The sequence below is a fragment of the Streptomyces sp. NPDC101219 genome (genome assembly GCF_044767675.1).
Classification (GTDB): Bacteria; Actinomycetota; Actinomycetes; order Streptomycetales; family Streptomycetaceae; genus Streptomyces.
Window position 1 is genome coordinate 132,593 of the sequence record NZ_JBIWOK010000015.1, and the last position, 41,886, is coordinate 174,478.

A 41,886-nucleotide genomic window follows, 5' to 3' on the forward strand; every position below is an offset into this window, starting at 1 on the left:
GGGGCGGGGGGGCGGGCGGGGGGCCCCCCCCCCCCCGGCGGGGGGGGGGGGGGGGGGGGGCGCCCGCCCCGGGGGGGGGGGGGCGGGGGGGGCGGGGGGCCCCCCCCCCCCCCCCGGGGCTGCTGCCCAGTGGGCGGCGGGCTATTCGGTGATCTTCAGGAGCTTGTTCGGGGTGCCCTCGCCCGGGTTGCCGATCTTGTCGGCGGTGGCTCCGTCGGTCAGGGCGGTGGCGACGGCGTCGGGCGTGGCGTCGGGGTGGCCGGCCAGGTAGACGGCGACCGCGCCGGCGACGTGGGGGCTCGCCATCGAGGTGCCGGATATCGTCTTGGTGCCCTGGTCGCTGTCGTTCCAGGCCGAGGTGATGTCGGAGCCCGGTGCGTACAGGTCGACGACGGAGCCGAAGTTGGAGAAGTCGGACTGGGCGTCGTCCTTGGTGCTGGAGGCGACCGTGAGGGCCTCCGGGACGCGGGCGGGCGAGCCCTGGCCGGCGTCGGCGGACTCGTTGCCGGCGGCGACCGCGAAGGTGACCCCGGAGGCGATGGCCTTGGCGACCGCCGCGTCCAGGGCGGGGTCGGCGGCGCCGCCGAGGCTCATGTTGGCGACGGAGGGCCCCTGGTGGTTCTCGGTGACCCAGTCGATGCCGGCGATGACCTGTTCGGTGGTTCCGGAGCCGTTGTCGTCGAGGACTCTGACGGCCACGATGTCGGCCTTCTTGGCGACGCCGTGCGCGGCGCCGGCGATGGTGGCGGCGACGTGGGTGCCGTGGCCGTTGCCGTCGTCGGCGGTGTCGTCGTCGTCGACGGCGTCGTAGCCGTGGCTGGCGCGGCCCTCGAAGTCCTCGTGGGTGACGCGGACGCCGGTGTCGATGACGTAGGCGGTGACGCCCTCGCCGGCCTGGTCGGGGTAGGTGTACGCGGCGTCGCCGGCGGTGTCCTCCTGGTCGACGCGGTCGAGGCCCCAGGACGGCGGGTCGGACTGGGTGGCGGTGGCGTGGAGGGTGCGGTTGGCGACGACCTTGCCGACGGCGGGGTCGGCGGCGAGGCGCTTGGCCTCGGCCTGGGTGAGGCCGGTCGCGGAGAAGCCGTCGACGGCGGCTCCGTAGGACCGGCTGAGGGTGCCGCCGTACTCCTTGGCCAGGTTCTTCTTGGCGGTGGCGGTGGTCTCCTCGTCGAGCAGGACGATGTAGCTGCCGGCCACGGCTCCTTCGGCGTTCAGGCCGTACACGGTGCCCTGGGCGGGTGCGTCGGCGTGGGCGGCGGGTGCCGTGAGAAGGGCGGCCGTGGTGGCGGCGGTCGCCACGAAGGTCGCGGCGGTGACCTTGAGTGCGCCGGTACGCATCTGGTGCGTCATGAAGAGGGGTCTCCTCGTCGTGGGGGGATGACCTCCGGCTCGGCGTTGCGCGGAGGATGACGAGAAGAGTGACCAGTTGTCGCGGTCAGATCAATGGCGGTGGCGGCGGCTCCGGGTGACGTCCGGTCACATCTCCACAGGGTCCGCCCAAGTCACAGCCAACCCCGGGGAGAAAGCGCAGGTCGGGGGATTGATTGAACCGGCGACAAGCGGCTGCGGGAACTGTGTGACCATCCCTTCATCCAACCCTCACGGGGGTGGGCGTTTTCGGGGACCGACCGGAGGTGTTTCGCGCACGGGTCGACCAGACAGTCGTTCGTTGGCGCACCTTTTCGATCACTACGGGTCAGCCCCGGTCAGACGCCCCCACATGCTTCCGTCACTTGCCTAACGTTCCGGCACCGGACAGCGCGAGCGCCGCCGCAGGGGTGGCCTCCGCCTGCTGTCGTCACAACTACGAGCAGAGGATGGGTCCATGGCGAGTGTGGAAGTGTCGCTGAAGGAAATCATGACCGCCATCGAAGGGTCCCTCGGGGCAGCCGTCGTCGACTACTCCAGCGGTATGGCCCTGGGCACCCTGGGCGGGGGCAAGGATCTGGACCTCACGGTCGCCGCGGCCGGCAACACGGACGTCATCCGGGCCAAGGTGCGCACCATGGAGCTGCTGGGCCTGACGGGGCAGATCGAGGACATCCTCATCACCCTGGGCGGGCAGTACCACCTCATCCGGCTGGTCACCGGGCGGTCGGGCAACGGGCTGTTCCTGTACGTGGTGCTCGACAAGTCGCGGTCGAACCTGGCGATGGCCCGCCACCAGCTCAAGCGCATCGAGGAACAGCTGGAGGTGTGATCCGCCGCCCGGGGTCCCGGCCGACGCATGCCCACGATGTGAAGACTTCTTCAAGTCACCACATCAACATGATCCCAATTCGCGGATGTGCGCGGCCCCGGGCGAGAAGGATCGGCCCCGAAGGAAGACGCCGGGGCGGCGCGGCCGGGCGCCGCCCCACGGCACGGACACCCCCGATGCGGCAGGGAGAACGCAGCATGCAGGTCCCCCTTTATCAGGCCAAGGCGGAGTTCTTCCGCATGCTCGGACATCCGGTGCGCATCAGGGTGCTGGAACTGTTGCAGCACGGGCCGGTCCCGGTCCGGGACCTGCTCGCCGACATCGACATCGAGCCGTCCAGCCTGTCGCAGCAGCTGGCCGTGCTGCGCAGGTCCGGGATCGTCGTCTCGGTGCGGGAGGGGTCCACGGTGCGTTACGCGCTCGCCGGGGGCGACGTCGCCGAGCTGCTGCGGGCGGCGCGCCGCATCCTCACGGAGCTGCTGGCGGGCCAGAGCGAACTGCTGGCCGAACTGCGGCAGAGCGACGCGCCGGTGTCGGCCGGTCCCCCCGGGTGACGTGCGGGCACGCGGAAGGCTCCCGGGGCGCCGGGTGGTGTCCTGGGCGTCCCGGGAGCGACGGCGCGCGTGCCCGCACCGGCCGGCGGCCCGGGCCCGGACGGGCCCGGGTCAGCTGCGCAGCTTGATCTTGCTGACCGCGACCACACCGAGCGCGGCCAGGGCGATCTGGATCAGCCACTCGACCCAGTCGACGCCCTTGGTGTCGGCGACACCGAGCCCGGAGGCGATGCCGGTGCCGATGAACGCGGCGACGATGCCGATCAGGATGGTCCACAGGACCCCGATGCGCTGCCGCCCGGGGACGACGAGCCGGCCCAGCACCCCGATCACGATGCCGATGATGATTGCGCTGATGACGCCTGAAATCTCCATGAGCGGTCTGTCACCCCTCAGTCGTTGGTGTCATACGGGTGCCCGCTCGGCGGCCCGGCAGTCCCGGCCGCCGCCCGTGCGCGCGCGGGGGCGGGCCGGGCGGGACCGGGCGGACGGCCGCGGCGCTGCTCAGACGTTGACGCCGAAGTCGGCGGCGATGCCCGCCAGTCCGGACGCGTAGCCCTGCCCGACGGCGCGGAACTTCCACTCGGCGCCGTGCCGGTAGAGCTCGCCGAAGATCATGGCCGTCTCGGTGGCCGCGTCCTCCGACAGGTCGTAGCGCGCGATCTCGGCACCGCCGGCCTGGTTCACGACCCGGATGAAGGCGTTGCGGACCTGGCCGAAGCTCTGGCCGCGGTTCTCGGCGTCGTGGATGGAGACGGGGAAGACGATCCGCTCGATCGTGGCGGGCACACCGGCCAGGTTCACCTTGACGGACTCGTCGTCGCCCTCGCCCTCACCGGTGAGGTTGTCACCGGTGTGCTCCACCGAACCGTCCGGGCTGCGCAGGTTGTTGTAGAAGACGAAGTGCTGGTCCGACGGCACCTTGCCGGAGGCGTCGAGGAGCAGCGCGGAGGCGTCCAGGTCATAGTCCGTACCGGTCGTGGTGCGGACGTCCCAGCCCAGACCGACCAGGACCGCGGTCAGGCCCGGCGCCTCCTTGCTCAGCGAGACATTGCCGCCCTTGGCCAGGGAAACTCCCACGGTGTGACTCCTTCTCGGCGTGCGTGGTCGAGGCGCGGTGCGCGGCCCCGCGGGTCGAATCTACAACACTGTAGAAAAAACGGTGGGGCGGCCCGGGGCCGCCCCTGCGGCACGGGGCGCGCTCAGTCCTCGTCCTCCTCGTCACCCTCGAAGAAGTCGCCCACCTCATCGACGACTTCGGCCGCTACCATGCCGCCGACCACACCGACGGCGAGGCCCGCGGCGCCCGCCGCGACGACGGTGCCCATGCCCGGGCCGGAGCGGTGGTGCTCCTCGTGGTGGCCGCCGTGACCGGGCCCGCCGTAGGGGGCTCCGTGGACGTGTCCGCCGTGGGAGGCACGGTGCTCGACCAGCCCGCGGATCCAGCCGTCGACCTCCGCGACCGGGTCGGGGAGGCCCTCGTGAGGAAGCGTGAAGCGGGTGAGTGCGTCGTGGCCCTCGGAGAAGAGGCCACCGCGCCGGTCGGCCTCAAGGACCACCTCCATGCCGCCGGGGTGCGCCAGGAAGGTCACCTCGATCTCGTTGATCCGGTCGGCGTACTGCGGCGCCGGGGTGAGCTCGATCTCCTGGTAGAAGGGCAGTTGCTGCCCGGTGCCGCCGATGTGGCCGTACTCCAGGTCGGCGGACCGGAAACCGAAGCCGAGCTGCCCCAGGGCCTCCAGGACCGACTCCTGGGCCGGCAACGGCGCCACGGCCAGCGCGTCCAGGTCGCCCTTGTCCCTGGCTCCGGCCACCGACAGCTCGGTGCGCACCCCGAGCACGATGCCCAGCGGCTGCCCGTACAGCTCGGTGATCGGCGTCTCCCAGGGCAGCGTCACGGCGAACGGCACGTCGTGGCGCTCCCCCTCGGCGAGGCGGAAGCCGCCGCCGACGGTGAACCGCTCGAAGGCGACGACGCCCTCGCTCTCGCCCTCCTCGTGCTCGGCCTCGACCCGGGCCACCAGCTCCAGGGTGATGTGCTCGATCTCGAAGCCGGCGTTGCCGCCCTGGAGACGGACCTGCCCGGTGAGGGTGCCGCCAGGGCGGACGGGGGCCGGGTCGAGGACCGTGTCGACGGTGGGGCCGCCGACACCGAGCGAGCCGAGCAGTCGTTTGAACACCATGGTGGCGTCCACTCCTTACGCATACGTGTGCCACGAGGGGCCCGCTCCACCCGGGCGCGGGCCTTCTACAAACGCGTAGAGCATAGAACCGCGGAAGGCGGCGAAACGGCAGGTCGGGGCGTGTGGGCGGGGAACGGCCGAAAACCGTCCTGCCCGGCTCGCGGGGGCCGTTACGGGGTGATACGGGCGGTGCGGGGGCGGCCCCGTGCGGCGGCCGGGGCGGGGCCGTTCCCTCCCGCTCAAGCCTCGCCGTGGGCGCTCCCGTCGGCGGCGGGCGGGGCGTCGGAACCGGCGGCGGGTCCGGCGCCCTCGTCGCGCGTCCCGGCCTCTGAACCGGCGGTCACCGGCCGGTCGGCGAGGTCGCGGCGCAGGTCGGCGCCGGCCCACTGCACCCCCGTGAACCGGCCGAGGCGCAGCCGGAGCCGCGGCACCACCTTACCTGCAAATCGGGGAAAAGGTCCGGGAGTTGAGACGACTGCTCCATACTTCCCAGTGAGACCCCAGAGGGGCATCACGCACAAAACGAACAGCGATTCGAGGGCTTCGTATGGCGCCACCGCTTTCCCGCAGCAGACCCGTCCGGCGACCGGAGACCGACACCAGCCCGTGGCCCGCCACCAGCCTCCTCGGCGGCCTCCCCCGGGAGATCCGCGACGAGATGACCGGTCTCGGGCGCCGCGAAACCTTCGAGAAGGGCGAACGACTGCTGCGCGAGGGCGAACACGGCTCGCACGTCCATCTGTTGCTCAGCGGCTGGTACAAGGTGGTGGCCCGGACGGAGGACGACCGCGAGGCACTGATGGCGGTCCGCACGGGCGGGGACATCGTCGGCGAACTGGCCTGCTTCGACGCGCTGCCCCGTGTGGCCACCGTGATGGCGGCGGGCCCGGGCGTCACGCGACTGATCGGCCGCCAGGAGTTCAACGACTTCCTCGCCGCCCACGACACCGTGGCCCGGGAGGTCATGCGGGTGGTGGCGGGCAAGCTGCGCTGGTCGACACGGCGGCGGCAGGAGTTCGGCAGCTGCCCGGTGGAGATGCGCATCGCCCGGGTCCTCGGCGAGCTGATGCGGGCCTACGGGCGGCCCGGGCCCGCCGGGACCGTCATCGGGGTGTCGCTGACCCAGCCCGAACTGGCCGCCCTCGTGGGTGCGTCCGAGCCGAGCGTCCACCGGGTCCTGCGGACGCTGCGTGAGGAGCGGGTGCTCGACACCGGCTACCGCAGGATCCTCGTCCGCGACGCGCAGGAGCTGAGCCGCATCGCCGGCACCGGCCCGGACGCGCCGCTGGTCACGTAGGAGGCGGCCGCTGATCGCCCAGGCGCCGGCCGCTCAGTACCCGTCGTGGTGGTGGAGGTACGGGTGACCGTCGTCGTGCCCGTCCGGGCCGTAGGGGCCGTACGGGGCGTCGGTTCCGTACGGCCCGTCGCCGAAGCCGTGACCGTGGCCGCCCGGGTGGTGCGGATCGAGGTGGTACGGATCGGGGTGGTGGGGATCGGGGTGGTACGGATCGGGGTGGTGGGGATCGGGGTGGTACGGGTCCGGGTGGTAGGGGTCCGGGTCGTGCGGGTCCGGAAGGTGTGCCCCCGGATCGTGGGGGTCCAGGTGGTGCGGATCGGCATGGTGCGGAGGGGAAGGCCCGTCGTGCCCCTCGTGCACCCCGTCCCCCTCGTGGCCGGGGTGATGAGGGTCCGGTCGGTGCGGCGCGGTCCCGCCCGGGGCACCGGCCCGGTGGCCGTCCCCCGGACCCTCCCCCGGCCCGCCGTCCTCGTCGAAGCGGTCGTCGGAGATGACCTGGGCAGGGCCGGCGCCGTCCGCGCCGGGCAGGACCCACTCCCGCAGGGTGGCGCTGCGGGAGATCACCGTGGCCGCCAGGTGCGCGGCCCCCAGGGCCGGGACGACGAACTCGCGCAGGGCCGTACGGCCCGGTGAGTGTCCCCAGATGACGGGCTCGGTCCCGGCGTCGCGTGCGGGGGCCGACCGGGGCACGTGGAGCCAGGCGCGGCAGGCGAAGTCCTTGCCGGGCACGACCACGTCCGTCTGCCGGAACCCTGCGGACGGCAGCCGTTCGCCGTGCGGCAGGATCACCTCCCGGTACAGCTCGTCGGGCACCGCGAGCACCAGATCGCTGTGTTCCTCCGCCTCCAGGGCCCCACGCACCACGTCGGCGTCGACCAGCCGGTTGACGAGGACGACACAGTCCCCCAGGTAGCCGCGGTCCGCCCGGGACACCGCGCCGAGGCCCAGCGCCGCCCGCATGCGCAGCCGGCCGAACGCGCCCGGCGCCCGGTTGGCCCGGTGGAGCCCGTCCCGCAGGCCGAGGACCAGCTCGGGCACGGCGCGCACGGCGTCGGTCCCGGCCGGGAACACCACCAACTGTCCGTCTCCCTGGAGCTGTTGCTGAGCCCGGACGCGCAGCACCCGGGCCCGTCGCAGGGCGTGCTCCACGACCAGCCGGAGCCGGTACTGCGCGTCCTCCTGCTCGGGGTAGCTGTGGCGGCTGTAGTGGCGCAGGTCCACGGCCAGGCACAGCCGTCTGCGGTAGCGGGCCATCACATCCTCGCGATCTCGTCGACGAAGTCGCTGAGGTCCTCGTCGGCGCCGCGCAGCAGGGCGTCGACCTCCTTGAGTTCGGCCCGGCGCTGCTCGACCGCCTCCTCGCCCTGCTCCCGGACCTCCCGCGCGGAGGCCACGCTGCGGGCCAGTTCCTCGATGCGGGACGTCAGGCCGCCGGTGACGGCCTCACCGAGGGGTTTCATGGTGCTGTCGGCGAAGGACTGCGCGGCCTGCCGGGCCTGCGTGGGCGCTTCGAGCCGCATCTGGGTGGCCATCTCCCGGCCCACCGCCTCCCGCATCTTCTGTTCCATCCGGCCGCCCGCCGAGTGGCTCTGCCAGAGGCCCTGGACGATGAGTCCGCCGACCAGGGTGGGCAGTCCGAACGGGGTGAACAGCCAGGCCATGGCGATGGCCAGGGTGGGCAGCAGCGTGCGCAGGGCCTCCCTGGCGCCGAACCGGGCACCGACCATGCCGCCCGCCACGCCGCCGATGACGAAGCCCCCCACTCCGGCGAGGAAGCGGGTCAGCGGGCTCTCCTCCTGGCGTTCGCCCGCCGCGGCCGCGCCGGTCGCCCCGTGGATCTCCACGCGGAGCCGGTCCAGACGGGCCTCGAAGGACCCGATTTCCGTGTTGAGGTGGGCGGCGATCTTTTCCAGGTCCTGCGCGATCACGGGTTCCAGGGAGTCGGTCACCCAGCGGGCCACCTTCTCCTCCACGGCCTTGGCCGTGCAGGCGGCGATCTCGCCGGCGACCTGCTGGGCCCGCTCGGGCACCTTGAACGGGTTCAGGCCCAGCTTGGTGGTGATGGGGACCTCGGCGGCGGCCAGCGGTGCCTCGTCGGCGACGGCGGCGAGGAACCCGCCGAGCAGCGTCTCGACCCGTTCCTGGAGCATCCGGGTCTGGTTCGCGAGGTCCATGGAGATGTGCGCGGCCCGGGTCTCCAGGTCCCGCAGCGGTGCCTGGGCGGCCTCCCACCGCCGTTCCAGTTCACCGGCTCTGGAGTCGAGCATGGCGAGTTCGTGCGGGATGTTGCGGTCCAGTTCCCGGGTGAGGCCGCGCAGGGCACGGGCCGGCGCGAGGAGTTTGACCTTGTGGCGCTCGCTCACCAGGTACTGCTCCAGGGCTTCTTCGAGCGGGCCGACGCCGGAGCGCCGGAAGCCCGCGTCGTCCTGCGCGATCCGGGCCCGCAGGGCGGTCTTGCCGTCCACGAAGAAGAAGCGTCCGCGGTCCCGCTCCTGGCCCCGCAGGTCGGTGATGCGCTGCCGGGCGGCGGCCATGACGTCCTCGCGTTCGTGCTCGTCGATGGCGTCGAAATAGGTGAAGACGAAGAACGGGTCGTGGGCCTCCAGATGCGTGGTCAGGAAGGCCGACTCGCTGATACTCATGGGCGCGATGGCGTGCTGGAGGAAGATCACCGCGTCGGCCCTGCTCAGGTACGACAGGGTGATCTCGTCGCGGTGGTTGTGCTCGTTGAGGCCGGGGGAGTCGATCAGCACGACGTTGTTGCGGCACAGCTCCAGCGGCCAGACCACCTCGGCCTTCACGTAGGGGCTGCGTTCGTCGGTTGCCTTGTTGTTGACGGTGATGAGGTCGATCAGCCGCTCGGGCGCCACCGCCTCGGGCTGGACCGCGTCCTCCTTCCACAGGAGGGCGGCGGGCGGTTCGCCGAACCGGACCTCGGTGATGACGGCCGTCGCGGGGACCGCCTTGACCGGCAGCACCTGGGCGCCCAGCAGGGCGTTGACGAAGGTCGACTTGCCCCGTTTGAAGTCCCCCACCACCATCACGTGGAAGGCGTCGTTGTCGAGGCGTTCCAGCAGGGCGGTCACCGCGCTCCCGGTCCCGCCGTCGCCGATCTGTCCGGCGATGCCGCCGATCCGCCGGCCGATCCCCGTCAGCCGGAGCCGTTGCGCGGTGGCCGCGGCGTATCCGCCCTCTTCCACGGTCATGGTCGTCTCGTGTCCTCTCTGTGCCCTCGGCGTGGGGTCAGCTCCGCAGCGCGCTGCGGATGCGTGCGGCGAGTCCGGCGGCGGACCGGGACAGGTCCGTCCAGTCCGTGCCGGGCGTCGCGGGGTCGGCGGCGGCGCTGAGCGCGTCGCTCCACAGCAGGTGCGAGCGGTGGAGCCGGTCGAACGCCTCGTCGTAGACGCCGGACAGGACCTCGTCGGCCTGCCGGCGGAAGTGGGTGGTGCTCTCGTCGACCACGCGGACGAGGACGGCGTCGACCTCCCTGCGCTGCTGCTCGGTGGCGCTGCGGATGGACGACTCCGCGAGCAGCCCGCCGAGCAGGCTGAAGCCGACGCCGTAGACCATCGGCATGGGGGCGGCGCGGACGGCGGCGACGAGGTAGCCGACGACGGCGCCGCCCTGCGCGCCGACCCGGGTGGCGAGCCGGGTGCGGGAGAGGTTGCCGACCTCGCCGGAGATGTCGGGCTCGGCCGACAGGTGCAGGGCGGCCGGGACGCTGCCGGGGGCGGCGTCGGGGAGCCGCTGGGCCACCTCGCGGTCCAGGCGGGCGATGTCGGCGGAGAGGGCGGGGAGCAGGATGCTGCGTTCGGCCGTGCGGGCGAGGACGGACAGCTCGTGGCGCAGCCGGAAGGGCAGGTCGCGTTCCCACCAGACGCCGGGGTCGGGGGCCCGTTCGAGGTCCCAGCGGAGCCGTTCGACGAGGGCGTCGCGTTCCTTGCGGAGGTGCTCGTGGAACCGTTCCACGAGGGCGATGCGGCGGGACGTCAGGTCGATGCGGATCTGCTCCCAGCGGTGTTCCTCCGCTGCCCGCCGGCCGCGGATCCGTTCCGCGGCCTGCGCGGCCTCCTGCTCGGACAGCCGGGCGGCGGCGGTGGCCTCGGCGGCGATGCGGGTCATGGCGTCGCAGTGGTCGGCGACCTGGGCGGCGATCCCGCGGTCCCGCCACACGGCGCGTCCGCTGCTCTCGGCGTAGGAGTCCACCAGCTCGCGCAGAACCCGCAGTTCGTGCGCGCCGCCGCCGGGCGCCGGGGCGGCGAGCACGGGCACGCCGGGCAGGTCGGACAGCCGTGCGCGGAGGTGGTCGAGTGCCTCCTCGCGGTCGTCGGCGTCGACCAGGTCCAGCATGGTGACGACGACAGCGGTGAACGGCACGTGCCGGCACAGGACTTCCTCGTCGAGCAGGCGGCGTTCGCTGAGGCCCATCGGGGAGAGCGCGGAGACCACGAACAGCACCGCGTCGCTGCCGGCGGTGGTGCGGCGGACGAGTTCGAACCGGTCCGTCGTCCCGGCGCTGTTGACGCCGGGTGTGTCGACGAGTTCGAGATCCCGTCCGGCGAGCCAGCCGTCGTGGACGGTGAGGTGGAGCGAGGGTTCCGGGGCTCCCCCGGCGGTCCCGGAACCCTCCGCTTCGGCGGGGCCGGTCAGCCCTTCCCAGGGTGTGGCCGCGGGGGTGGCCCCGGGGGTGGCCGCTCCCCCGTCACCGTCGGTGCCGAGGCGCCGACGTTCCCTGCGGCCGTCCGGCCACCGCACGGTCAGCGCCTCCTCGGGACCCGAACGGACGGTCACCGGGCTCCGGGTGACCGGCAGCGAGCCGGTGGGCAGCAGGTCACGGCCCGTCAGGCGGTTGACGAGGGTCGACTTGCCGCGGTTGAACTCGCCCACGACCGCGACCCGGAACACGGGCCTGCCCCGCTCGACGGCGAGGGCGTCCAGGGCGTCGCGGATCTGCTCCTGGCCGTGCCGGCCGGCCAGTCGGCGGGCCTCCCGGAGCCAGCCGGGGACGGCGCCGACCACGGCGGAGCCGGCGGGCGGGGGGACGGGGTGCGGGAGTGCGGGGCCGGCGTCGGGCCGGGCGGGGGTGCTCACGGAGTCACGGCTCCTGGGGGTCGGGGGCGTGGGCGGTGGCGGAGGTGTCGCGGCGCAGGGCGAGGACCTCCTCGCGACGGCGGCGGGCTGCGCCGGCTGCTTCCTCGGCCGTGGTGATCGCGGCGGCGAGCGTCTCCAGTTGCCGGTCGTGTGCGGCGGTGAGACGGTCGATCTCCTCGCGCCAGGTGGTGTCGTACCGGTGGCGCAGCGCGTCGATGCCCGCGTGGGCGTCCCGGCGGACGCGTCGCACGCAGTCGGCGACGAGGGTGTCGATCTCGTCGTGTCCGGCGGCGATGACGGGGCGGGCCCGGTCGAGGAACTGCTGCCGGGTGGCGTCGGGGCTGCGGGTGCCGAAGGCGGCGCCGAGGACTCCGCCGATGACGGTGCCGAGACCGGGGGCGATCATGCTGCCGACCAGGGCGCCGGCTGCGGCTCCGCCGCCGGTGCGCCAGTTGTCGCTGGTCACGAGGGTGGTGCCGATCGTGGCCAGGGCCGCGTCGATGCCGGACAGGTCGGGTGCGGGCGGCTCGGTCCAGTCCACGGCGGGGGCCGCGGGCGCGGTCGTGTCCTCCCCGGCCAGTCCGGCGAGCCGGTCGTACTGGCGGGCGAAGTCCTTGGCGAGTTCCCCGGCGGCCTCGGCGAGCAGTTCACCGGCGCGTGCGACGGCCGCCCGCACCTGCTGTTCGGCCCGCCCGCGCAGGTGCAGCCTCACGAGGCGGGAGACCTCCTCGGCGGCCTTCGCGGTGTTGTTGATCCTGGTGCCCGCGACGGCGTCGTCGACGGCGGTCGCCAGTTCCTCCCGGGATGCGGTCAGAACGTCGGGCGGCACCGTGAGGAGGGGGTCGGAGCCGACGCGGTCGCGGGCCCGTGCGGCCCAGCCGTGCAGGAACTCGGTGAAGTCGGGGAGGGTGAGGGCGGCCAGTTCGCCGCGGGAGCGGCTGAGTTCGGCCCGGCGGCTGTCGGTGGTCTCCTCGACCGCGGCGAGCAGGTCGGAGAGCAGGCCGTACACGGTGGCGGCGACGGCGGAGCGGCGCCGGTCGGCGGCCAGCCGCACGATCTCGGCCTCGACGTCCAGGAACGGCGCGAGGTGGCCCGGGCCGCCGGGGCCGGGGCGTGGAGCGGCGGCGTGGGCGGGGGTCGCGGCGAGGGCCTCGGTCAGGGCCTTGCCGGGGGCGCACGGCAGCAGGACCGGGTCGGCGAAGCCGAGTTCCCGCAGCCGGTGGGTCACGACCTCGACGGTTTCGGGGTGTTCGTCCTCGTCGAGGAGGTCCAGTTTGGTCAGGACGAAGGCGCACCGGTCGTGGTGGTCGCGGAGCGGGCCGGTGAGGAAGTCCACCAGGGTCATCGACAGGGCGGCGACCGCCGGGACCACGACCAGCGCCACGTCCGCGTGCCGGGCGGCCTCCTCGGCCAGTTCACGGTGCCCCGGGTCGGTGACGCTGAACCCGGGTGTGTCGATGACGGTGACGTCACCGCCGAGCAGGGCGACGTCGGTGAGCACGTGCAGACCGCGGACACAGTCGGCCAGGTCGGTGGTGAGCACCCGGTGCAGCGCGTCCTCCAGACGGTCGCCGTCCGTGCCCGGGGCCCGGCCGGCCCAGTCGTCGAAGCTCTGCGACGGCCAGGTGAGCACCACGTCCTCGTCGGTGCGGACGGTGAGGCCCTCGGCGTCCTCGCGGTGCCGCAGCACCGTGGTGGTGCGGGTGGTGACCCGGGCGGAGGAGGGCAGCAGGCGCCGGCGCAGGAAGGCGTTGAGCAGGGTGCTCTTGCCGCTGGAGGTCTCTCCGAACACGGCGACCCGCAGCTCCGGGTCGTCGGCGCGGCTGCGCACCGCCCACAGCCGGGACCGCAGCGCGTCACGGTGTTCGGCGAGGAGGTTGACGCCGGAGAGCAGGCCGTGGACCCACCGCAGATGTCCGGCGACCGCCGGGGCCCACGGTCCGGCCGGGTCCTTCACCATCGGCTGAACTGTCACGGCGTCACCGTAGAGGCGGCGTACGCACCGTCTTCTCATCACATGATGGGATTGCTCCCGGTCGCGTGAGCAGGGGTCACCGCGTCGCATGAAAAGGGGTCACCGCGTCACGTGAGGAGGGGTCACCGCGTCACGTGACACCCCGTCGGACCGGTGCCCGCACCGCGCCCGGCGTCCCGGGCCGGCGGCCTCGCGGGCTCCGGTCCCCCCTCCCCCGGGGTCAGGCGGCGGGTGCGGGATCCGGCTCGCCGTCGTCCGGTCGCTGCGGCGGTTCGAGGAGCTGCTCACGGAGGTGGTTCCAGATCACGGCGATCAGCGCGGCGACCGGTACGGCGAGCAGGCTGCCCACGATGCCGGCCAGGCTGCCGCCGAGCGTCACCGCCAGCAGGACGACGGCCGCGTGCAGACCGAGCCCGCGGCTCTGGATCATGGGCTGGAACACGTTGCCCTCGAGCTGCTGCACCCCGACGATGATCGCCAGCACGATCAGCGCGTCCATCAGGCCGTTCGACACCAGCGCGATGAGCACCGCGACGAACCCGGCGAACAGGGCACCCACGATGGGCACGAACGCGGACACGAAGGTGAGCACGGCCAGCGGCAGCACGAGCGGGACGTCGAGGATCCACAGCCCCAGACCGATCAGGACCGCGTCGATCATGCCGACGAGGGCCTGGGAGCGGACGAACGCGCCGAGGGTGTCCCAGCACCGGCCGACCGTCACGGGGACGTGCACGGAGAGCCGGCCGGGGAGCTGGCGGGACAGCCACGGCAGGAAACGCGGCCCGTCCTTGAGGAAGAAGAACATGAGGAACAGGGCGAGGACGGCGGTGACCACTCCGCTGAACACGGTGCTGACCCCGGTGACGACCGTGCCCGCGATGGTTCCCGCGCTGTCCTGCACGCGCGCGGTGGCGGCGTCGAACGCCTCGGCGATCTGGTCGTCCCCGATGTTCAGCGGAGGACCGGCGGCCCAGTCGCGGAGCCGGTCGATGCCCGCGACGACGCCGTCGGTGAGCTGTCCGGACTGGTCGGCGACCGGCACCGCGATCAGCGCGACCGTGCCGGCGGCGATCGTCAGGAACAGCACGGTGACCACCGACGCCGCCACGGCGGGACGCAGACCGCGGTTGCGCAGGGCCCGTGTGGGGGGCCAGGTCAGCGTGGTGAGGAGCAGGCCGACGACGAGCGGCCAGACCACCGGCCACATCCGGCCCAGGACCCAGAGCACCACCGCGGTCAGCAGCAGGACCAGGAGCAGTTCACCGGAGATGCGCGCCGAGGTGTGGAGCGCGGCGCGCGCTTTCCTCGAACTCAACGTGGCAGACATGGGGTCACCCTATGGGGCACCCGGCATCCCGCCGCGGCCCAGGTCGGACGTGGCCGGCGGGCGGTCAGTCGAGGGGCTCCAGGGTCAGCCGGGCCTGGCGCGGTCCGCCGTCGTGGACGAGGGACTCGTGGTGGCCGACGTCGTCGAAGGCGAAGGCGTACGCCTTGCCGTCGGCCATCTGCGCGTGGACGGCGCGGGCGTAGTGGTTGGTCACCGGGTCCCGGTAGAAGGCGGCCGGACTCGTGTCGGGCTGCTGGGAGTTGACCAGCAGGGTGGTGCGGTTGAAGCCGGCGCAGAGGGTGCGGGAGATGGGGCCGCGCGCCTGGTCGTTGGGGGCGTCGAGCCTGCGGTGGCAGCCGAAGACGGAGGAGGCGTCGGGCTTGTCGAAGCCGGTGACGACCGCGCCGGAGGTGTCGGTGAAGCGCATGACGCCGCCGGAGACCCGGCCCGAGTAGCGCACGGCGGGCCGGTCGGCGAAGGGGGTGACCGTCAGGGTGGAGGTCGTGTACTTCTGCCAGACGCGGTCGATGTAGTCGTCCATGACGGTGGCGGGCAGCGCTCCGGTCTCCACGCCGTACAGGGGTGACAGGGCGCGCAGCACGGTGCCGTCGGGCGCGGTCTGGATCAGGCCGGACCAGCCGCCGGGTTGTCCCCGCAGCGCGTCGAAGAGGCCCCGGTACCCGCCGGGCCTGAGTTTCCCGGCGCTCACCGAGCTGCCGTCGGCGCGCTGGAGGCCCACGGAGTAGGGCGCGGAGAACATGTCGACCTGGGTGCTGTTGAGCCACAGTCCGTCGTCGTTGAGCGTGTACTCGGACCAGTTGAACAGGATGTCGCGGTTGGGGTCGGTGGGGTTCTGCACGGCGGGCTGGACCAGTCCGCCGGTGGTCAGCTTGAACACCAGCTTGCGGCCGTAGGAGAAGTAGATGCGTCCGGAGAACTTGGGGACCCTGATGGTCTTGGACTGTCCGGCGGCCGGGCCCGGGATGGCGGCGTCGGGTGCGGGGGTCGGTGGGTTGCCGCCCGCGGGCCACGGGTGGAACGTGCCGTCGGCGTCGGCCCAGCCCTGCCGGCCGGTCGAGAGCTGGGTGCCGAGGTTGTAGACGTACACCTGGTCCGCGCGGCCCGAGTTGTTGGTGATCGTGAGGGGGATCGTCGCCGGGACCGCGGCCGCCGTGGCGGGTGTGGCGGCCCCGGCCGGGGCGGCGCCGGTGGCGAGGAGGGAGCCGGCGAGCATCGTGGCGAGGGTCAGCCCCGTGGCCAGGGTCTGCCGTCCGAGAGTGCGCAGCATGCTTGTTCTCCGTTCGACTGTTGGGGATTCAGCCTTCTGAGAGCGCTCTCAGCGTTGCGCGGTGGCAGGGACCTGTCAATGCACACGGAGGGGGTTGTTCCGGTGCCGGGCGGGGCCGGGAAGCCCCGCCGTTCACCGCCCTTCCTGCACCACCCCACGGGTGGAGAAGGTGACCGGGTCGCCGGGCGGGAAGTCCCCCGGCGGGATGCCGGGGTGGTGCCCCTCCGCCCGCGTCCGGGGCCGCGGCGGGCGGGGGCCGAGGGCGAGCCGGGAAAAGATGCGGTACCGGTCCCCGCGGTAGAGGGAGTGGACGTATTCGACCGGCCGGCCCGCGGTGTCGGTGGTGAGGCGCTCGAAGAGCAGGGCGGGCGACAGTTCGGGCACTGTGAGGAGGGCGGCCTCGGCCCGGGTCACCACGGTGGGCTCGATGGACTGCACCGCTTCCGCCACCTGCACCCCGTGCCGGTCGCGGAAGTGCTCGTACAGATCGCCCTGTTCGAGTTCCTCACCGGTCAGGTCCGGGAGGAGTGCCGCCGGGACGTGCAGGTGCTCGATGGCCATGGGCACCTCGTCGACCAGCCGGAGCCGGGCCACGTAGCAGATCCCGGCTGCGGGTGACATCCGCAGCTTGCGCCCCACCCGGGCACCGGCGGGCAGGGTGCGCAGTTCCATCAGCCGGCTCGTCCACCGCCCGCCCGCGCGGGGCAGGCCGAAGGAACCCCGGTCCGGGACGAGTTCCTGGGTGATCTTCTCGTCGGCGACGAACATGCCCCGCCCGTGCTCACGCACCAGCAGTCCGGCGACGACCAGTTCGTCCACCGCCGCGCGCACCGTGGGCCGCGACACCCCGAGCCGGGCGCACAGGGTCCGCTCGGACGGGATGGCGTCACCGGGCCGCCGCTCCTCGATCAGGTCCAGGATCGCGTCGCGGACCCGCTCCCGCTTGAGCACCGCACCCGAGGCGGCGGCGTCGATCTCCATGCGACTTCCTCGCTCTCGTCGGCGGGGCACTGGTATGCCTTCTCACCTTAACTGGCCGGACGACAGGGGGCGTTGATATCGCCCCATGGCCGCCGCCCCCCTCCCCGACAGGGCCCCGGCCCGTCAAAAGGCACTGTGACGCGAAGGGTTGACGACGTCATTGGTCCATGCCACGTTCGGTTCCGGAACCAACTGGTAAGGCGACGGCGGACAACTGGTCAGCACCGACGGGTCCGTTGTCCACACCGTCGACGCCGTGCCCGACGGAACGCCCGTGCGGACCGGTGTGCCCCGCCCCGCTGCCGTCCGGAATCCCGGCGGCACCCCGGGCCCGCCCCGGCGCTCCCCCGCGCACCCTCCCCCCACTCCCCACCCCCGCCGCGGCGGGGACCTCGAAAGGACCCCGGATGAGCACCCGTCCTCCCACCTCGCGCCGCGCCCGGGCGGCCCTCGCCGTGACCGCCTTACTGGCCGGCACGGCCCTCACCGCCCTGCCCGCCGCCACCGCCTCGGCCGCCGACGGTGACCTCGCCGTCCAGTACCGCACGAGTGCCACCGGCGCGGTCGCCGATCAGAGCGAGCCCTGGCTGAAGGTCCGCAACACCGGGGCCACCACCGTCCCGTTGAGCCAGGTGCGGATCCGCTACTACTTCAAGGCGGACGCGCCCGACGCCGCCTACCGCTTCGCCTGCTCCTGGGCGGTCCGGGACTGTTCCGCCGTCACCGGCACCTTCGGGCGGCCGGCCCACCCCACCGCGACGGCGGACCGCTACCTGGAGATCGGTTTCACCGCCGCGGCCGGCTCCCTGGCGCCCGGGGCCGACACCGGTGACATGCAGCTCCGCTTCCACCGGACGACGTGGCAGCCGGTGCGGCAGAGCGACGACCACTCCTTCTCCGGGGACCGGACCGCGTACGCCGACTGGGACCGGGTCACCGCCCACCTCGGCGGGGAGACCGTGTGGGGCGCGGCGCCGGGCGGCGACGACCCCACCGACCCCACCGATCCGACCGACCCGGGCGGCGGTCGGACCCTGTTCGACGACTTCGACTACGCCTCGCACACCGACCCGGACCTGTCGGCCCACGGCTGGCACGTGCGGTCCAACTCCGGCGGCCCGGGCGTGCCGGGCGCGACCTGGGACCCGTCCCGGGTCACCTTCGCCTCCTCGGGCGGACAGTCCGTGATGAACCTGCGGTCCTCCAGCGCGGGCACGGGCGCCTCCACCGTCCACACCGAAGTCCTCACCCGGGACATGAAGTTCAAGAACGGCACCTACGCGGCCCGGGTCCGGTTCTCCGACGCGCCCGTGCACGGACCCGACGGCGACCGTGTCGTGCAGACGTTCTTCACCATCAACGACCTCACGGCCCCGATGGCCGACGACTACGCGGAGTACGACTTCGAGTACCTGCCCAACGGCGGCTGGGGCGAGCCGGCCAACATCCTCTACACGACCTCGTGGGAGACCTACAACCCCGAGCCGTGGCAGGCCGTCAACCAGCACAGCGAGAGCCGGCGGAGCTTCGCCGGGTGGCACGACCTCGTCGTGACCATCGACGACCGGGCCATCACCTACTACGTCGACGGCCGGTTGTTCGGCACGCACGACGCCGCGTACCTGCCCGAGCGGCCGATGTCGATCAACTTCAACCAGTGGCTGATCGACCTCGAAGGGCAGACGTCCACCACACCCCGCGCCTATGACCAGCAGGTGGACTACGTGCTGCACGTCAAGGACCGGGTGCTCACCCCGGCGCAGGTCTCGGCCCGCGTCGACGCCCTCCGCGGCGCGGGCACGTCGTTCGTGGACGAGGTCCCGGCCCCGTAACACGGACGGCCCCGGTGCCGCTCCGGCACGCCTTCCGCTCCGTCGCCCGGCCGTTGTGTCGCCCCCCGTGCAGGTCATGGCGGACAATGATGTTGGTGACGGCCGCCCGCGCACATCGGCCGTCCCCGCGTGGGCCGTGCGCCGGAGTGAGGAGGAAGCGCCGCGATGAACCACCGGAAGGTGCGCGACGTCATGAGCGACGCGGTCGTCCGCATCCAGGCCGGCACGCCGTTCAAGGAGATCGCGCACCTGCTGCTCGAGTACGACATCACCGCCGTGCCGGTCGTGGACACCGAGGACCGTCCGGTGGGCGTGGTCTCGGAGGCCGATCTCCTGCACAAGATGTGGGGCCGTCAGGACGGCGACACCGGGGACCGCACACCGGCGTCCCGGCCCGCGAAGGCGTGGGCCGTGGACGCCGCCGGGCTGATGACGTCACCGGCGCTGTGCGCCCAGGAGGACTGGAGCGTCGTGGACGCCGCCCGGGTCATGGCCCAGCACGGCGTCAAGCGGCTCCTGGTGGTCGGTGCGGACGGCCGGCTGACCGGGGTGGTGAGCCGCAGCGACCTGCTGCGCGTGTTCGTCCGCAAGGACCAGGCGATCCGGACGGAGATCGTCGAGGACGTGCTGGTGAGGTCGCTGGGCGAGTCCCCGTCCGCGGTCGACGTCACCGTGTCGCACGGGTTCGTGGTGCTCACCGGGCGGCTGTCGTCCGGTGCCGCTCCGGCGAAGCTGGTCGAGCTGTGCCGGGACGTCGACGGCGTCGTGGAGGTGGAGTTCCGGCCGGTGCCGGACGGCGACGAGGGTGCGTCGGACTCGTTCTGAGGCCGGCTTCGAGGGGCCTTCCGCGGGGCCCGCCCGGGCCGGGCGGTCCGGGCGGTCCGGGCGGGCGGGTCCGCGGCGGGCCTCAATGGGTGGGGAAGTCGTCCGGGGTCCTCATGCGGTCGCGGACCCACACCCCGGCGGGCTTGAGCGAGGAGGTGCCGGTCCACGGTCCGCCGGCCGCGCAGGTACCCGGGGCGAAGACGGCGCCCGAGCGGTGGTCGTCGGAGAAGTTCCAGTTGACCCAGCTGATCTTCTTGGCGGCCATGAGGTCGAGGTAGCGCGCGGATTGGGCGAAGTCGTCGGGCCCCTCCCCGGCGCTGTTCTGGGTGCCGAACTCGGTGACGAACACGGGGATCCGGCCGGCCGCCCGGGACAGCGCCGACAGGTACGCGTCGCCGTGGCTGGCGGCGTAGAAGTGGAACGTGTACATGATGTTCGGGGCGTCGACGGGATCGGCGACGACCTCGGACTCGTCGGAGCCGTCGGACACGCCGAGGGAGGACCAGCCCCGGGTGCCGACGAGGACGGGCGCGTCGGCGTCGATGCCCCGGATCACCGGGATGATCCGCTCCGCGTAGTCCTTGACGCGGGACCAGCTCACGTGGCTCGGCTCGTTGGCGATCTCGTAGAGGACGTTGTTCTTCCCCTGGTGGCGCCGGGCGATGTCGGTGAAGAACGCGCGGGCGTTGTCCAGGTTCACCATCGGGTCGCCGGGGTCGAGCATGTGCCAGTCGACGATCACGTACATGCCGCGTTCGGTGGCCTGCTCGATCAGGGAGCTCGCCAGCTCGGTGAAGCGCCGGGGGTCGGTCTCGTAGCCGCCCTCCTGGACATATGTGGACACGCGCAGCACGTCGGCCTTCCAGTCCTTGGCCAGGGCGTCGAGGGAGCCGCCGGTCAGGCACTGGGCGTACCACTGGGTGCCGTGGGAGCTCATGCCGCGCAGCTGGACGGGGTGGCCGTGCTCGTTGCAGAGGCTGGTGCCGCAGACCTTCAGCTGTCCGTTGACGGCGACGGGCGTGTCGGCCGCGGGCGGGGCGACAGGCTGGGCCGCCGACCGGACGGCGTCGTCGGGGGCGGCCGGGGCGGCGGCCGCGGTGGCAAGGGTGAGGAGCAGGGCACTGCCGAGGGCCGCCAGGACCGCGGCCGGACGGGGGTGGGGTCGTGCCGGTCTCATGGGGGGTCTCCGTTCGCCCGTGGGGGGAGAGGGTTAGGAAACTTTCCTAACGGGATGGAACCGGAACGGGGCCCGTATGGCAAGGTTCACGACCGTCGCAATGACGCGGCAGCACCACGCCGCCGGCCCTCGGGCCGGCGGCGTGGCCGTGGTTCAGCGGGTCTCGGCGGTGGACGGCTCGGGCGTCTCCTCCGTCACCCGTCCGCCGGGGTGGCGCAGGGAGAACAGGAAGGCGATGCCCAGGGCGATGGCCATGCCGTAGAACACCCACTGGTTGGCCTCGGCGAAGTCCATCCGCACGGCCGCCATGGTCTCCCGCATGGACTCCGCGGCCCGGCCGCTGCCCTCGGGGACGCGTTCGTCGGCGTTGCCGGTGACGGCCTCGGTCACGCTCCGTGCGACATCGCGGGCCTCCTCGGGCGGGACGCCGCGGGACTCCAGGGTGTTGACGACCTTGTCCGTGGTGACATGGGCGAGCACCGTGCCGAAAACCGCCAGGCCGACGCTCGCCGCGTAGTTGCGCACCGTCTGCGTGATGCCGGTGACCTCTCCGTAGGAGGCGCCGATGGAGCGGTTGACGGCGTCCGTGGAGGCGGGGGCGAGGAGGAAGCCGATGCCGGCGCCCGCGAGGGCCGCGTAGGGCCACTGGTCGTGCATCGACAGGTCGGTCAACTCACCGGCCCACAGGGCGAAGCCGACGGCGCCGACCACGGTGCCCAGCTTCAGTGCCGGCAGCGCCCCGCGCTTGTCCAGGATCCGGCCGCCCCACTGCGAGGCGACGGCGAAGCCGGCGAAGAAGTACAGCAGGAACAGGGCGGCCTGGTTGGGCGAGGCGCTCAGCGACACCTGCGCGTAGACGGAGGCGAAGAAGAACAGCGGGACGAAGGCGAGCATCGCGAAGAACAGCACGATGGAGTCGATGGTGAACGCCCGGTCACGGAAGACCGACAGGTTGATCAGCGGATGGCGCACCCCGCGTTCGTGGCGGACGAACAGCGCCAGCACGGCGAGTCCGCCGACGATGCACGCCCAGGTCGCCACGTTGTCCCAGCCCCAGGAGAACGCCTGCTGGAAGCCGAGGACGCTCAGGCCCATGCCGACCGCGATCAGGACGGCGCCGCCGACGTCCAGCCGTTCCTCGCGCCGCCGGTCCACGATGTGCGCCATGGCCGTCAGCACGAGCGCCACGAGCGCCACCGGGACGTTGACCCAGAAGATGGCGCGCCAGGTCCACGCGGTGAGCCAGCCGCCCAGCAGCGGGCCCAGGGCGGTCAGCGCGCCGGACAGGCCGAAGAACAGCGCCAGGGCCCTTCCCCGCCGCTCGACCGGGAACACGGCGACCACCACGGCGAGCGCGGCCGGGAAGAGCAGTGCCGCGCCGAGGCCCTGGGTGGCCCGGAAGACGATCAGCCAGGTCTGCGCGAAGTCCCCGCGGGGCACGCAGCCGCACAGCACGGACGAGACCACGAACACCAGCGTCCCGGCCACGACCACGCGCCGCGCCCCGAGAAGGTCCGTCAGACGGCCGCCGAGGGCGAAGAACGCCGCCAGCGACAACAGGTAGGCGTTGACGACCCATTGCATGCCGGAGGTGGACAGCCCCAGTTCGTGGTCGATGTCCGGGGCGGCGATGGCCACGATGGTCTGGTCGATGAACGTCATGGCGACCGCGAACAGCATGGCCGCCAGGGCGACGTTCTGCCGGGCCCGTCCGCTCGAGGGCGGCGCGGCCCCTCCACGTCCCGCGTTCTGGACCTTCATTCGACCAGTCTGCGTCGGAACGGGTGACGCCGCATCCGCTGGCAGAACCCCCCGGGACGGGGCCGGACCGGCCGTCACCGGGGGGTGGTTGGAGCGTTGGGCAGGCCTTGCACCTGCATCTCCCCGCGGGCAGCGGAGCGTCTTGCCTTGGACCACCAACGCACGGCCCGCCGGAGGGGAACCCGGCGGTGCGACACCTCCGACCGTAGTCCGGGGGCGGGAGGCGGCGCGCGCCGGGCTGGGCCACGCGGGTGACGCGGGCCGGGCCCGTGCGGTGCCGGGGCCGTGCGGTGCCGGGGCCGCGCGGTGCAGGGGCCGTGCGGTGCCGGGGCCGTGCGGTGCCGGGGCCGTGCGGTGCAGGGGCCGTGCGGCGCACTCAGCCGGCGGCGGCCCCCGGTCCGATCGTCACCACACGCGCCCAGGCGGGCGGGGTGTCGGGGACGTACTCGGGGTCGTCCTCGTCCAGGGGCCGCCCCTGCCGGGGGAAGAGGCCCACCACCGTCCGGCACGGCGGCCGGGTGGGCGGCCAGGGCGTCTGCCCGTCGGTCAGGACGACGATCACGTCGGGCCGGGGCCGGGCGGACAGCGCCCGGGTGAACCCCGCCCGCAGATCGGTCCCCCCGCCCCCGGTCAGCGGGATGCCTTCGGCCCGGCACATCCGGTGCACCCGGTCCGCCGCCGCGTCGCAGGGGACCACGGAGACGAGGTCCCGACGGCCGCCCACGGCGCGGGAGATGGCGGCGACCTCCAGGAGCGCGCTGCCCAGTTCGGCGTCGGCGACCGAACCGGACGTGTCGATGACCACCGCCACCCGGGGCGGGGTGCGCCGCAGGCTCGGCAGCACGGCGCCGGGGACGGAGGCCGAGCGCCGCGCGGGCCGCCCGTAGCGGTAGTCCTCGCCCGCACCGGAGCCGGTGACCGCCGCGCGCAGGGCCGCGCCGAGCAACTCCCGCCAGGGCTGCGGCGGATGGAAGGCCTCCTCCGCCCACCGCCGCCAGCTCCTCGGCGCGCTGCCCGGCCGGGCCGTGATGCCCTGGGCCACCCGGAACCGGACGGCGTCGCGTTCCTGCTCGCTCAGGCCGTGCGCGCCGTCCGGCCCCAGGTCCCAGGTGCGCTCCAGTCCGTCGGCCCCGCTGCCGCAGTCCAGCCAGACGTGGTCCCGGGTGGCCGGGCCCAGCCGGAACTGCCGCAGGTAGTCCTCCATCAGCTCGCCGGGCGGCAGGCCCAGTCCGCCGGGCAGGACGGCGCCCTCCGGGCAGGGCAGCCCGTCGCCGAACGCGTCGTCGTTGATCTCGCAGTCGGCGGCGATGTTCATCCGCAGCCGCTCCCCGGGGCCGGTGAGGCCGCGTTCGCGGGCCACCCGGTCGCTGCGGCCGTGATGGTCGCGCAGCAGGTGCGACACCTCGTGCACCCACACCGCCGCCAGTTCCTCCACCGGCGTGCGGTCCACGAACACCGGGGAGGCGTAGCAGCGCCAGTGGCGGTCCACGGCCATCGTGGGGACCCGGCGGGAGGCGACGGGGTGCAGCGCGAACAGTGCCGTGGCGAGGTAGGGCCGGGCGCGGGCGGCCTGGAGCCGGGCGGCGAGGAGCTTGCCGAGGTCGAGGGGGCGGGCCGGTGCCGCTGCCGGGGCGGGGCTCACCGGCGGGCCCCGGCAGCGGCCGCGACCCGGGCGGCGGCGTCGTCGGCCCGTCGGGACAGGGACACGGCGGAGGCCAGCCGGTCGATCGTCACCGGGACGTCCCAGTCCTCCCGGCGCAGCGCGGCGAGGGTGGTGGCGGGGACCACGACCAGGTCGGGCGGCCCGGTCTCCACCGCGCGGGCCAGCAGCGCCCAGGCGGCGTCCCAGCGGGGGCGCTCCGGGCGGGCGCGCACGGCCGCGACCACCGCGTCGAGCGCGGCCTGCCGCAGGTCGCCCCGCTCCGGCAGGACGGCTGCGTCCGGGTCGGCCAGCAGGTCCTCGGGGTCGGGGAGGTCCATCCGGTCCAGGCTCGCCAGCAGTTCCAGGCCCGGGCCGTCCCCGACGGTGCCGCGCACCAGCAGGGAGAGCACCTCCCGGGAGGAGCGGGCGGCGGTGGCGAAGGCGATCAACCGCAGCGCCATGTCCCAGCTGCGCGGTGACGGCCAGGCGCCGCCCCGGCGGGCCTCGTCGGCGGGCAGCCGGTGCACGAGCGGGGGGCGGGCGGTGAGGAAGCCGCACACGGCGCGCCGGGCGAGGTCCACGGCGTCCGGCAAACGGCCGGGGTCGAGCCGGGGCAGGGTGGCCAGGGGCCAGGTCCCGCCGAGGCCGCGCACGACGACCTCGTGGTCGTGGACCCACGGCAGGTGCACGAACCGGTTGGCGAGCGGCGCGCTGAGTTCCCAGCCGTCGGCGGCCGAGGCGCGCGGGTTCGCGGCGGCCACGATGCGGACGCCGGGCGGCAGCCGGAGGGCGCCGACGCGCCGCTCCAGCACGAGGCGCAGCAGGGCGGCCTGGACGGCGGGCGGCGCGGTCGACAGCTCGTCGAGGAAGAGCAGGCCCCGGCCCTCCCGGACCAGGCGTACGGCCCAGTCCGGCGGGGCCATCGGCACGCCCTGGACGGCCGGGTCGTCGCCGGGCACGGGCAGTCCGGAGAAGTCGGAGGGCTCGTGCACGCTGGCGATGACGGTGGTCAGGGGGAGGTCCAGGGCGGCGGCCAGCTGGGTCAGGGCGGCGGTCTTGCCGATGCCCGGTTCTCCCAGGAGCAGGACGGGCAGGTCGGCGGCGACGGCCAGGGTCAGGGCCTCCAGCTGGGTGTCGGGGCGGGGTTCGGTGGTGGTGGCGTCCAGGAGGGCCAGCAGGTCGGCGGCGACGTCGAGGCGGTCGGGGGCGGTGGTGCGGAAGGTCTGGGAAGGCATGGGTCACCTGGGGGTGTGAGACGGGTGCGGGGCAGCACGGGCGGGGACGCGGGCGGCGCGCGAGGCTCCCGCGTCGGGGATGAGGGACTTGGCGGTGTCGGTCGGGGCCCGGCGTCAGTCACGGGCCGCTCGGCGGTGTCGGTCAGAGCCCCGCGTCAGTCACGGGCCGCTCGGCGGTATCGGTCAGAGCCCCGCGTCAGTCACGGGTCGCTCGGCGGCATCGGTCAAAGCCCCGCGTCAGGCACGGGCCACTCGGCGGTATCGGTCAAAGCCCCGCGTCAGTCACGGGTCGCTCGGCGGCATCGGTCAGAGCCCCGCGTCAGGCACGGGTCGCGAGACGCGGGCGGGAGCGGTGGCCGGCGGGGCGGGGCGGGGGCGGGCAGCTGCGGCCCGGGGCGGTGTCGTCCATGTCCGCCCGGTGGAGTCCGTAGCCGACGCGGCGCCGGGCGGCCGCTTCGAGCGCGTCGCGCAGGGGTCCGCTCCGCAGGCGTGCCCCGGGGCCCAGCAGGCCCTCCACGACGTCGAGCGCGCCGGTGAGGTCACCGTGGTCCAGCCGTTCGCGGACGCCGGTGAGGCAGTCGGGGTGGCGGTGGGCCCGGTCGACGGCTTGCAGGCAGGGCAGGGGCGTGCCGGTCAGCGCGGCGAGCAGGTTTTCCCGGCGGATCTCCTCGGGCGGGTGGTCGAGCGGGGTGAGGACGCCGTCGACCAGGCCGATGCGGTGCTGTGCGCCTCGGCAGTCCACCAGGTGCGGTGCCCCGGCAGGCTCCGGCGGCCGGGCCGGGGCGTCCGCGGACCGTTCCGGTGCGAGAGCCGCGGCGACGAGGGGGTGCAGCCGGCCGGGCCCGAGGGCACCGGTGCGCAGCAGGACGAGGTCGGGCAGTACGTGGGTCGCCGCGTCGGGGAGCACGGGCAGCGCGGCGCCGCGGCCGTCGGCCACGGTGAGCCGGGCCCCGGTCCCCTCGGTCACGTCGAGCACCAGCCGTCGCCGGCCGCCGGGCCGCACGGTGACGGCCCCGGTGGCGCGTCCCGCGTCGCGGAGCACGATCCGCGCCTCGTCGGCCCAGCGGTCGACGGCACCGCCGTGCCCGGGCGGCAGCAGGTCGCTCCCGGTGAGCCCGTCGGGCGGGCGGCCGGAGCCGGCCCGGGTCCGCAGCTCGCCGCTCCGGCCGGCGTCCCACAGGTGCCGGTGCAGGTCCAGGCGGAAGCGGCGGGAGGGCCGTGGATGCGGGTGCCGGCGGGCACCGTCGCGCAGCCGGTCGCCGTCCCACAGCGTGAGGCTGAACCGCTGTCCGCCGTCGGCCCGGGCGGGTGGTGTCCGGACCACCAGGTACACCGGGGCCGGCCCGTCGAATGCGGCGGGGCCGTAGCGGGCCAGGGGGATCGTCAGGCCGGGGCGCAGCAGTCCGTCGGGGGCGATCCTCGGCATGTGCCAGCGCAGCAGGTCGGGTGCCAGGCGGGCGAGGTCCGCGCGGACCCGGTCGGCGAGGTCCCGGCCGTGGCTGCGGGCCAGGGCGCGGGGGCGGAGGTCGACGTCGATGTGGGCGGCGGCGCAGGCGCCGGCCCAGTCGCCCGCGTGGCGGCGGGCGGTGGCCGTCTCGATCATGGAGGGCGGCACGGCGTACGCACGCACGCGCTGCCAGTACGAGGGCAGGGAGTTCCCGTGGGCGGTCGGTGGGTGCATCAGCACTCACCTGGCGCGGACGGGACCCCCCATCTGTGTGCACGGTAGGTCGTCATCGCGGGGAGCATAGCCCCGGAGCGGACGTTCTGTCGCGGCCTTTTTCCGCGGTCCCTCCGTCACCGGGCTTCGGCGAGGCAGCGGTTGACGTGCCGTCGGGTGTCCGGAGGTGTGAGTGAGGTGCCGTACCGGGCATCCATTTGTCATGCACCTGCGGTCCGATGGCCGGTCCGCAGTCCTGTGGAGGTGTGGGATGCACCGAAGAAGACTCGCCACCGCACTCGCCGCCCCCGCTCTGGCCGTCGTCACGGCCCTGGGCACCGCCACCGCCGCCGACGCCGCCCCCGCCGACAAGGCCCAGGTCCTGTCGAGCTGGACACAGACCAGCGCGTCCAGCCACCAGAGCTGGAACGCCGCCCGGGCCAACCGGTCGGCCTGGGCCGCCTACGGCTTCGACTGGTCCACCGACTACTGCTCCTCCTCCCCCGACAACCCCTTCGGCTTCCCGTTCTCCACCGCGTGCGCCCGCCACGACTTCGGCTACCGCAACTACAAGGCCATGGGCAGCTTCTCCGCGCACAAGTCCCGTATCGACAGCGCCTTCCACGAGGACCTCAAGCGGGTCTGCGCCGGGTACGGCGGGGCGACCAGGACCGCGTGCAACAGCACCGCGTGGACCTACTACCAGGCCGTGCGGGCCTTCGGCTGACCGCCGGCCGGGCGTCGCCGCTCACCCCACTGGAGCGGCGCCGCCCGGACCGGTCTCCGGTCCCCGGCCGCGCACGGCACCGGGCGTCACGCAGCGGAGCCCTGCCGCCGGTTCGTGTGGCCCGCGGTGGTCCGCGGGAGGCTCACACGCGTTCTCCGGTGAGGACCGCCGGGAACCCGCCCGCACCCGCTTCCCTCGTACGTGTGGAGACCGGACGGCGGCATCGCCCATCCGGGTGACGGGGACCGGGGACGGGCACGGCGCGTCGATACGGTGCCGCGGTGACCTCGACCTCAACCGAAACGCAGCCGTGGCGCGCCGCCGACCTGGGCTCCCTGGTCGTGATGGCCTGGCGCCGCGAAACCCCGGACGGCGACATCCCCTTCCTGCTCGCCTGCTCGCTCGGCGACGGGGCGAACGGCCCGGACGCCGGTGCGGACGCCGTACGGCGACTGCTGCACAGCTCCGGGCTGACCGCGGGCGGCGGCCTCGTCGACGCGACCGGCCGGCAGAGCGGGTCGACCGGCGTGCTCATCGTGCCCGGCGCCGCCTCGCTGACCCTGCCGCACCTCAACGCGCAGTTCGTCCCCCCGCCGAAGTGGGTGGCCGCGGCGAACGAACGCGCCTGCGTCTACCTCATCTTCGCCACGCGCCCCTGGCCCGAGGGCGTCGAGCCCGGCGACCTGGAGACCCTGGCCGCGTTCACCGCCGAGGAGGAGACGCTCACCTCCGCCGCGCACGTCCTGCTGCCCGTGCGCGGCCTGCGCAACTGACCGGCAATCCGCTCCCTGCACGGCGATCGACCGACCGTCAGGCGACGGCCGTGCGCGACGCGTTCAGAACAGCCGGCCCTGCTCGCCCGGGGCCGGCGGACGCGGCGCGCGGCGCGGGCCGGGGCGCCTGTCGGACGCCTCCTGGCCGAACAGCGGTGCGGTGCCGTACTCGTCGGGCTCGGCCGGCACCACCACGGGCCCGGTGCCGACGTTGAGGCACAGCGGGGCCTCCCGGTCGAAGTCGCCCGGTGTCATGTCCGTCCAGTCGCACTCCCGGCGCTCGGCCACCGACGCTCCGCTCCCCCGCCCGCCCATGTCGTCCCGCCCTTCGTCGAGGACATCCTCGCCCCTCACCCCGGGCACCTCCCGCTCCCCGGACCCGGCGGTTCGCTCCGCCGGCCTGGTGACGCACGCCACATTCTCTCCCTGTCACACCGCGTCGTGCCGCTCCGTCAGGGGTGTGTACCCCATGACGACCGACCCAGGAGAGATCATGACGGATGCCCGTGTCGACTTCTTCGGCAACGCCCTCGCGGCCAAGGTACTGAAGCACATCAACTCGGCGGGCAGGGCCCTGGCCGATTCGGGGCTGCCGATCGCCACCCAGGAGCTGGTGAAGATCCGGGCCAGCCAGATCAACGGCTGCGGCTTCTGCACGGACATGCACACCAAGGACGCCGTCGCGGCCGGGGAGAGCCACCAGCGGCTGCACCTCGTCGCCGTCTGGCGGGAGGCCACGGTCTTCACCGAGGCGGAGCGCGCGGCCCTGGAGCTGGCCGAGGAGGGCACCCGCCTGGCCGACGGGGCCGGCGGGGTCCCCGACGCGGTCTGGGCGAACGCCGCCCGGCACTACGACGAGGACCAGCTCGTGGCGCTCGTGTCCCTCATCGCGATGATCAACGCCTACAACCGCATCAACGTCATCAACCAGCAGCCCGCGGGCAGCTACGTGCCCGGGCAGTTCGGCTGACCGGCCCGGCCCCGGCCACCGGGGCCGGAACGCGCGGCGGGGGCACGCCCGGGAATCCGGACGTGCCCCCGCGGCCTGCGGTGGGACGGCGGCTCAGGCCTCCGCCCGCTTCGGCAGACGCCAGCCCGGCCGCACGAAGTGGCAGGTGTAGCCGTCGGGGTAGCGCTGCAGGTAGTCCTGGTGCTCGGGCTCGGCCTCCCAGAAGGGGCCCGCCGGGGCGACCTCGGTGACCACCTTGCCCGGCCACAGCCCGGACGCGTCGACATCGGCGATGGTGTCCTCGGCGATGCGCTTCTGCTCGTCGTCGAAGTAGAAGATGGCCGAGCGGTAGCTCGTCCCGATGTCGTTGCCCTGGCGGTTCCTGGTGGACGGGTCGTGGATCTGGAAGAAGTACTCCAGGATCGTGCGGTAGTCCGTCACGGCGGGGTCGTAGGTGATCTCGATCGACTCGGCGTGCGTGCCGTGGTTGCGGTAGGTGGCGTGGGGCACGTCGCCGCCGCTGTAGCCCACGCGCGTGCTCAGGACCCCCGGGAACGTGCGGATCAGTTCCTGCATGCCCCAGAAGCAGCCGCCCGCGAGCAGCGCCTTCTCCTCGGTCCTCGTCATTCGTTACGCCCTTCTCCCGCGTCGGCGGCGGCTCCGCCGGGCGTGGACCCGGACGGACAGCCGTTCGTTCAGCAGTGACAACCGCTTCCGGCAGGCGATTGTTCCGGGCGGCCCCGGCGGCCGGGCGGGCGGGGTGGGGGTGCGGCCGGACGGCGGGTGCACGGGGCGCGGCGGGCGGAGGGAGCGGTGCCCGGCACGGGGTGGCGGCTCTTCGCTCGCGCCCTGCTCCCGGACGGGTTACAACGGTGTCATGGCCGGTTTCCTCGGCCGCCTCCGACCGGTGGTGACCGCCCGCACCGTCGCCCATCAGGTCTTCGCCCTGCACGTGGTGATCGTGCTCCTCCTCATCCTCGCCGCCGCGGCGGCACTGGTGCTGCAGGCGCGTGCCGACTCCGAGCGGGCGGCCCGCGACCGGGCGCTCGCCGTCGCCTGGGCGTTCGCCCGGGCCCCCGGCATCGAGGAGGCCCTCGGCGCCCCCGATCCGAGCGCGGTGCTGCAGGCCCGGGCGGAGGGCGCGCGCCGGGCGGCGCGGGTGGATTTCATCGTGGTGATGACCCCGCAGGGCATCCGGCACACCCATCCGGACCCGGCGCGGATCGGCGGGCGCTACACCGGCACCATCGCCCCGGCGGCCGCCGGGGACACGGTCCGGGAGACCGTCAACGGCCGGCTGGGGCCGTCCACCCGGGCGGTGGTGCCGGTCGCCGACGACGGCGGGGTCGTGCTGGGGCTGGTGGCCGCGGGCATCACCCTTCAGAGCGTCGGCGACACCGCCGACGGCCGGCTGCCGCTGCTGCTCGGCGCCGCCGCGGCCGCCCTCCTCCTGTCCCTGGCGGGGACGGTCCTGGTCAGCAGGCGCCTGCGCCGGCTGACCCACGGCCTGGAACCGGCCGAGATGACGCGGATGTACGAACACCACGACGCCGTGCTGCACGCCGTGCGCGAGGGCGTGGTGATCATGACGGCCGAGGGACGGGTCGCCCTGGTCAACGACGAGGCGCGGCGCCTGCTGGACCTGCCTGCGGACGCGGAGGGGCGCACCCCCGCCGACCTCGGCGTCGACCCCGACCTGGCCCGGCTGCTCGCCGAGGGCCGCCCGGCCACCGACGAGGTGCAGGTGACCCGCGGTCGGCTGCTCGCCGTCAGCCAGCGCCCGGCGGACCGGGCCGGCGGGCCGTCCGGGTGGGTCGCCACGTTCCGTGACACCACCGAACTGGGGGCCCTGGCCGGCCGGGCCGACACCGCCCGGCAGCACCTGGAACTGCTGTACGACGCGGGGCTGCGCATCGGCAGTCGCCTGGACGTGCTGCACACGGCGCGGGAGCTGGCCGGGTTCGCGGTGCCGCGGTTCGCCGACTTCGTCGCCGTCGACCTGCCCGAGGCCGTCCTGCGGGGCGAGGAACCGCCCGGGGACCTGCCCCCGATGCGGCGGGTCGCGGTCGGGGGCGAGTGGGACGGCACGCCGTTCCACCCGGCCGGTGAGCTGATCACGTTCTCCCCCACCTCTCCGCAGGGCTTCGCCTACCGCTCCGGCGACAGTTTCCTGGAACCCGACATGGCGGCGTACGCGGGCTGGCGGGAACCCGACCTGCTGCGGGGGCGCCGGCTCGTCGAGTTCGGGGTGCACTCGATGATCTCGGTGCCGATGCGCGCCCGGGGCGCCGTGCTGGGCGTGGTCACCTTCTGGCGGTCCCACAGGCCGGAGCGGTTCGGGTACGAGGACGAGTCGCTCGCCGAGGAACTGGTGGCGCGGGCCGCGGTCAGCATCGACAACGCCCGGCGCTACGCCCGCGAGCACACCATGGCGGTCACGCTCCAGCGCAGCCTGCTGCCGCGGGCGCTGCCCGAGCAGAACGCCCTCGACGTCGCCCACCGCTATCTGCCCGCCGGCGCGGGACGGGGCGGGGCCGGCGGGGACTGGTACGACGTCGTCCCGCTGCCGGGCGCCCGGGTGGCGCTCGTGGTGGGTGACGTGGTGGGCCACGGGCTGCACGCCGCGGCCACGATGGGGCGGCTGCGCACCGCCGTGCACAACTTCGCCGCCCTCGACCTGGCGCCGGACGAGCTGCTGTGGCGCCTGGACGAGCTGGTCACCCGGATCGACCAGGACGAGGGCACCGGCGAGCGGGCCGCGCCGGTCACCGGGGCGACCTGCCTGTACGTCGTCTACGACCCGTCGACGGGCGGGTGCACCCTCGCCCGCGCCGGTCACCCCCCGCCGGTGCTGGTCACCCCGGACGGGCGGGCGGACCTCGTCGACATGCCGGGCGGTCCGCCGCTGGGCCTCGGCGGCCTGCCCGTCGAGACGGCGTCCCTGCTGCTGCCGCCCGGCAGCACCCTGGCGCTGTACACCGACGGGCTGGTGGACGGCTGCGACCACGACACCGCCGAGCGGACGGCGCTGCTGCGGCGGGCCCTGGCCCGGTCCGGCACCGACCCCGCCGCCGCGTGCGAGGAGGTGTGGGAGGCGCTGCTGCCCGAGCACCCCCGCGACGACGTCGCGCTGCTGGTGGCCCGCACCCGCGCCCTGGACGCCCGGCACACCGCCGGCTGGGACGTCGTGCCGGAGCCGGCCGCGGTGAGCGGGGTGCGCGCGGCGGTGGTGCGGACCCTGGACGACTGGGGGCTGTCGGCGCAGGCGCCCGTCACGGAGCTGATCGTGGGCGAGCTGGTCGCCAACGCCGTCCGGCACGCCACGCCACCCGTCCGGGTGCGTCTGATCCGTGACCGGGCGCTGATCTGCGAGGTTTCCGACGGCAGCAGCACCTCCCCGCACCTGCGCCGGGCGGCGAGCACGGACGAGGGCGGACGGGGCCTGTTCATGGTGGCCCGGCTCGCGGACCGCTGGGGCACGCGGTACACGCCTCAGGGCAAGGTCGTGTGGACCGAGCAGTCACTGCCGCGGGACACCGCCTGACGGCGGGCCGGGGCCGCTCGCGTCAGGGGTCGCCCGGCGCGTCCACCAGGGAGATGCGGGCGGTGACCCGTTTGCCGGCCGCCTCCTGCCGTACCTCCAGGGCCTCGGCGAGCGCCATGACGATCTCCAGGCCGTGCTGGCCCACCCGACCGGGGTCGGCGCCGCGGGCCACCGGCAGCACCGGGTTGCCGTCCTGCACGCCCACCTCCAGGGCGTTGCCGGAGATGGACAGGTCCAGCCGCACGGGGCCGGGCGCGTACTTGCGTGCGTTGGTCACGAGCTCGCTCACCACGAGCTGGGTGACCTCCACCGCGCGGGCCGACACCGCGAGGCCGTCAGCCGCCTCGGCGGCCCGGGCCAGGAACGCGGCGGCGAGCCCGCGGGCTCTCGCTATCCACGCGCCGTCTCCTTCCAGGGCGTACGTGGCCGACGCCCCCGTCATGCCCGCATCCCCTTCGTCGACTGGAACTGGTTCCATCCGGTCCGCCTTCACTCACCGATCACACCGCGCGCCTACCCGCGCCGCTCCCCCGCACGCCCCCCGACCCCGCGGCGGCCGGAACCGGCCGGGGCGCGGCACCAGCAAAGTGTGACAGGTGCCGGTGACAGTGTTCCGTCGGCGTCCTCACGTGGCGAGGTGACGCTCCATCCAGTCGGCCGCGGTGCGGCGGAACAGCCGCCGGTTGTCGGCCCGCAGGAAGTCGTGGCCCTCGTCCCGCAGCAGGAGCAGCCCGGCCTCCACGCCGCGTTCCCTGGCGGCCCGTACGAACTGCTCGGACTCCCCCGGCGGCACGTTGGTGTCGTGCTCACCGTGCACCGCCAGGACCGGTGCCCGCAAGGCGTCGACGCGGCTCATCGGGGACAGGGCCCGCAGCAGCTCCGCGTCGCGTTCCGGGTGACCGTACTTGTGGGCGGCGGACTGGGCGATCCAGGGTTCGGTGCCGGCGAAGAAGGTCGCGAAGTCGGACATGCCGCACACGGCGACGCCGGTGCGGAACAGTTCGGGGTGCCACACCAGGGAGGCCATCACCAGGTAGCCGCCGTAGGAGCGGCCCATGACGGCCAGCCGCCGCGGGTCGGCCAGGCCCTCGACAACGGCGTGGGCCGCGCAGTCGGCGACGTCGTCGATCGCGTGGAACCGGCCGGCGCCCAGGTCGGCGTCGACGAAGGACCGGCCGTGGCCCGAGGAGCCGCGGACGTCGGGGGCGAAGACGTCCAGGCCCCGCCCGAGGAGTTCGAGGTAGAGGGGGTGCAGGACCGGGCGTTCCTGTTCCTCGGGCCCGCCGTGCAGGTGCAGGACGCAGGGGGCGGGCTCGCCGGGGGGCCGGCCGGGAGCCCGGTAGTACCAGCCGCCGAGGGTGAGTCCGTCACGGGCCACCGGGCTCATGGGCATCGGGCGGACGGGCGGCCGGCCGGCCGGGGCCGCGTCCTCGTCACGCGACGACCACGGGGTGCGCAGCGGCAGGCCCTGCGGCAGCCACCACACCCCGGGGTGCCGCCGGGAACCGGACAGGGCGACCACGGGGGCCTCGGGGTCGGCGGTCGGTTCGATGCGGGTGACGACCTCGTGCGGCAGGTCGAGCCGGCGGCGCGGACCGGCCGCGGCGGTCGCGCCGGAGGCGGGCTCCGCGCCGGGGGCGGGCTCCGCGCCGGAGGCGGGGTCCGCGCCGGGGGTGGGCGGCGCGCCGGAGGCGGGCTCCGCGCCGGGGGCGGGCGGCGCGCCGGAGGCGGGCTCCGCGCCGGGGGCGGGCTCCGCGCCGGGGGCGGGCTCCGCGGCCGGGCTCAGCTCGGCCGTCTCCAGTTCGCTGACGCCGCGCACGTTCCAGGCCAGGAGGGCGCGCCGCCCCTCGCGGCCGAGGGCGAGCAGTTCCAGGTCGCAGTCGGGGCGCTCGGCGGCCACCGTGGTGCCGAGGAGTTCCCCGTCCTCGGTGAGGCGGGCGGCGACGAGGGCCGCGTACTCCCGTCCGCCGTCGCTGCGCAGCCAGACGGTGCCCCCACCCGGGGCGAAGCCGCCGATCCACGGGTCGCCGTCGGCGACCGGGACCACGCAGGTGACCGTCCGGTCGAGGGTGCGGACCACGAGGGCTTCGCGGCGGCCGCGCGGCCCCCGGTGGACGAGGGCGAACCGGCCGTCGCGGCTGAGGTCGCAGACCCGCAGGGTGGGCGCGCCGCGTTCGCTGGTGAGGAGTTCCGGCGCGACGGTCCCCTCGGGGTCGACGAGGTAGGCCGACAGGGTGCGCGGCTCCGGTTCCTGCACGGAGGCGCGTTCGTCCGGGCGGCCGTGGGCGTCGACGGGGCGCGCCCAGGCGGCGTCCAGGCGTACGGCCCGGCCGTCGCGGGCGGCCCAGTGCGGGTCGTCGGGCGGCAGCGGCGGCTCGGCAGGGGCGTGCTCCACATGGGCGGCCCGCGCGTCGCCGGGCCCCGCGGGGTCGGTGACGGTGACCGCGACGGCCGAGCCGTCGTGCCGCCAGACGCCCAGGTGGGCGGAGGTGCCGGGCTCGCCGCCGGCCAGCAGGTGCCGGTCGCTGCCGTCGGGGCGCACGCACAGCACCCGGGTGAGTTCGCCGCCGCCGGGTGCGGTGGTGTAGGCGATCCAGCGCCCGTCCGGGGACCAGGCCACCTCGACGACGGGGTGCGGGTCGGCGTCCAGCAGACGCACCTCGGCGCCGTCCACGGCCGCCGTCCACAGCTGCGGCACCCCGGCCCGATCGCAGACGAAGGCGAGCCGGCGGCCCGAGGGGTCCGCGGAGGGGTACCAGCAGCCGTGGACGGCCGGGGGCGGCAGGTCGTACGCGGACGAGGTGTCCGCGAGCGGCAGGGGCCGCGGGGCGTGGTCGGTGCTGCCCGGGGCCGCGCCGCGTGGCCCCGGCGGGCGGGTGCGCAGGGCGGCCCCGCTCCCGTGCACGGTGAACTCCGCGGTCGCCGGACCCGCGTCCCGGATGCCGTCCGCCCCCTTCTGCGTCTCCGTGCCCACGCCGGTCAGCGGATCCCGTGCGTCTGGAGCCACAGTTCGAGCAGCGCCGTCTGCCACAGCGTGTTCGCCCCGCGCCGAGTGCGGTGGGCGTTGGGTGCGGCGAGCAGCGCGTCGACGTACTCCTGGCGGTACATGCCGCGGGCGCGGGCCTCGGGTGCGGTGAGGGCCTCGCGGACCCGCTGGAGGACCGGGCCGGCCATGTGCTTGATCGCCGGGACCGGGAAGTAGCCCTTGGGCCGGTCGACGACCTCGGCGGGCAGGACCCGGCGGCCGGCGGCCTTGAGGACGCCCTTGCCGCCGTCGGCGAGTTTCAGCTCGGGCGGGCAGGCGGCGGCCAGTTCGACGAGCTCGTGGTCGAGGAAGGGCACCCGGGCCTCCAGGCCCCAGTCCATCGTCATGTTGTCGACCCGTTTGACGGGGTCGTCGATCATCATGACGTGGGCGTCGAGGCGGAGGTCGGCGTCCAGGGCGGTCTCGGCGCCCGGCTGCGCCATGTGGGCGTGGACGAACGCGGCGGAGGTGTCCCGGCCGGGCAGCAGACCGGGGGCGAGGATGCCGGCCAGTTCGGTGTGCGAACGGTCGGAGTAGGTGTCGATGTAGGCCTGCGCGGCCTGCTCGCGCGGCACCCCGGCCATCGCCGGGTACCAGTGGTAGCCGGCGAACACCTCGTCGGCGCCCTGGCCGCTCTGGACGACCTTGATCTCCTTGGCCACCTGCTCGGCCAACAGGTGGAAGGCCACGACGTCGTGACTCATCATCGGCTCGCTCATGGCGCGCACGGCCCCTTCGAGGGCGCCGGCGACCCGGTCGGAGGGCACCATGAGCTGGTGGTGGCGGGTGTCGAAGTGCCGGGAGACGAGGTCGGAGTAGGCGAATTCGTCGCCCTCCTCGTCGCCCTCGGACTCGAAGCCGACGCTGAAGGTCGCCAGGTCGTGCCGGCCCTCCTCGGCGAGCAGGGCCACGATGAGGCTGGAGTCCAGTCCGCCGGAGAGCAGCACGCCCACCGGGACGTCGGCGACCGTACGGCGGCGCACGGCGGTGCGCAGGGCGTCGAGCACCGCGTCCGTCCAGTCCTCGGCGGTGCGTCCGGCGTCCTGCGGGCGGCGGGTGTAGGCGGGCTGCCAGTAGCAGGTGTCGTGCTCGGTGCCGTCGGGGTCGACCACCCGGACGGTGGCCGGGGGCAGTTTGCGCACGCCGTTGAGGACGGTGCGGGGCGCGGCCACGGTGGCGTGCCAGCTGAGGTACTGGTGCAGGGCGACCGGGTCGAGCGAGGTGTCCACCCCGCCGCCCGCGAGCAGGGCGGGCAGGGAGGAGGCGAAGCGGAGGCGTTCCGGGGTCGCGGACAGGTACAGCGGCTTGACGCCGAGCCGGTCGCGGGCCAGGACGAGGCGGCCGGTGTCGAGTTCGGTGAGCGCGAAGGCGAACATGCCGTGGAAGTGGCTGACGCAGTCGGTGCCCCACTCCCGGTACGCCTTCAGCACGACCTCGGTGTCGGACTCGGAGAAGAAGCGGTGACCGAGGGCGTGCAGTTCGTCGCGCAGCTCGCGGTAGTTGTAGATGCAGCCGTTGAAGACCCCGGCGAGCCGTGCGCCCGGGTCGGTCATCGGCTGGGCGCCGCTGTCGGACAGGTCGATGATCTTCAGGCGCCGGTGGCCCAGGGCGACGGGGCCCTGGCACCACAGTCCGCGTCCATCGGGGCCGCGGGGCGCGAGGCGGTCGGTCATGCGCTCGACCGCCGCGAGGTCCACCCGCCCGCCGTCGAGGCGCAGTTCACCGCTCAGACCGCACATCAGCGGGTCCTCCTTCCGCCCGGGGCCGTCCGGACGGGCGGCATTCCACCGCCCCCGGGCGGCGGTGCGGCCACGGTGGTGCGCCCGGCGCGGGCGCCGGACGGCAAGGGGTCGTCCCCGGCCCCCGCCGGTGCAGGAGCGGCGGGCCGGGAGGGGGACGTGCGGGTACGGGGCATGAGGTGCGGTCACTCTCCTCGGTCGGGCGTGCCGGGTCGCGGCACGGGTGGACGGGGCGGCGCGGGCCGCGCGGTGCCGGATCAGCCGGTGGCGCCGGGGGCGGCCGGGGCGTGGATCCGGGGCCGGGCGCGGGAGGCCGTGGACGGCGGGGCGGAGGACCGGCGGTGGGGCCGGGGGCGGTGTCCGGAGGTGTGCGGCGCGAGGTGCGCGCCGCGGGTCTCGGCGGCCGCCAGATCGACGGCGGCGAGCAGGTCCTCGCGGCGGGCGGCCCGCCGCATGCGGTGCGCCGCGCTGCCGTCGGCGAGGGCCTCCTCGAGCAGGCCGCTGACGGTGGGCCAGTCGCCGGCCTCCTCCAGGGCGGGCCGCAGCCGGTGGAGCATGCCGCGCAGTACCTCCGGGGCGGGGGCCGCACGGCGGGTCGACGGGTCGACGAGCTGTCCCTCCAGGCCGGACCGGGCGGCGCGCCACACGGCGGCCCGCAGCCACTCGTGGTGGCCGTCGCACCCGGGGGCCGCGTCGCGCTCCAGCCGGTCGCGGGCGTCGCGCACCAGGGCGCGGAAGAGCCCGGCGACGAGCACCACCGTCTCGGCACGCGGGCAGGCGTCGCAGATGCGCAGCTCCAGCGTGGGCTGGTGGTCGGAGGGCCGGACGTCCTGGTAGAGCATGCCGGCGTCGCTGACCACGCCCGTGCCGATCAGTTCGGCGACGGCCGCGTCGTACTCGGCGGCGCTCCCGTAGCAGCCGGCCGGACCCGCGGTGGGCCAGCGCTGCCAGAGCATGGTGCGCCAGCTGGCGTAGCCGGTGTCGGCGCCGAGCCAGAAGGGTGAGCTGGCCGACAGGGCGAGCAGCGGGGGGAGCCAGGGCGAGACCGGGCACATGAGGCGTACGGCTGTGTCCCGGTCGGGCACGTCGACGTGCACCTGGGCGCTGCAGATCAGCTGTTCGTCGGCGACCCGGCGGTACTCGTCCGCCATGCGCCGGTAGCGGTCGCCGGGGGTGGTGCTGCCGGGTGCGAGGCTGGCCAGCGGCACGGTGCCGGCGGCGACGGCGGTGAGGCCGAGGGAGGAGGCGGCGGATTCCAGCCGGCGCCGGGCGCCGGTGAGGTCGGCGTACAGCCCGTCCAGGGTGTCGTGCACCCGGCTGTTGCTCTCGACGGAGGACCGGTGGAGTTCGCGGGTGAAGCCCGCTCTGCCGAGTCGGGTGAGCAACGCGTCCGCACGTGGCACGAGCCGTCCGCTCTCCACGTCCAGTACGTGAAACTCTTCCTCTGCTCCTATACGCACCGTCACGTCGGTCCCCTTGCCCGTAGTCGAACGCCGTCCCCCGCGGCGCCTCGGGGCAGGCCCCTGGATCACCGGCGGCGGATCGGCTGGATCCGGGTTCCCCGGATGGGCGAAGAACAAGCGTGCGGATCTTGCCGGGGTGCTTGTGCCCCGGTGCCTGCCCGGGCCTGGTTCGGTGCGGCGGGGGCCCGGCGTGGCCGCTCAGCCCGGCGGGGCCGGTGACGGGGGCGCCGTCGCTGCGGGCCTCCAGCGCGCGCAGCACCGCCACCATGTCCTCGCCGCCGTGCCCGGGGGTGGGGTGCCGCCGGACCGCGCCGCGCCGCTCGCCACCCTGATGATCAGCTCGCTGGAGGGGGCGATCCTGCTGGCCCGGGCCGAGCGGGACGTCCGCCCGCTGACCGCCGTCGCCCGCGAACTCGGCCCGCTGCCCGACGCGGCGGCCGGCACGGCGGGACCGGGCACCGGCTGACGCCGGAGCCCTGGGCCGGGGGCGACCGCACGGAACTGGGGAAAGAAGAGGGACGTCGACACATGGTGACGGTTGCTTTTATTAGAGTGACTGCGCCAAGGCCTGTGTCCAGCACGCGATGAGTGAGGTAGCCGCGCACCATGACGACCGAAACGTTTGAGTTCCAGGTAGAGGCCCGTCAGCTGCTCCAGCTGATGATCCACTCGGTCTACTCGAACAAGGACGTCTTCCTCCGGGAGCTCGTCTCCAACGCGTCCGACGCGCTCGACAAGCTGCGCCTGGCGGCCCTGCGGGACGAGACGCCCGGCGTCGACGTCTCCGACCTGCACATCGAGCTCGAGATCGACCGGGACGCCCGCACCCTCACCGTGCGGGACAACGGCATCGGCATGTCCTACGACGAGGTCGGGCAGCTCATCGGCACGATCGCCAACTCCGGTACGGCCGAGTTCCTGCGCGAGCTGAAGGAGGCCCAGGACGGGGCCGGGGCGGAGGGGCTGATCGGCCAGTTCGGCGTCGGCTTCTACTCGGCGTTCATGGTGGCGGACGAGGTCACCCTGCTGACCCGGCGCGCGGGCGAGAAGCAGGGCACCCGCTGGTCGTCCCGCGGCGAGGGCACCTACACCCTGGAAGCGGTGGACGACGCGCCGCAGGGCACCTCGGTGGTACTGCACCTCAAGCCCGCCGACCCCGAGAACCAGCTGCACGACTACACCTCGGTGTGGAAGATCAAGGAGATCGTCAAGCGCTACTCCGACTTCATCACCTGGCCCGTCCGGCTGGTCGGCGAGCAGGGTGAGGACGGCGCCGCGGCCGAGCCCGAGACGCTCAACTCGATGAAGGCCCTGTGGGCCCGCTCGCGCGACGAGGTCTCCGAGGACGAGTACCACGAGCTGTACAAGCACATCAGCCACGACTGGCGTGACCCGCTGGAGACGATCCAGCTCCAGGCGGAGGGCACCTTCGAGTACCAGGCCCTGCTGTTCGTCCCCGGCCACGCCCCGCACGACCTGTTCACCCAGAACTACCGGCACGGGCTCCAGCTCTACGTCAAGCGCGTGTTCATCATGGACGACTGCGAGGCCCTGCTCCCGTCGTACCTGCGCTTCGTCAAGGGCGTGGTGGACGCCCAGGACCTCTCGCTCAACGTGTCCCGCGAGATCCTCCAGCAGGACCGGCACATCAGGATGATGCAGCGCCGCCTGACGAAGAAGGTCCTTTCTTCCGTCAAGAGCATGATGACCGCCGACAAGGAGCGGTACGCCACCTTCTGGCGGGAGTTCGGCGCGGTGCTGAAGGAGGGGCTGGTCACCGACTCCGACAACCGCGACGCCATCCTCGCCGTGTCGTCGTTCGCCAGCACGCACCAGGGTGACGACGGCAACGGCGGCGGGACGGTGACGCTGCGCGAGTACGTGGAGCGCATGGGGGACGGGCAGGAGGCGATCTACTACATCACCGGCGAGTCCCGGCAGAGCATCGACAACTCGCCGCACATGGAGGCGTTCCGGGAGCGGGGCATCGAGGTGCTGCTGCTCACCGACCCCGTCGACGAGGTGTGGACGGACGCGGTCGGCGAGTTCGAGGGCAAGCCCCTGCGGTCGATCGCCAAGGGCGAGATCGACCTCGGCGCGTCCGAGGACGCGGAGTCCGAGGAGGAGCGGGAGAAGCAGGCCGAGGAGTACGCCGGTCTGCTGGAGTGGATGCGCGAGCAGCTGGACGAGGACATCAAAGAGGTCCGTCTGTCCTCCCGGCTGACGGTGTCGCCGGCCTGTGTCGTGGCCGACGCGAACGACCTCACCCCGGCGCTGGAGAACATGTACCGGGCGATGGGTCAGGAGGTCCCGCGGGCCAAGCGGATCCTCGAACTGAACCCCGGGCACGTGCTGGTGAAGGGGCTCAACGAGGCGTACCGGGAGCGCGAGGACCGCTCCGGCCTGGTCGAGACCACCGAGCTGCTGTACTCCCTGGCGGTGCTCGCGGAGGGCGGCCGTCCCAAGGACCCGGCCCGCTTCGTGCGGCTGGTCGCGGACCGCCTGGAGCGCGTTCTCTAGTGACCTGAGTCGGAGATTCATCGTTGGTTGGGCATGAGTCGTCCGGGTCCGAAGATTCCGCCGTTGTCGGTGACCGATGCCCAGCGGGCCGCGCTGGAGGGCTGGGTCCGTCGTC

Annotated in this window: 33 protein-coding genes and 1 pseudogene; 11 read left to right on the top strand and 23 right to left on the bottom strand. The window is 74.1% G+C overall.

The window, feature by feature from the left end:
* Positions 1 to 141 precede the first annotated feature (141 nt).
* A complete protein-coding gene (locus ACIRPP_RS26370; protein ID WP_403647509.1) occupies positions 142 to 1,350 on the bottom strand; it encodes a S8 family peptidase in 1,209 nt (402 codons plus the stop codon).
* Positions 1,351 to 1,825: 475 nt separating this feature from the next.
* Between ACIRPP_RS26370 and ACIRPP_RS26375 the strand changes: the two genes are divergently transcribed.
* Positions 1,826 to 2,200, top strand: coding sequence for a hypothetical protein (locus ACIRPP_RS26375; RefSeq protein WP_031102064.1), 375 nt, complete (start codon positions 1,826 to 1,828; stop codon positions 2,198 to 2,200).
* Positions 2,201 to 2,397: 197 nt separating this feature from the next.
* Entirely contained in the window at positions 2,398 to 2,754 is a 357-nt protein-coding gene (locus ACIRPP_RS26380) for a helix-turn-helix transcriptional regulator (protein ID WP_031102065.1), read from the top strand.
* A 111-nt stretch (positions 2,755 to 2,865) separates the two neighbouring features.
* Here the strand turns inward: ACIRPP_RS26380 and ACIRPP_RS26385 are convergent, their stop codons facing one another.
* From ACIRPP_RS26385 to ACIRPP_RS26400, 4 genes are all read right to left on the bottom strand, one after another.
* Positions 2,866 to 3,129, bottom strand: a complete 264-nt coding sequence (locus ACIRPP_RS26385; protein ID WP_403647513.1) for a GlsB/YeaQ/YmgE family stress response membrane protein — start codon at positions 3,127 to 3,129, stop codon at positions 2,866 to 2,868.
* A gap of 129 nt (positions 3,130 to 3,258) precedes the next feature.
* The gene (locus ACIRPP_RS26390) at positions 3,259 to 3,834 is read right to left on the bottom strand and encodes a TerD family protein (RefSeq protein ID WP_192232894.1); all 576 of its coding nucleotides are present in this window, start codon (positions 3,832 to 3,834) and stop codon (positions 3,259 to 3,261) included.
* Between the two features lie 122 nt (positions 3,835 to 3,956).
* Positions 3,957 to 4,937: a sporulation protein gene (locus tag ACIRPP_RS26395; protein WP_403647516.1), complete on the bottom strand. Its 981-nt coding sequence runs from the start codon at positions 4,935 to 4,937 to the stop codon at positions 3,957 to 3,959.
* 239 nt (positions 4,938 to 5,176) lie between these two features.
* Complete coding sequence (locus ACIRPP_RS26400; protein ID WP_403647519.1) at positions 5,177 to 5,371, bottom strand: hypothetical protein; 195 nt, start codon at positions 5,369 to 5,371, stop codon at positions 5,177 to 5,179.
* A gap of 113 nt (positions 5,372 to 5,484) precedes the next feature.
* Between ACIRPP_RS26400 and ACIRPP_RS26405 the strand changes: the two genes are divergently transcribed.
* Positions 5,485 to 6,234, top strand: a complete 750-nt coding sequence (locus ACIRPP_RS26405; RefSeq protein WP_403647522.1) for a Crp/Fnr family transcriptional regulator — start codon at positions 5,485 to 5,487, stop codon at positions 6,232 to 6,234.
* 33 nt (positions 6,235 to 6,267) lie between these two features.
* Here the strand turns inward: ACIRPP_RS26405 and ACIRPP_RS26410 are convergent, their stop codons facing one another.
* The 7 genes from ACIRPP_RS26410 to ACIRPP_RS26440 all read right to left on the bottom strand — a co-directional run bounded on the left by ACIRPP_RS26410 (position 6,268) and on the right by ACIRPP_RS26440 (position 16,899).
* On the bottom strand, positions 6,268 to 7,488 hold the full coding sequence (locus tag ACIRPP_RS26410) for a hypothetical protein (protein ID WP_403647525.1): 1,221 nt from the start codon (positions 7,486 to 7,488) through the stop codon (positions 6,268 to 6,270).
* A complete protein-coding gene (locus ACIRPP_RS26415) occupies positions 7,488 to 9,440 on the bottom strand; it encodes a dynamin family protein (RefSeq protein ID WP_403647528.1) in 1,953 nt (650 codons plus the stop codon). The genes ACIRPP_RS26410 and ACIRPP_RS26415 overlap by 1 nt, the downstream gene beginning before the upstream one ends.
* A 37-nt stretch (positions 9,441 to 9,477) precedes the next feature.
* Complete coding sequence (locus tag ACIRPP_RS26420) at positions 9,478 to 11,325, bottom strand: dynamin family protein (protein ID WP_403647531.1); 1,848 nt, start codon at positions 11,323 to 11,325, stop codon at positions 9,478 to 9,480.
* Between the two features lie 4 nt (positions 11,326 to 11,329).
* Positions 11,330 to 13,300, bottom strand: a complete 1,971-nt coding sequence (locus ACIRPP_RS26425) for a dynamin family protein (protein ID WP_403647533.1) — start codon at positions 13,298 to 13,300, stop codon at positions 11,330 to 11,332.
* Positions 13,301 to 13,520: 220 nt separating this feature from the next.
* Positions 13,521 to 14,630 (bottom strand): AI-2E family transporter, encoded by a 1,110-nt coding sequence (locus ACIRPP_RS26430; RefSeq protein ID WP_403647536.1) that lies wholly within the window; start codon positions 14,628 to 14,630, stop codon positions 13,521 to 13,523.
* Positions 14,631 to 14,694: 64 nt separating this feature from the next.
* Positions 14,695 to 15,918: a glycoside hydrolase family 64 protein gene (locus ACIRPP_RS26435; RefSeq protein WP_403647539.1), complete on the bottom strand. Its 1,224-nt coding sequence runs from the start codon at positions 15,916 to 15,918 to the stop codon at positions 14,695 to 14,697.
* 132 nt (positions 15,919 to 16,050) lie between these two features.
* On the bottom strand, positions 16,051 to 16,899 hold the full coding sequence (locus ACIRPP_RS26440; protein WP_403647542.1) for a GntR family transcriptional regulator: 849 nt from the start codon (positions 16,897 to 16,899) through the stop codon (positions 16,051 to 16,053).
* A 407-nt stretch (positions 16,900 to 17,306) separates the two neighbouring features.
* On the opposite strand from ACIRPP_RS26440, the gene ACIRPP_RS26445 reads away from it, so the two are divergent.
* Positions 17,307 to 18,731: a cellulose binding domain-containing protein gene (locus ACIRPP_RS26445; RefSeq protein ID WP_403647544.1), complete on the top strand. Its 1,425-nt coding sequence runs from the start codon at positions 17,307 to 17,309 to the stop codon at positions 18,729 to 18,731.
* 165 nt (positions 18,732 to 18,896) lie between these two features.
* Positions 18,897 to 19,556, top strand: a complete 660-nt coding sequence (locus tag ACIRPP_RS26450; protein ID WP_403647547.1) for a CBS domain-containing protein — start codon at positions 18,897 to 18,899, stop codon at positions 19,554 to 19,556.
* Between the two features lie 82 nt (positions 19,557 to 19,638).
* On the opposite strand, the gene ACIRPP_RS26455 is transcribed toward ACIRPP_RS26450, so the two are convergent.
* The 5 genes from ACIRPP_RS26455 to ACIRPP_RS26475 form a co-directional block, all read right to left on the bottom strand.
* Positions 19,639 to 20,733, bottom strand: a complete 1,095-nt coding sequence (locus ACIRPP_RS26455) for a glycoside hydrolase family 5 protein (RefSeq protein WP_403647550.1) — start codon at positions 20,731 to 20,733, stop codon at positions 19,639 to 19,641.
* A 153-nt stretch (positions 20,734 to 20,886) separates the two neighbouring features.
* A complete protein-coding gene (locus ACIRPP_RS26460) occupies positions 20,887 to 22,494 on the bottom strand; it encodes an MFS transporter (RefSeq protein ID WP_403647553.1) in 1,608 nt (535 codons plus the stop codon).
* Between the two features lie 376 nt (positions 22,495 to 22,870).
* The gene (locus tag ACIRPP_RS26465; RefSeq protein ID WP_403647556.1) at positions 22,871 to 24,136 is read right to left on the bottom strand and encodes a VWA-like domain-containing protein; all 1,266 of its coding nucleotides are present in this window, start codon (positions 24,134 to 24,136) and stop codon (positions 22,871 to 22,873) included.
* Positions 24,133 to 25,371 (bottom strand): AAA family ATPase, encoded by a 1,239-nt coding sequence (locus ACIRPP_RS26470; protein WP_403647559.1) that lies wholly within the window; start codon positions 25,369 to 25,371, stop codon positions 24,133 to 24,135. The genes ACIRPP_RS26465 and ACIRPP_RS26470 overlap by 4 nt, the downstream gene beginning before the upstream one ends.
* 319 nt (positions 25,372 to 25,690) lie before the next feature.
* Positions 25,691 to 27,052 carry a hypothetical protein gene (locus ACIRPP_RS26475; protein WP_403647562.1) on the bottom strand — a complete coding sequence of 454 codons (1,362 nt, stop codon included), beginning with the start codon at positions 27,050 to 27,052 and terminating at the stop codon, positions 25,691 to 25,693.
* Positions 27,053 to 27,302: 250 nt separating this feature from the next.
* On the opposite strand from ACIRPP_RS26475, the gene ACIRPP_RS26480 reads away from it, so the two are divergent.
* Positions 27,303 to 27,758, top strand: coding sequence for a phospholipase (locus tag ACIRPP_RS26480; RefSeq protein ID WP_403647564.1), 456 nt, complete (start codon positions 27,303 to 27,305; stop codon positions 27,756 to 27,758).
* 281 nt (positions 27,759 to 28,039) lie between these two features.
* Positions 28,040 to 28,531: a DUF5949 family protein gene (locus ACIRPP_RS26485; RefSeq protein ID WP_403647567.1), complete on the top strand. Its 492-nt coding sequence runs from the start codon at positions 28,040 to 28,042 to the stop codon at positions 28,529 to 28,531.
* 63 nt (positions 28,532 to 28,594) lie between these two features.
* Here ACIRPP_RS26485 and ACIRPP_RS26490 read toward each other — a convergent pair whose 3' ends face one another.
* Entirely contained in the window at positions 28,595 to 28,819 is a 225-nt protein-coding gene (locus ACIRPP_RS26490; protein WP_403647617.1) for a hypothetical protein, read from the bottom strand.
* A 205-nt stretch (positions 28,820 to 29,024) separates the two neighbouring features.
* Here ACIRPP_RS26490 and ACIRPP_RS26495 point away from each other — a divergent pair, with 205 nt between their 5' ends.
* Positions 29,025 to 29,501, top strand: a complete 477-nt coding sequence (locus ACIRPP_RS26495) for a carboxymuconolactone decarboxylase family protein (RefSeq protein ID WP_403647570.1) — start codon at positions 29,025 to 29,027, stop codon at positions 29,499 to 29,501.
* 93 nt (positions 29,502 to 29,594) lie between these two features.
* Here ACIRPP_RS26495 and msrA read toward each other — a convergent pair whose 3' ends face one another.
* On the bottom strand, positions 29,595 to 30,107 hold the full coding sequence (gene msrA / locus ACIRPP_RS26500; protein ID WP_403647573.1) for a peptide-methionine (S)-S-oxide reductase MsrA: 513 nt from the start codon (positions 30,105 to 30,107) through the stop codon (positions 29,595 to 29,597).
* Between the two features lie 250 nt (positions 30,108 to 30,357).
* Between msrA and ACIRPP_RS26505 the strand changes: the two genes are divergently transcribed.
* Positions 30,358 to 33,024: a SpoIIE family protein phosphatase gene (locus tag ACIRPP_RS26505; RefSeq protein WP_403647576.1), complete on the top strand. Its 2,667-nt coding sequence runs from the start codon at positions 30,358 to 30,360 to the stop codon at positions 33,022 to 33,024.
* A 22-nt stretch (positions 33,025 to 33,046) separates the two neighbouring features.
* On the opposite strand, the gene ACIRPP_RS26510 is transcribed toward ACIRPP_RS26505, so the two are convergent.
* The 4 genes from ACIRPP_RS26510 to ACIRPP_RS26525 all read right to left on the bottom strand — a co-directional run bounded on the left by ACIRPP_RS26510 (position 33,047) and on the right by ACIRPP_RS26525 (position 39,254).
* On the bottom strand, positions 33,047 to 33,502 hold the full coding sequence (locus tag ACIRPP_RS26510) for an ATP-binding protein (RefSeq protein WP_403647579.1): 456 nt from the start codon (positions 33,500 to 33,502) through the stop codon (positions 33,047 to 33,049).
* Between the two features lie 147 nt (positions 33,503 to 33,649).
* On the bottom strand, positions 33,650 to 35,908 hold the full coding sequence (locus ACIRPP_RS26515) for a prolyl oligopeptidase family serine peptidase (protein WP_403647620.1): 2,259 nt from the start codon (positions 35,906 to 35,908) through the stop codon (positions 33,650 to 33,652).
* Positions 35,909 to 36,003: 95 nt separating this feature from the next.
* The gene (locus ACIRPP_RS26520; protein ID WP_403647582.1) at positions 36,004 to 37,788 is read right to left on the bottom strand and encodes an N-acetylglutaminylglutamine amidotransferase; all 1,785 of its coding nucleotides are present in this window, start codon (positions 37,786 to 37,788) and stop codon (positions 36,004 to 36,006) included.
* A 257-nt stretch (positions 37,789 to 38,045) separates the two neighbouring features.
* Positions 38,046 to 39,254 (bottom strand): glutamate--cysteine ligase, encoded by a 1,209-nt coding sequence (locus ACIRPP_RS26525; protein ID WP_403647585.1) that lies wholly within the window; start codon positions 39,252 to 39,254, stop codon positions 38,046 to 38,048.
* A gap of 280 nt (positions 39,255 to 39,534) precedes the next feature.
* Here ACIRPP_RS26525 and ACIRPP_RS26530 point away from each other — a divergent pair.
* Both ACIRPP_RS26530 and htpG read left to right on the top strand, forming a co-directional pair.
* Positions 39,535 to 39,717: pseudogene (locus ACIRPP_RS26530) on the top strand (TetR/AcrR family transcriptional regulator); the annotation flags it as partial.
* Positions 39,718 to 39,857: 140 nt separating this feature from the next.
* The gene (htpG, locus tag ACIRPP_RS26535) at positions 39,858 to 41,771 is read left to right on the top strand and encodes a molecular chaperone HtpG (protein WP_403647588.1); all 1,914 of its coding nucleotides are present in this window, start codon (positions 39,858 to 39,860) and stop codon (positions 41,769 to 41,771) included.
* Positions 41,772 to 41,886 lie beyond the last annotated feature (115 nt).

What these genes read in the sequence shown, in the direction of transcription:
- ACIRPP_RS26370 (WP_403647509.1), bottom strand. Translation starts at nt 1,350, where the DNA reads ATGACGCACCAGATGCGTACCGGCGCACTCAAGGTCACCGCCGCGACC.
- ACIRPP_RS26375 (WP_031102064.1), top strand. Translation starts at nt 1,826, where the DNA reads ATGGCGAGTGTGGAAGTGTCGCTGAAGGAAATCATGACCGCCATCGAA.
- ACIRPP_RS26380 (WP_031102065.1), top strand. Translation starts at nt 2,398, where the DNA reads ATGCAGGTCCCCCTTTATCAGGCCAAGGCGGAGTTCTTCCGCATGCTC.
- ACIRPP_RS26385 (WP_403647513.1), bottom strand. Translation starts at nt 3,129, where the DNA reads ATGGAGATTTCAGGCGTCATCAGCGCAATCATCATCGGCATCGTGATC.
- ACIRPP_RS26395 (WP_403647516.1), bottom strand. Translation starts at nt 4,937, where the DNA reads ATGGTGTTCAAACGACTGCTCGGCTCGCTCGGTGTCGGCGGCCCCACC.
- ACIRPP_RS26405 (WP_403647522.1), top strand. Translation starts at nt 5,485, where the DNA reads ATGGCGCCACCGCTTTCCCGCAGCAGACCCGTCCGGCGACCGGAGACC.
- ACIRPP_RS26410 (WP_403647525.1), bottom strand. Translation starts at nt 7,488, where the DNA reads ATGGCCCGCTACCGCAGACGGCTGTGCCTGGCCGTGGACCTGCGCCAC.
- ACIRPP_RS26415 (WP_403647528.1), bottom strand. Translation starts at nt 9,440, where the DNA reads ATGACCGTGGAAGAGGGCGGATACGCCGCGGCCACCGCGCAACGGCTC.
- ACIRPP_RS26430 (WP_403647536.1), bottom strand. Translation starts at nt 14,630, where the DNA reads ATGTCTGCCACGTTGAGTTCGAGGAAAGCGCGCGCCGCGCTCCACACC.
- ACIRPP_RS26435 (WP_403647539.1), bottom strand. Translation starts at nt 15,918, where the DNA reads ATGCTGCGCACTCTCGGACGGCAGACCCTGGCCACGGGGCTGACCCTC.
- ACIRPP_RS26440 (WP_403647542.1), bottom strand. Translation starts at nt 16,899, where the DNA reads ATGGAGATCGACGCCGCCGCCTCGGGTGCGGTGCTCAAGCGGGAGCGG.
- ACIRPP_RS26445 (WP_403647544.1), top strand. Translation starts at nt 17,307, where the DNA reads ATGAGCACCCGTCCTCCCACCTCGCGCCGCGCCCGGGCGGCCCTCGCC.
- ACIRPP_RS26450 (WP_403647547.1), top strand. Translation starts at nt 18,897, where the DNA reads ATGAACCACCGGAAGGTGCGCGACGTCATGAGCGACGCGGTCGTCCGC.
- ACIRPP_RS26455 (WP_403647550.1), bottom strand. Translation starts at nt 20,733, where the DNA reads ATGAGACCGGCACGACCCCACCCCCGTCCGGCCGCGGTCCTGGCGGCC.
- ACIRPP_RS26460 (WP_403647553.1), bottom strand. Translation starts at nt 22,494, where the DNA reads ATGAAGGTCCAGAACGCGGGACGTGGAGGGGCCGCGCCGCCCTCGAGC.
- ACIRPP_RS26470 (WP_403647559.1), bottom strand. Translation starts at nt 25,371, where the DNA reads ATGCCTTCCCAGACCTTCCGCACCACCGCCCCCGACCGCCTCGACGTC.
- ACIRPP_RS26475 (WP_403647562.1), bottom strand. Translation starts at nt 27,052, where the DNA reads ATGCACCCACCGACCGCCCACGGGAACTCCCTGCCCTCGTACTGGCAG.
- ACIRPP_RS26480 (WP_403647564.1), top strand. Translation starts at nt 27,303, where the DNA reads ATGCACCGAAGAAGACTCGCCACCGCACTCGCCGCCCCCGCTCTGGCC.
- ACIRPP_RS26495 (WP_403647570.1), top strand. Translation starts at nt 29,025, where the DNA reads ATGACGGATGCCCGTGTCGACTTCTTCGGCAACGCCCTCGCGGCCAAG.
- msrA (WP_403647573.1), bottom strand. Translation starts at nt 30,107, where the DNA reads ATGACGAGGACCGAGGAGAAGGCGCTGCTCGCGGGCGGCTGCTTCTGG.
- ACIRPP_RS26505 (WP_403647576.1), top strand. Translation starts at nt 30,358, where the DNA reads ATGGCCGGTTTCCTCGGCCGCCTCCGACCGGTGGTGACCGCCCGCACC.
- ACIRPP_RS26510 (WP_403647579.1), bottom strand. Translation starts at nt 33,502, where the DNA reads ATGGAACCAGTTCCAGTCGACGAAGGGGATGCGGGCATGACGGGGGCG.
- ACIRPP_RS26520 (WP_403647582.1), bottom strand. Translation starts at nt 37,788, where the DNA reads ATGTGCGGTCTGAGCGGTGAACTGCGCCTCGACGGCGGGCGGGTGGAC.
- htpG (WP_403647588.1), top strand. Translation starts at nt 39,858, where the DNA reads ATGACGACCGAAACGTTTGAGTTCCAGGTAGAGGCCCGTCAGCTGCTC.